This window comes from Shewanella insulae, from assembly GCF_009831655.1.
Lineage (GTDB): Bacteria > Pseudomonadota > Gammaproteobacteria > Enterobacterales > Shewanellaceae > Shewanella > Shewanella insulae.
In genome coordinates, this window is record NZ_WRPA01000006.1 from 115,343 (window position 1) to 173,013 (window position 57,671).

A 57,671-nucleotide genomic window follows, 5' to 3' on the forward strand; every position below is an offset into this window, starting at 1 on the left:
TCCAGCCCAGGTTTAAACCTGTGATCCGCCGTGTGGGCGAGTTGCTGAAGGATGTACCGGGGATCATTACCGTCTCGGGCCACACAGATGATATGAACATCAGTAACGAGCTTTATAGTTCCAACTGGGATCTCTCCAGTAAACGCGCCGTAGCCGTGGCCCATGAGCTAGTGCGTGTGCCAGGTTTCGACCAGCAACGCATGAAGGTGGTGGGGATGGCCAGCACTGCGCCGCTGGTGCCCAACGATTCTGCCGCTAATCGCGCCCGCAACCGCCGGGTTGAAATTGCCATCGAGCAGGGCAAGGCCAAGGAGTCAGACGAGATCTTGGTTGGTCAATAGTCGGCCAGTGGTCTTTCTTAGATGAGCTCCAGAATAAGGAGTCCACTCAGGTGGACTCTTTTACTTTAGGCCCTGTGCCGAGGGGCAATCCTTTCGTTGTGAGCCGGATGTAGCTGAATAAAATATGTTCGGCTTGTCCGGTCTTGGCAGAAAATCTTTCCCGAGTCGCTGATTTATGGGCATTTGTGCAGCGGGCTTGGTATAATGGCAAGATTGCTGTTTAAAATTATTCCCGCGGAACGCCCATGAAATTTATCGTAAAACTCTTTCCTGAAATCATGATGAAAAGCAAACCGGTAAGAATGCGTTTTACCAAGATGCTTGAAACCAATATCCGTAACGTGCTGCGCAAGGTCGATGAAGAGGCCAGGGTACAGCGCCAGTGGGATAAGATCATGGTCAGGGTGCCAGAAGACAAGCCGGAGATGATTGAGCGTTACGCCGAGCGTCTCGCCTGTATTCCGGGTATCGCCCATGTGCTGCAGGTACGCGAGAGCACCTTCGAGTCGGTGGACGACATCTATCAGCAGACGCTGGCACTCTATAAAGAGGAGCTCGCCGGTAAGACCTTCTGTGTGCGGGTGAAGCGTAGCGGCAAGCATGAGTTTAACTCTATCGAGGTGGAGCGTTACGTAGGCGGTGGACTCAACCAGTTTACCGAGGCGGCCGGTGTCAGGCTGAAGAACCCCGACATGACGGTCAACCTGGAGATAGATAACGAGCATCTCTATCTGGTGGAGAAACGCATTGAGGGCTTGGGCGGCTTCCCTATGGCGACTCAGGAAGATGTACTGTCGTTGATCTCCGGTGGTTTCGACTCTGGCGTCTCCAGCTTCCAGTTTATCAAGCGTGGTTCTCGCACCCATTACTGTTTCTTTAACCTGGGCGGCGACCAGCACGAGATAGGCGTTAAGCAGGTGGCCTACCATCTGTGGCAGAAGTATGGCGAGTCTCACAAGGTGAAATTTGTCTCTGTGCCGTTCGACCCTGTGGTGCAGGAGATCCTGGAGAAGATAGATAACGGTCAGATGGGGGTTATCCTCAAGCGCATGATGATGCGCGCCGCCAGCCGTATCGCCGAGAAGATGGGGATCCAGGCGCTGGTGACGGGTGAGGCCATGGGGCAGGTGTCCAGCCAGACCCTGACTAATCTGAATGTGATCGACCGCAGTACAGATACGCTGATTCTGCGTCCGCTGATCGTGATGGACAAGCAAGATATCATCAACATGAGCCGCGAGATTGGCACCGAAGACTTTGCCAAGTCGATCCCCGAGTATTGTGGCGTGATCTCACAGAAGCCGACGGTGAAGGCGGTGATGGGTAAGATCCTGGCCGAGGAGGAGAAGTTCTCCGAAGACTTGATCGACCGTGTGGTTGAAGCCGCCGAGGTGATAGATATTCGCGACATCGCCGCCAGCATGGATACCAAGATCACCGAGACAGAAACCGTCGATGCGGTAACCGGTGGTGAGGTTGTGGTCGATATTCGCTCGCCGGAAGAGGAGGAGCAGAGCCCGCTTAACCTTAACGGTATCGAGGTGAAGTGTATTCCTTTCTTCAAGCTGGCGACCCAGTTTGCCGACCTCGATAAAGAGAAGACCTACTTGCTCTATTGCGATAGAGGCGTGATGAGCAAGCTACAGGCACTCTACCTGCAGGAGCAGGGCTATCACAATGTGAAGGTCTATCGCCCTTCGTAAGAGACGTTAGCGGCGCTTTCAGCTAAGAGACAAACGCACGAGATAGAGGCTGCCCGCGGGCGGCCTTTTTTATGAGCTTTTTTATGGCGAACTTTCACGCCTAGGGATGTAATATCAATCCTGGCAAAAAACTGAGCATACTAGCTTGTTAAACTGTTGAATAACTGCGTTAGCTTGCTACTGATCGAAAAATGCCGCCCTGTTCTCAAGCGTTTTGCTTACGCTATTTCTGTTTAGTTACTGCGATTGGTATAAAACCTTGGATCTGTTTAGCTTCTCACGTAACTTATCAGGCAAGTTGGGTCTTGCCTTTACTGCGAAGAGATGAGGTTCGTTCTATTGGTCGGTTCAAAGTTGTTGGACATAAAAAAGCCGCATCTCAGACGCGGCTTGTTTGCTTAATGTTAGCTGTTGGCTATCGTTAGCTAATGCCTAGCAATTACTCGGCGCGCTGTGCGCTGACGCTGGTGTCTGTCTGCTCATCTTTCTGAGCAACCAGAATGGCATTGAGGTCTTCATTCAGATCTTGCTGCATCTGCTCCAGGCCTTCGGCCAGTTGTGCGCTGATGGCAGCATGCAGATCTGTGGTATCGATAACGATTTCATCGGCAGTGGCAGCAGTTGAGGCTGAGAGCAGTGCGATGGCAAATACAGTTTTAAAGTTAATCATAGTGGTCGCCTCCGGGCGGCATATCTTGGGGTGTCAGACACTCCCCAAATACGTCGTAGAGGCTGTCTAACTTCAATCATTTCGTTGGCGCAAAATTTAACCAAAACCCCTTCCCTTTACAAACGATAAAATGTAACAATGAGCATTAGAAAAACTAATTAAAATGTGAGACAAGGATCACTATGTCGAGACGTTTACCTCCATTGAATGCGGTGAAGGCTTTCGAGGCTGCGGCCCGTCACTTAAGCTTTACGCGCGCAGCGGAAGAACTTTTTGTGACACAGGCCGCGGTAAGTCATCAGATTAAGGCATTAGAAGAATATTTAGGGCTAAAGCTCTTTCGTCGTAAGAATCGATCTCTGCTGTTGACCGAAGAGGGGCAGGGTTATTTTCTCGACATAAAAGATATCTTCGTGCAACTGGCCGACGCCACCGATAGATTGTTGGCCCGAAGTGCCATAGGCTCACTCACGGTAAGCACTTCGCCCAGTTTCGCCATTCAGTGGTTGGTGCCTCGCCTGGCAAATTTCAGCGAGAATAATCCCGACATCGATGTGCGGATCAAGGCGGTAGACGATGAGACGAGCAGCCTGACCGATGACGTGGACGTGGCCATCTATTACGGTATGGGCAACTGGCCCGGGCTGCGTGCCGATAAGCTGAGAAACGAGGTGTTGATCCCTGTCTGTTCGCCCATGTTGCTTAGCGGCCCCAAGCCTTTATCTCAGCCGAGTGACCTAAAAAATCATACCCTGCTGCACGATTCTAGCCGCCATGATTGGCAGGCTTGGTTTAGACAATGTGGAATTAATGACGTTAATGTGAACCAGGGCCCCATCTTCAGCCACTCCTCCCTGGTATTGCAGGCCGCCGCTCACGGGCAGGGGATCGCCCTGGGCTATAGCGTGCTGGCCCGTCCCGACATCAAGGCTGGACGCTTAGTGTGTCCCTTCCCTGAGGTGCTGGTGAGTAAGAGCGCCTATTATCTGGTGTGTCAGCAAAATCATGCCGAGATCGGTAAGATCGTCACCTTCAGAAAGTGGATGCTGGACATGTTCGAAGAGGAATCGCGCAGCGAGCTGTTGCCGGGCTAGATCTAATTTACATTAACAAATTGGTTACGCTCGATGTGAGTTGTGAGTCAATGCTAGAGAGGCGAGATGAGTTTTACCCAAAGATTGAATGCGCGGCTCGAGGCGGCCGAACTGCCCGAAAGCCAGTGTCTGTTCTCTGGCTCGGTGGATGATGATGCGCTGGCGTGCGACACCTTAGTGGTTTTGGGCCATGGTGCAGGGGCTAACATGGAACATGATTTCATGACGCAGATGGCCGAGCGTCTCGCAGGCCAGGGGCTTGGGGTGATCCGCTTTAATTTTCCCTACATGCGCAATAATGCCCTGGATGGCAAGCGCAGGCCGCCGGACAGGGCGCCTAAGCTAATTAAAGACTTTAGTCTGCTGTTAGAGACTGTGCGTGAGGTCTATAGGCCCAAGCGCCTGATTGTAATGGGCAAGTCTATGGGGGGACGCATGGCGGCGATACTCACTGGCGAGCAAGAAGTCGATGGGGTTATCTGTTTGGGCTATCCCTTCGTGCCGCCCAAAGGGGGCGAACCCAGACTCGAGCCGATTGCCGAGTGTCAGGCGCCACTCTTGGTGATACAGGGCGAGCGCGATAAGTTTGGCGCCAAGGGGCAGGTCGAGCCCTGGCTTGAGCCCTATGGGGCCAAACTAGCATGGTTAGCCGATGGCGATCATAGTTTTCTCCCAAGAAAGTCGTCAGGCACGACACAAAGCGCTAATCTGGATTTGGCAGTCTCACATAGTATCCAATTTATTAGGGGGTTAGATGCGTAAAGGGTTTTTATTGCTAGCGGCATTGAGTGGCTTTTTAGCCGTGGCCCTGGGGGCCTTCGGCGCCCATGGACTCAAGCAGGTGACCACGCCAGAGATGATCGACATCTTTAACCTTGGGGTCGAGTATCAGTTCTATCACACCTTTGCCCTGATCGCCGTGGCTTTTAGTGGTCACTGGCTCAAGTCGCGCCTGATCGACTGGGCGGGTTACCTGTTTCTGCTGGGTATGGTGATGTTTTCCGGCTCCCTCTATCTCTACGTGCTGGTGGGCAGCAAATGGACTGGCCCCGTGACGCCCATGGGCGGTGTCTGCTTCCTGCTGGGCTGGTTGTTTATCGCGGTGGCCGTGTGGCGTAATCGCGTGGTGGAGCTGGACGATTAGGGCGCTGAGCGCGCATTAAGATAATCGTATTCATTTTCGAGAAAGTGTAGAATGGCGGCCCAATGATATGGGTCGCCATTTTTTATTCAGGATCTTCCTATGATAAACCTATTTTTATATTGCCGTGCCGGCTACGAGAAAGACTGCGCCGCCGAGATCCAGCAGCGAGCCGCGGAGCTGAATGTTGGCGGCTTTGTAAAGACCAACCGTAACGACGGTTACGTGATTTTTCAGTGTTTCCAGGCGGGTGACGCCGATCTGTTGGCCGAGCAGCTCGAGTTAGACTCGCTGATCTTTACCCGTCAGATGTTTGCCGCCAATGAGCTGCTCAAAGATCTACCGGAAGGCGATCGTGTCACCCCCATCGTCGAAGCCTTAACTAAGGTGAGTAGGGCTGGGGAACTCAGAGTCGAGACGCCAGATACCAACGAGGCCAAGGCGCTGTCGACCTTCTGCCGTAAGTTTACCGTGCCTCTGAGACAGGCGCTGAAACGCAGCGGCGCACTGCTGGAGAAGGAAAACCCTAAGCGTCCCATCATCCACGTCTGTTTCGTCGGCCCGGGAACCGCCTATGTGGGCTACTCCCTGAGCCACAACAGCTCTCCCTACTTCATGGGGATCCCCAGGCTCAAGATGGCCAGCGATGCGCCGAGTCGCTCGACACTCAAGCTGGATGAGGCCTTCATCCACTTCATTCCCAAGTCGGAGCAGGAGCAGCGTCTGCGCAGTGGCATGAACTCTGTGGATCTCGGTGCCTGCCCGGGCGGCTGGACCTATCAGCTGGTGCGCCGGGGCATGTTTGTGGCGGCGGTGGACAACGGCCCCATGGCGCAGAACCTGATGGACACGGGACAGGTAAGACACTATCAGGCCGATGGCTTTCGTTTCGAGCCGCCAAAGAAGAATATCTACTGGCTGGTGTGCGACATGGTAGAGAAACCCTCGCGGGTGGCCGAGCTGATGGAGGCCTGGGCGATCAATGGTTGGTTCAAGGAGGCGATCTTTAACCTCAAGTTGCCGATGAAGAGCCGTTATAAGGAGGTATCGACTATCCTGGCGACTATGCAGGAGGTGTTGAGGGAAAATGGTATCGACGATTTCCATCTGGCCTGTAAGCACCTGTATCACGACAGAGACGAGGTGACCGTGCATCTCTGGTTGCGACCCAGCTCAGGTTTTAACTTTGGTTAATGCCGGATTTTACTTTGGTTAAGGTGAGCGTCAGGCCCGGATGGCGGAGCTAGGATAAGCCGCCATCGCAGAGGCTTTATACCAATCGTAATAAACAATTGATCATTCTAGCTTGTTAAAACGCTCGATAACTGTATTAGTATTTTTAATTGTAGAATAACTACTTATCTAAAAATCCTGCTTTGTTCTCAAGCGTTTTTCCTGCGCTATTTCTGATCATATGTTTACTGTGATTGGTATTAGGCATTGGTTGCAGAGACTGGATAATAAAAAGCCCCGCGATTGCGGGGCTTTTTGCTTCTAGCCTATGGCTACTGGTCTATTACAGACGCTCGAGTACCGCCTGGGTGAAGTCAGAAGTACCGTGAGTACCGCCAAGGTCGCGAGTCGTGCGGTCGCCTTCTTCGATCACGGTAGAGACCGCCGTGCGAATGGCGTGTGCCTTGTCTGACATGCCCAGGTATTCCAGCATCTGGATTGACGCCAGAATGACTGAAGTTGGGTTAGCCAGGTTCTTACCTGCGATATCTGGTGCACTGCCGTGAACCGCTTCGAAGATCGCCGCGTCCTTACCTATGTTGGCACCTGGTGCCATACCCAGGCCGCCCACCAGACCGGCACACAGATCCGATAGTATGTCACCGAACAGGTTGGTGGTGACGATCACGTCGAAGTTTTCAGGGTTCATCACCAGTTTCATACAAGTCGCGTCGACAATCATCTCTTCGGTGGTGATGTCTGGGTAACGCTGGCTCACTTCACGGGCAACCTTCAGGAACAGGCCTGAGGTCGACTTCATGATGTTGGCCTTGTGTACGATAGTCACCTTCTTACGACCCTCTTTACGCGCTAGCTCGTAGGCGAAGGTGGTGATCTGCTCGGCGCCCTGACGGGTGATGATACTGGTGGCTTCAGCAGTCGCACCATCTTCAGAAACGGTTTGACCTAGGCCAGAGTACATGCCTTCGGTGTTTTCGCGTACCGTGATGATGTCGATGTTGTCATAACGTGCCTGAGTGCCTTTAAAAGACAATACAGGGCGTACGTTGGCATATAAGCTGAATTTTTTACGTAAAGTGACGTTGATTGAGGTGAAACCTTCGCCGACAGGGGTGGTTAGTGGCCCTTTCAGCGTGATACGGTTCTTCTCGATCATATCCAATGTACGTTGAGGTAGAAGTTCACCTTGCTTCTCAAGTGCGGCTAGGCCTGCATCGGCAAATTCGTATTCGAAATCACATCCAGCTTTATCTAAGATCTTGATTGCTGAGTCGATTATGCTTGGGCCAATCCCATCACCCGGGATAACGGTAATAGTTCTTTTTGACATGGAGAGTCCTTCCACGGTTGGTCGTTACTGCTATTGTCTGACCATGTCGAAAGACACGGTGTTATGACTATGAATTTTTAGAATCTTATCGGCTTTATTTTAACTACTTTTGCGCAAATTTCACAGGAAATAGTGAGCAATCTCACGTTTTTTTGTGTAGGCTAACTTGCAATAACAAAGGCTAATGACGATGATTGATCCTTAAGCGTTAAAAAAGTCTACTTTAGTCTAATAACTCAGGCTACATCCGTTAATGACAAGCTAAATCCGTTAATAATAAGTTAAAACGAGGAAGACCTTGAAGCCATTACCGACCCTATCTCTCTTGTGTGCCAGTCTCTTTTCCTGCGCTGCCCTCAGTGCCGATGTCACGCCCGATGTCATCATGAAATTCGAATCTCTCAAGAAACCCGTGCTCTCGGCCAATGGCAGCGCCTTTGCCGTCGAGGTCAGCCCGGACAGGGGAGACAGTCACGGCCTGGTGAAACGTCTGGGCAGTGAGCAACGTTTTACCGTGGCGGGTGGCAGTAAGCCGCTGATCAGCCGTGATGGTCGTTTCGCCGCCTTCGCTATCGCCCCTAGTTTGCTCGAGCAGGAAAAAGCCAGCCCTAAGGCCCGTAAGAAGCTTAAGGCCGGTCTGGCGTTGCTGGACACTCAAACTGGTAAAGAGACCCGCTATGATAAGGTGAAGGAGTTTGCCTTTAACGAGGCGGGAACCCATCTGGCCATCTGGTATGAGGCCGGTGACGATGCCGATAGTGATAAGAAAGACGAGCCTGAGGCCAACGACAACAATAGTAAGGTTAAGGCCAAAGAGAGCGATAAGAAGCCAAAAGTCGACAAGTATGACAAGGGGCGCACCCTAGAGGTGGTGAACCTCAAGGCGGTGAGCAGTGAGAAACTGGCCCATGTTACCGCTTATTATTTCGATAAGGCGGGCCGCAGTCTGGTCGTTGCCCAAAACGATATTGCCAGTAATCTGCACCGGGTGCAGCGGATGAACCTTGCTAGTGGTGAGCTGCAGGTCATTGCCGGGTATGTGGATCAGCAAATAGGCGCCGTATCCGCCAGTGAAGATGGTAAATATGTTGCCTTTACCTATGGCAAGGCCAGCGATGCCCCCTGGGGACGTGAATACCATCTCGCCTTGCATCAAGCGGGCAGCGACAAGCTGCATCGGGTGGCCAACAGCGACGAGTGGACCCTGAACCGTTACAGCGAGCTGACCTTCTCCGAGGACAGTAAGCGCCTCTTCTTCGGCCGCGTGCCCGAGGTGAGTCAGCAGTTAGAGTTGCCTAAGGTGGCTAAGGCGGATGATCTCTATGATACTGAGGTGATCACCGGCCAACGTGAGCTAAGGGTGTGGCATGGGGACGACCCGCGCATCAAGCCAAACGAGGTCAAGCAGTACAAGAAAGAACTGAAACGCACCTATCTTGCAGTGTTGCACCTTGGCTCTAAGCAGGTGGTGCAGCTGGCCGATCAGGCGGTGCCGGATGTTGAGCTTGGTCAGCAGCAGCGCTTCATGCTCGCCAGCACAGATGTGCCTTACCTTAAGATGATCACCTGGGCCGGTTTCTACCGCGACTATTATCTGGTGGATCTCAACACAGGGCGTAAGCAGGCGTTTCTCGTTCAGCAACCTGTTTCTCAGGCGCCTTCGCTGTCGCCTAACGAGCGCTTCGTGGCCTATTATCAGCAGGGCAATATCTTCCTCTATCAGATAGCTCAGGATAGCCGGGTCAAGCTGACCAAAGATTTCAAGACGCCGTTTGCCGATGAAGATCATGACTATCCGTCTGTGGCCCCCGGTTATGGTTTAGGCCCTTGGGTAGAGGATGGCTCAGCCTTCCTGGCCTACGATAAGTATGATATCTGGCAGTTTAATACCGATTCTCGCGATGCGTTTCGCATCACGGCCGCCAAGGGACGTAAGGCGCAGATCCAGTATCGCGTCACGGGCTTGCTAGATAAGGCGGACAAGCCGGATCTGCTGAAGCCGGATCAGAGCCTCCTGCTGCATGGCTATAACGAACGCACCAAGGGCGACGGTTTCTACAGCGCCAAGGTGGGTGTTTCTGGCGTTAAGCCGCTTATGGAGGGCGACTATAAGCTCAAGCTACTGGCCCGCGCCGAACAGGGTGAACAGGTGCTGTTTTCTAAGGAGCGCTTCGATCTCTACCCGGATCTCTATGCCAGCGAGCTGCAAAGCCCAGAGCAGGCGACCCGCCAGACCCGCATTGATGACCAGAAGCGCCAGCTTGATTGGGGTAACGCCGAGTTGGTGCACTGGACCAACGGTGACGGCAAGCCGCTCGATGGCGTGCTGATCAAGCCTTCTAACTATGTGGCCGGTAAGCGCTACCCTGTGCTGGTCTATTTCTACCGTTTCATGAGCGACAGGCTGCATGCCTTCCCAGACATGAAGCTGAACCACAGACCAAACTTTGCCTGGTATGCCGATAACGGCTACGCCATCTTCCTGCCGGATATCCGTTTCGAGGTGGGTTACCCTGGTGCGAGCTCGGTTCAGGCACTGACCTCTGGGGTGCAGAAGCTGATTGATATGGGCATCGCCGATGCGAACGCGGTAGGTATTCAGGGCCACTCCTGGGGCGGCTACCAGACCGCCTTTGCCGTGACGCAGACCTCTATCTTCAAGGCGGCGGTAAGTGGCGCGCCCGTGTCTAACATGACCAGCGCCTATAGCGGCATTCGTCACGGCACAGGGCTGGCGCGTCAATTCCAGTATGAGACCGGACAGAGCCGTATCGGTGAAAGCCTGTTTAAGTCGCCGCAGAAATATATCGAAAACTCTCCCGTCTTCTATGTGGAGCGCATCAAGACGCCTATGATGATCATGTTTGGCGATAAAGATGATGCAGTGCCCTGGGAGCAAGGTGTCGAGCTGTATCTGGCCATGCGCCGCGCCGGTAAGGATGTGGTGTTCCTCCAGTATCAGGATGAGCCACATCATCTGAAGAAATACCCTAATAAGCTCGACTATAGCCTGCGCATGATGCAATACTTCGATCATTACCTGAAGGGTAAGCCAGCGCCCGAGTGGCTGACTCGGGGAGAGGCCTATCAGGAGTTTAAGAAGGCGGGCTAAGCCTGACAGTATGTTTAAGCCGGGCAGTGCCCGGCTTTTTTATGGCATGCCGACAAAGGCTATCTCATTGTAGGAAGCCTTACTAAAGGAGCGTAAAGCAAGATGGAGCAGGGTATGACACAAAACGATAGCAAGGGGCCCTGCGTCAAGGTGCCGCCTCCCTTAATTTTTATTCTCTCCATGGCCGCGGCATTTGGTCTGGAGCAGTTATATCCAATGGCGCAGGCAGCCCACCCCCTTGGGCAGCTGATGGGGGGCGTTTTACTATTGGTTTCTTGCCTGGTTTTAGTGCATCTGTTGGTGATCTTCAGGCGGCAGCAGACGGCCATCGAGCCCTGGAAGCCTACCTCCAGCATCATTACCTCTGGCTATTATGGCTATAGCCGTAATCCCATCTATGTGGCTTTCTGTGGGTTTCCCATAGGGTTAGGGCTTTTGTTAGCTTCTCCCTGGCTATTGCTCAGTACCTTGCCTGCCTGTCTGGGGGTCTATTGGTTGGCGATTCGCCGGGAGGAGGCCTATCTGCTGGCTAAGTTTCCCAAGGAATATGGGGCGTATTTAAGCAGTGTCAGGCGCTGGTTGTAACAGCGCCTTTAGCATCTTAGCGATTAACCGCCGATGGGGGAGTCGAGATATTGCTGATAGGTGTCCTGGCCCCAGGCGATCAGCTTATTGTTTTTAAACAGCAGCGGCGTACACTCGTCGCGTGTGGTCTCGCCGTCTGATTTGCTGTGATGGGTGCGATAGAAGAGCACCTGCAGGGTATCTTGGTTAGTGCTCTTGGCCTCGGAGAAGTCGGCCTTACCCATGAGTGTCTTGATCTGCTCTATCGGTTGTCCTATGGACAGCTCGGTTAACTTGGCGTTGTTATAGGCCTGTCTGTCTTCCCAGTCCATATCGTCTGGTGTTGGTTCATAAACCAGGACGACGACGGCGACAAAGGCCAAATAGGCCGCAAAGATTGAGCCTATGATCACTGGAACTTTAGATTTCATCTTACCTTGGGATCCTTCCATGCTGCGGGTGTATCTGCAGTGGATTAAACCACTGCAACATATTGGTTACAATATAAAGCAGATGAAAAAGGGATGGTAGTGTCGTTTTCGCTTACCGCCGAGAGAAAGCCAAGAAATAAGTAACCGAATGTTTACGCCTTTGTCGTCTGCGCAACCCTGAAGTTCGCCAGGCGGGTATTGAGGGGGATATCGGTCTGCAGCTGCACCAGTTTATAGCTCAGTCTCGCTAGAGCCCGTCCCTCTTCAAGCTTCTTGGCCTGTTTGGCACCTATCTTATCCAGTGACGCGTAGACGTTGGCCAGGGTGCGGAAGGTTTTCAGCAGTTCACAGGCCGACTTAGGACCTATACCTGGGATGCCGGGGATCTTGTTGCCGCTGTCGCCGGCCATGGCGAGAAAATCGATAAACTGACTGCGATCGACCCCCAATTGATGCTCACGATCTTCTATGGTGATCGCCTGCTGATTAAAGTGATCCCATAGCTGTATGTTAGGGGAAAGCAGCTGGGTAAAGCCCTTGTCGGTGGAGACGATGATCGCCTCGCCATTGGCTTTCACCATCTTGCTGGCCAGGGTCGCGATCACATCATCGGCCTCGGCAACGGCATCTATGGAGTGAAACCCCCGCTCGGCGAGATGTTGTTTAAGGGCTGGGAGGGTCTGACTAAGTGCCTCGGGCATGGGTTTGCGTCCCTTCTTATAGTCTTCATAGAGCTGTTTGCGCCAGGAGATGGCGTCGCCGTCCCAGACCAGGGTGACGTGACTGGGCTTATGCTTACCCAGTAGCTTACGGCAGGCTGAGGTGACCCTCTCCGCCAAGCCGTTGACATCGCTCTCATTTGGTTGGGCGGCGTGGATACGCCGCACCAGGTTAAGTCCATCTATGATTAAAAATCGGTTCATCTTATCTCTAGCGCAGGGTTAGGTGGCGATCCGATAACAGGGGACATAGGCTGTGCCGGGCAGCTTCATGCGCTGCTGATCCACAAAGGCCTGTAGCAGGGTGTCCATCAACTTCATCAGTTGCTTATCTCCCCTGAGTTCGAAGGGCCCCGAGCGCTCTATCTCTCTCATGGTATCTACCTTGACGTTGCCCGCCACTATACCAGAAAACGCCCGTCTGAGGTTGGCCGCTAGCTCTGCCTTGTTGGACTGGAAGTAGAGGCTGAGGTTGCTCATGATCTCATGATCCGGCACGAAGGGCAGCTGAAACTCGGGCTCTATCTTTAGCGACCAGTTGTACTGGTAGGAATCGCCCGTGTCTCTGCGATGCTGTTTGATGAGCGTCATGCCATGGCTCATGATCCGGGCCACCCGCACAGGGTCGTCGATGACGATCTCATACTTGCTCTGGGCCTCCTCGCCTAAGGTGGCGGCGACAAACTCATCTATCTTGAGAAAGTAATCGGCACTCTCTCTCGGACCTGTGAGGACCAAGGGGAAGGGGATGTTGGTATTTTCCTTGTTGAGTAGGATCCCCAGCAGGTAGAGTAGCTCCTCGGCGGTGCCGGCACCACCTGGGAAGATCACTATGCCGTGCCCCAGGCGCACGAAGGCCTCCAGGCGTTTCTCTATGTCGGGCAAGATCACCAGCTCGTTGACTATCTGATTGGGGGGCTCGGCGGCGATGATACTGGGCTCTGTCAGGCCGACATAGCGGGCGGTACGCACCCGCTGTTTGGCATGGCCGATGGCGGCGCCCTTCATGGGCCCTTCCATGGCTCCCGGCCCGCAGCCGGTACAGATATCCATGCTGCGTAGCCCCAGCTCGTAACCTACCTCCCGGGTGTACTGGTATTCATTGGCGTCTATGCTGTGGCCACCCCAACAGACCACTATGTTGGGGTCTTGGCGCGGGATCACCTGGGCGTTTCTCAGTATGTCGAACACCACGTTAGTGATATGGCTGGAGTTGGTCAGGTTGATGTGTTTCAGGTTGTCGTAGCGATCGCTGAGGTAGACGATATCCCTGAGTACCGCAAACAGGTGCTCCTGGATCCCGGCAATGATGTGGCCATCGACAAAGGCGGCCTCGGGGGGATTAACCAGCTCTATCTTGATGCCACGCTCGCGTCTGAGTACGTTGATGTTGAAGTTGCTGTATTGCTTGAAGAGGGTGCCGGCGTTGTCGCTCTTCAGTCCCGAGGCGAGTACCGCCAGGGAGCAGCTGCGAAAGAGTTGATAGAGTTCACTACTTGCATTTTGCTTGAGGCGATCAACTTCCAACTGGGAAAGTTGATCCATACTGCCTCTGGGACTGATGTTGACGATCATGGCGACTCCTTAGCAGCAGACTCGAGCCATGACACCGGGGAAAAGGGTTGAGAGTCCTGAGGAAGCCCCAGGATTAGGCGTCAATTATCACTCTGTCTCTGCTTTCATGTTTGGCCTTGTAGAGTGCTGCGTCGGCGCGTTCGAAGGTTTCGCTTATCTGCTCGTTTTCAAGAATTTGTGCAGCACCTATTGATACTGTAACTGTAATTCTCTGATTTTTAAACTTAAAGGGAATATTTTTTACTTTTTCTCTCACGCGATTCAACAGATGCTCTATGTCGTTAGCCGAGACATCCGGGATCAGGAGGACAAACTCCTCACCGCCGTAACGGGCCACAAACTCAGATTCTCGCAGGGAGTTTTTCAGTGCCATAGAGATCACCTGTAGCGTCTTATCTCCAGTACTGTGGCCAAAGTTATCGTTGATGGACTTGAAGTGATCTATGTCGGCCACGGCGACCCATAGGGGATGACGATGGCGTTGATAGTTGCGGAACTCCTGTTCCATACGCTCTTCCAGAGCCGCACGATTGGGCAGCTGTGTCAGGGTGTCAAGCAGGTTGAGTTTCTGCTGTTCGAACAGGCGTTCTTTATAGGCATTGGCCTCTTTACTTAGCTCGTTGAGCTCGTCACGCATGGTCTCTATGGATTTGCGCAGCATCGCCTGTTCGCGCTGCTCCAGGGCCTCTTTGCGTCCCAAGGCGGTACGGATAGAGGCTAACTGCTCGGTGACCTGTAGCTTGAGGTGGTCTATGTCGTCAATGTCGATAATGGCATCGCCAACATTGTCGACCCGTGAGTTGATCTCACGGTTGAGCTGTTTCTTTAGCTGATAGCTACGCTGATTGCTGTTGTAGGAGTCGTTTACCACCTCGCGCACCGCCGAGAGGGCGTCGTTGAGGGCGTAGAGGAACTCCTGGGAGGCGCTCTTCTCCAGCGCGATGTTCTCCAGCAGCAGGGAGAGTATGGTCTGATAGGCATCGATCAGCCCATCGACGTCAATTTCGGCGGCCAGGTAATCCTTGATCACCAACACTTGATCGCGCTGATCCTTACGAAACTCGATCTCCGAGATCATCTGTGCCAGTTCATGGGCCAGCTGCCTGTGTTTGGGCAGGACCTCTAACTTGTCTCCCTGGCTGAGGCGTTCATGCATGATGGCTTCGAAGAAACCGACCAGCCGCTCGACCTTAGGGAAGTAATCCCAATAGGTGTGGAATGGTTTACCCAAGTCCTGCTTATAGTAGGCGATCTCTTTCTTAAGTTTTTCCGGTATGGAGTCGACACGTTGCAGCTGGCGTATCACCTTGGCGAGGCTGGCGCGACCGTCTTCGAGTTGGCCCATCACGTGATGATATTGCTGCTTGAGTAGCTGCTCGACCTCGAGCAGATCCGGCAGTACTTCGTCGATATGTTCGACGTTGAGCAGGTTATGACGTAGCTTGGCCAGTTTGTTGTCCAGCTCTATGCTCTGCCCCTTACAGGCCAGGCTGAGATGGCCAATAAACTGCAACAGCGAACTCTGGCTCTGGGCCTTCTGATCCTTGAGTTCTTCCAATGCGATTTTGGCAGAATGGAGTTTCTGCTGAAGGAGCGATACTTGGGAAAGGCTTGTCATAGCGTCTTTCATTCTAGACCTTATCAATAAACTTCAGCGTCAGTTGGTGGAAGAAACTTCTATCTTGGAAAGCAGTTAGAAGTTGCCGAAGCGTTTTACCTTTGGCTGATGGAGACCTATATGAGACCAATGGTATCCGATCCCCTAGCTTATGCAAATGCACCGTCGAGGGTATGTGACCCAGGCAGTATACTTTTACGAAATTATGTGGATTCTGCATCGTTTGCTTCCTGCCATTTGGGCCAGTGGATCAGCGCCTTATTCTCATTGCACTCGACCTTAACCAATCCTCGGCTGATTCCTTTTTCCAAGTGTAAGTATAGCGGGTTAGATAAAATTGCTGCCGGCGCAAAATTGAGCGGCGTGATGCTGACATAGCAATCTTTTTGTGTCCCAAGACTCATGGCGCCAGCCACCAACATCTGCAGCACATTGAAATAGGTATCGGGCGCCACCTTGATGTCTGGATTGCCCAGTAGCGGCACCCTGATACAGCCAATCTTGAAGTGGGCGCCTCGAGTCTGAGACTGCTCATCGAGCAGGCTACGGATCTGCTCCAGTAGGATCTGCTGTGGCGTCAACTTTTTCAGGCACAGAAGGATGAGCCCAGGACGGATCAGGTAGGCTTCCCCTTCCAGTGCCCGGCTGAGGGTATCCATAAGACGCGCCTTGGTCTCTAGGTAGATCTCGGCGCCCAGTGTCTGATCCAGTTTATGACCCTCGTCGAGAGACAGCAGCGCCAGTTGGGCGATATCTTCACCCTGACTCATACGGGCGATGAAGCCGTGATAACCCGGCAGCTGGCTGATGGGCTCCTGGTTTACCTTCTGTTTAAGGTTGGTTAGCTGCTGCTTTAGCTTGGCCTTGCCGCGCCATTGATTGACGCCAACCAGGGCCAGCAGCAGGCTCACGATAAAGATGATGCTGGCCGCCAGCCTAAACTGATGGGCCTGCTTCTCCTGCACCTTGTTTGACGCCTGAAGCTGGCTGAGTTGAAGCTTGAGTTGCTGTTCGGCCAAGACGCTCGGGCTATAGTCTGAAGGCTTCTGGTTCTCTTGCTCGAAATATTGGCTAAGGGAGATCAGCTCCTCCAATGCGGCCAGCGCCTTGTCGATATCGCCCAGTTCCTTAAGGGCACGGGTCTTATATTGCAGGGCTTCAAACATCTGTTCCGGCAGCTTTTTCTCCCGGGCTAAGACAAAGGCCTTGGCGGCGTAGGCATTGACCATGCTCCAGTCGTTCAGCTGACTGGCCACCTGGGCGATCAACAGATCGTTATAAATCAGATAGTGCTTGCTCTTTTTTTGCAGAAATAGACCGTTAGCCTTGATGAGGTTATTCAGGGCCCGCTCGGGCTCCTTGTTGTTGAAATAGGCTTCTCCCAGGTTGTGAAGATTGAGGGCCTGGCCGGTCAGGTTTCCGCGTTTGACATCTATCTGCTGGGCATTGAGGTAGTAATCGATCGCCTGATTCCAGCGCTCCTGTTCGCCATATACCATGGCGATCACCGTCATGGCGCTGGAAAGATAATTGTCTTTACCTATCTTGGTGAAACCGTCGGCGGCCTTGTGGGCATAAGTTAGCGCCTCATCCCAAGATTTGAGATCTCGATAGACGCGGGCCAGACGCAGCGACAAGATGGCGTTTAGGAAGGGCTTGTCCAGTCCTTCGGCTAGGCGGATCGCCTCGGTGTAGTGCTGCAGCGCCTTGGCAAACTGATCTTCGCTGCCGTAGAGACGCCCCAGTGTCGCCTCGGCCTTGGCAATCAGATAGTCGTCCCTGAACTGGTAGGCCAGCTCTCGGTACTGGTTGAGGTGGGTGAGGGCGGCATTCTTCTGTAGCGTGATGCGGTAGAGATCGCCCAGCTGGTAATGAATGCTGTGCAGCAGGAGTTGCGTCGCGAGATCTTCGCTGGCCTTGAGATGCCCCAGTGCCTGTTGGTAATGGGTGATCGCCTGTTGATAATCTTGTTTTTCCCGCCCAATTTTTCGCCCCTCGAGCATCAGTAGGTAGGCCTTGTCGTAGGACGTGTCGGCGATGATTTCCAGTTGGGTCATCACCTGCTGCGCCTTATCCATGGCATCATCGACCCCGATGCCCGGCTCTAGATAGACACGGGCCAGCCATTGCAACTGTTGCTCCAGCTCCTGGCTGCTAAAACCCTGGCTGTCGGCAAGATGGTTGAATTCTGCCTGGTTGGTAAACTCGATGGGGAAGGAGAGGCTGGCAATGGTGTCTTGGTAAAACTCAGGCGCCGACTCTTTGAATTTAACCTCTTTGCTGACCAATTGGCTGAAGGCCGCATAGGTGGAGGCACAATAGCCAAAGAACAGAACCAGACTGTAGAGAAAAATGCGCATTTTTGTAGCATCACCGAGCCGCAGGCGGGCGTATTATGTTTTTAGAATTCTGTCCGCAGTGTGAGTGACAAATCGCGTTATACTGACGAACTTCACATTACAACTATGATAACAGAAGGAAGCCAGAGTGAAACTAGCTGTACCCTTGATTTTGATTTTTAGTCCTTTTTTCCTATCTCAAGCCCATGCAGATGTTAATTATCGCATCGATCTTACCCAGCCTCAGCATCACCTGGCCAAAGTCGAAGTGGCCTTTCCCCGCAGCGATGTTAAGCAGCTCACGGTGAATCTCCCCGTGTGGCGTACCGGCAAGTATCAGGTGTTGCCCCTGGGGGATGCGGTTCGTCATTTCAGGGCCGAAGATGAGTCGGGCAAGGTGTTAGAATGGCAACGCAGTGCCAGCGGCGAATGGCAGGTAAAATTGACGCAGCCCACTAAGGTTAAGGTCTCCTACCAGCTCTATGCCAACAGTTTGGGGCAGAGGGTGAGTCATGTCGACGGATCCCATGCCTATCTCGATGCCAGCGGGGTGTTTGTCTATAGTCCAGATTTTCGCGACCAGCCGGTAACCGTCTCGCTAAAGGTTTCCGATGCCTGGCGCAGTTATTCAGGCATGGCGTCTGAGGATACTCATCTGTTTATCGCGGACAACTATGATGTGCTGGTGGACTCTCCAATAGAGACAGGGGTTAGCCAGCACAGAGCCTTCTCGGCCGACGGTCGCGACTACGAGTTGGTGGTCTGGGGGGAGGGTAACTATGATCTCGATAAGATGGTGGAAGACCTTACCAGGCTAAGCGGTCAGGCCAAGGCAATTTGGGACGGCTACCCGTTTGAGCGTTATGTCTACATGGTGCACGCCACCAGTGGTGCCAGCGGCGCCACCGAACACCTGAACTCTAGCGTTATTCAGCGCCCGCGCTTTAGTTTTCGTGAGCGTAAAGATTATCTGGGCTTTATCAAGACCGCTTCCCACGAGTTTATTCATACCTGGAACGTGAAGGCCTATCGACCCAAGGGCCTGGTGCCTTATGATTATCAGCAAGAGGGGATCACCGAGCTGTTGTGGATAGCCGAAGGTTCGACCAGCTATTTTCAGAGTCAGTTGCTGCTGCGTGCCGGCGTGATCACGCCTAAGGAGTTCCTAGACGATCTGGCGAGGCGTATCACTCGCAATGAGCAGACGCCGGGGCGCGAGGTGCAGTCTGTCGCCGAGGCTAGCGCAGGTTAGTGGGTGGCCGCTGGTGGCGATTACGCCCAAAACCACAGCAGCAACATCTATTCAGAAGGTTATTTGGCCTCGTTGGCATTGGATTTCAGCCTGCTGAGTGACACCGACCTCAAGGCATCCTATCGGGATCTGCATGCCAAACTGTATCAGGAGTTTAAGATCCAGGATGTAAAGAACCCTGCGGGATACGGCGTCAGCGATGTGCAGTTGCTCTTGGGTGAGCTGTCGGGCAAAGATTATGGCGACTGGTGGCAGCGCCATGTCAACAGCCCGCTAGTGCTGGACTTTGATGTCCTGCTGGCGAAGGCGGGGCTGAAGAAAGACTATGGCAATGATAACAAGGCTATTGCCTACGCCGGCATGCAGATCCGCGAGGGCAGCCTGAGGCTTAGTCACGTAAAACGTGAAGGGCCGGCTTGGCGCGCAGGCATAGTGGCGGGTGATGAGCTGGTGGCGATAAACGAGCTTAAGGTGACGGCCAAAGGGTTTGCGGCGCGCATCGAAGACTTTGCACCGGGCGACACCATCAAGGTGACCCTGTTTAGCAATGACAGTTTGAAAGAGGTATCGCTGACGCTGGCCGACCAGCCCAGTGAAAAGCTTGTGCTCACCAGTGTCGATAAGCCGAGCCGGAAACAGAAGGCCTTCTTCAAGGCCTGGCTTGGGATCGACTGGCCCTTCGACGGTGAGGGTAAGCTAAAAGGTTAATTCACGCCTATCGGGTTTGTGGTGTCGTGCCAGGCTCATTGCCCGGACGAATCGAATAAAAAACCACCCGCTTGGGTGGTTTTTTTACATTGAGCGCTTGAACGTTAAACTCTCATCCTGGCGCTAATAGTGGCTTAAAGGCTGTCTTCCAGGCCGCCCAGTACTTCGACTAATGAGTTCATCAGGGCGATCAGCTCGCTGCCCATCAGGGCAAAGTCGGCATCCAGACGCGCCAGTGGATCTTCTGTGCCTACCTCGTCGTTGTGTGCCCTAAATTCTTCCGAGAACTTCAGGCGCTTGATACCAGCGTCGGATTGCAGCACGAAGGCGATAGACTGGCCGAAATGCAGTGCCAGTTTATGTACCTGCTTGCCCACCTCAATATGCGCCAGTACTTCGTCTTCGGTCAGGTCTTGCTGCTTGAAGCGCACTATGCCGCCTTCGTCTGAATCTGACTTGAGTTCCGCCTCATCCTGCATCTCAAATGGCGCCGGCGCACTGTTGTTCTTGAGCCAATTAGTCAGCTGTGCTTCGATTGGTGTCTTGAAGCTCATCGGGATCACGGGCAGCGAGCCAAGTGCCTTACGCAGTAAGGCCAGTAACTCTTCCGCCTTGGTGGCGCTTGATGAGTCTACCAGGATCATCTCAATCTCTGGCAGGATCAGGGCATGGATCTGGCTGCGACGAGAGAAGGCGCGTGGCAATAGGGTGGTGGTGATCTCCTCTTTGAGCGCATCTTTCTCTTTCTTGGCCAGCTTGCGATTCTCTTCGGCTTCGATCTGCGCCACTTTTTCTTCTAGTGCCTCTTTTACCACCTGAGAAGGCAGAATCTTCTCCTCTTTGGTGGCACAGATAAGGTGTCTGTTCTCGGCGCTGTGTACTAAGGTGTGGCCGAGTTTGCCCAGGGCCTTGGAGAAGCCAAACTTGCTGATGTCCTGGCTGGAACAGGGAGAAAAGGTAAAGTCTTCCAGTGACTTCTCTAGCGCTTCGGTATCGACAGAGAAAGGTTTATTAAAACGATATACGGTAAGATTCTTAAACCACATGATAGGCGCTCAATCAAAAATAAAGCCGCAGTGTAAGCCATTGCGCCGCGCGGGTAAACTGCTAACAAGCTTCCTCAAAATGTCACAAATAATGCTCAAGCGACATAATTCATCAAACTGTAATATTTGTCTTTATCGTCTCCTGTCGCCCATGGGAACTGGGTTTGTGGGTCGGCGCCTTAGTTAATATTATCAAAAATATCCAGTTGCTAAATCGATGAAATAAAACTGCAACATAAAAGTTGCACACTTTCGGCCGTCCAAACCAATAACCAAGACGAACAAACGTCGAAAGGATTAAATGATGAACGTTTTTTGTAAAACTCTACTCGCTTCTGCGCTAGCAACTGCCACTCTCGCTTCTGCACACGCTGCAGAGCCTTTGACTGTTTACGGTAAGCTAAACGTAACCGCTCAGTCTAACGACGTAGATGGTGATGCAACGACGACTATTCAGAGCAATGCTTCTCGCTTTGGCGTGAAGGGTGCTTTCGAGCTAAGCAGCTCACTGGAAGCTTTCTACACTGTTGAGTATGAAGTGGACACTGGTGATGACGTTAAGGAAAACTTCAAGGCTCGTAACCAGTTCGTTGGTTTAAAAGGTAACTTCGGTGCTTTCTCTGTGGGTCGTAACGACACCATGCTGAAGCAATCACAAGGTAAAGTTGATCAGTTCAACGACCTGTCTGGTGACCTGAAGAACCTGTTCAAGGGTGAAAACCGTATCGAACAGACTGCGACTTATATGACGCCTTCATTCAGTGGTTTCAAGATGGGTGTGACTTATGCTGCTGAAGGCGCAAGCTCACAGTATGGACAAGACGGTTTCAGCGTTGCTGCCATGTACGGTGACAAGAAGCTGAAGAAGTCGCCAGTTTTCGCCTCTATCGCTTACGATTCAGACGTTAAGGGTTACGAAGTCGTTCGTGCAACTGTTCAAGGTAAGGTAGCTGGTCTGAAGATTGGCGGTATGTACCAGCAACAAGAAGCGACTTACAACAAAGATGGTTCACCAGTTGTGGGTGCCGACAGCAAGACTGGTTACCTGGTAAGCGCGGCTTACGCTATCGATGCAGTAGTATTGAAGGCTCAGTACCAAGATATGGAAGACAAAGGTGATTCTTGGTCAATCGGTGGTGACTACAAGCTAGGTAAGCCAACTAAACTGTTTGCCTTCTACACCAACCGTGACTTCGAAGGCGACGACACTACCGATAAGTTCTTCGGTCTGGGTCTAGAACACAAGTTCTAAGTTATTGATAAATAGCTTTCACTCGCGAGTCGAGTGGTGATTCAAGGGAGGCTTATGCCTCCCTTTTTGATGTAAGATTTATGACAAAATAAGCCGTTTTATGACAAACTAGCCCTGCGGTTTCATAATTTTGTAATAAAAAAGACCAATAATGGACACGTGGGAATTCACAGATAGAAGATCGCATATGACTGCTAGGATTTTGATAGTTGAAGATGAGCTGGCCATCCGAGAGATGTTAGCTTTTGTTTTAGAACAACATGGATTTACGACAACTACAGCAGAGGATTTCGACTCAGCATTGGATATGTTGTCAGAACCTTATCCAGATTTGGTGTTGCTCGATTGGATGTTCCCGGGTGGCAGTGGTATCCAGCTGGCCAAGAAACTGCGCCAGGATGAGTTTACCCGTCACATTCCCGTCATCATGCTGACGGCCCGTGGCGAAGAGGAAGACAAGGTTAAGGGGCTCGAGGTGGGCGCCGATGACTATATTACCAAGCCGTTCTCGCCCAAAGAGCTGGTGGCTCGCATCAAGGCGGTAATGCGCCGCGCGGCACCGACGGCACTGGAAGAACCGATAGATGTACAAGGATTGGTACTCGACCCTGTGAGCCACCGTGTGACCGTGGGTGAGCAGGTGCTTGAGATGGGGCCGACCGAGTTTAGATTGCTCCATTTCTTCATGACCCATCCGGAACGCGTCTACAGCCGTGAGCAGCTGCTGGACAATGTCTGGGGCACTAATGTGTATGTCGAAGACAGAACCGTCGATGTACATATTCGTCGCCTGCGTAAGGCCGTCGAACCGTCTAATCACGATCGCTTGATTCAAACCGTTCGTGGTGCGGGCTACCGTTTCTCGACCCGCCTCTAGGCCCTGAAGTTTATTCTCCTTCTAAACCGTTTCTGATCTCAGTGCTACTTGTCGTTAGGTTGTGAATATTGCTGGTGCAGTAAGACAAACCAAACGTGAGCATGAATGAGCGGGAGCGGTTTAAAGGTGGCCTGGGGGCTGCGCCTATTGTGTCTTGCAATAGTGTTATGCATGCCAGAGTTTGAACCGACCGCGGTCGGCGACCCGGAGCAAAACACGGTAGGGCGTCCCAGAGACAAACAGCCTGGATCGATTGAACCAGGCAAATTGATAGGCACAGGCGGCAATATAAGCTATCTTGTGCCCATTCCTTCACTATGGCTTATCTATGTTTGATTCATATTCAGGGTATCAACTACTCACTCGATTAGTGATATATCTACTGCTCTGTCTTGCCGTTGGATTACTCATAAATCAGGTGCTGTGGATCATGTTGCTGGGCAGTATCGCCCTGCTCATTTGGCACTATAAACAGATCTCTAGACTTAATTACTGGCTGTGGCGCGATAAGCGTCTGACTCCGCCTAACGGCAGTGGCAGTTGGGAAGGGGTGTTCAACGGTATCTACCGTCTGCAGGGAAAAAATCGTAAGCGTGTCAGTCAGCTAGCCTATCTACTCGCCCGCTTCAGGCAAGGGGCCGAGGCCCTGCCCGATGCGGCCGTGGTGCTCGACTCAGAAAACAATATCGCCTGGTGTAACAAGCTGGCGCAGCTCATGTTGGGCCTGGTATGGCCCCAGGATAATGGCCAGCGGATCGATAACCTTATCCGTCATCCCGACTTTTCCAAGTATCTCAAGCAGGCGGACTTCGACGAGCCTTTCGAACTCGTCGATACCCAGAGCGATGGCCGTATCTTAGAGATACGTATCATGGGCTATGGTTCGGGGCAAAGGCTACTCATCGCCCGTGACATCACCCGTATTCGTCAGCTGGAGGGGATGCGTAAGGAGTTTGTGGCCAACGTCTCTCACGAACTCAAGACGCCGCTGACGGTATTGCAGGGCTATCTCGAGATGATGCAGGGTATGGCCGAGCCGGACTCGCCCAATGCCAAGGCGATGTCACAGATGCAGCAGCAGACCAACCGCATGCGTTCCATGGTCGAGCAGCTGCTGGTGCTGTCACGCATCGAAGATGGCAGCGCGGTCAACCTTGAGACCAAGGTGAACATGGCGGTGTTGATGGATACCTTAAAGGAGGAGGCACAGGCGCTGGCCATGGGGCAGTATGAGGTCTCCATTCAGGCAGAGCCTGGGCTGAATCTCTATGGTAGCGAGGTGCAGCTTCGCAGTGCCTGTTCTAACCTGGTGTCGAATGCAATTCGTTATACCGAGCCAGGTGGTAAGATAAGCATATGTTGGAAGCGAGTGCCTATGGGGGCCGAGTTTAGCGTGACGGATACAGGTGAGGGGATAGCGCCGCAGCACCTTACCCGACTGACCGAGCGCTTCTACCGGGTGGACAGTGCCCGTTCACGCCAGAGTGGCGGCTCGGGATTGGGGCTGGCCATTACCAAGCATGCACTCAATCATCATCAGAGCGATCTCACCATAGAGAGTAAGTTCGGGGTAGGCAGCCGCTTTAGCTTTATCATCCCTAATCATCTGCTCGACCTATAGCCGATACCTGGCTTGTTAAAAATAGAACGCCGTCGTTAATGACGGCGTTTTTTATGACTCTTACCATGACGCTATCTTGACGAATTGATGTCAAACTTAATATAGCGAACTTAAAAAGCGGATTTGTGGCAAATTAATCTGTCGCTGTCATCTAAGTGTCACATCACAGTCATAGACTTGTCACCGTTGCGATTGATACTAGCTGCAACTTAAATGAAACGAGTAAGCAAGTCCGCTTAACACTGGAGCATAGAATGAAACTTAAACAGCTTGTCGGTGCGGTGAGTTTAACAGCCGCTAGTGTATTCTCAGCAGCCTCAATGGCCGCTCTTGATCCATCATTGCCAACTTATGAAAAAACAAGTGGTGTATCAGGTAACCTATCTTCTGTAGGTTCAGACACTCTAGCCAACATGATGACCCTATGGGCGGAAGAGTACAAAGAGATGTACCCTAACGTTAACATTCAGATTCAAGCTGCGGGTTCATCTACTGCGCCACCAGCACTGACTGAAGGTACTTCACAGTTCGGTCCTATGAGCCGCAAGATGAAGCCTAACGAAATCGAAGCATTCGAAAAGCACTACGGCTACCAGCCAACGGCTATCCGTGTAGCAATCGATGCCCTGGCAGTATTCGTACACAAAGATAACCCAATCAAGGGGCTAAGCATTGAGCAGATCGACGGCATCTTCTCTGCAACACACAAGTGTGGCGGTAGCGATGTTCAGCGTTGGGGCGATGTAGGTCTAGACGGTTCTTGGGCAGCTAAAGACGTACAGCTATATGGCCGTAACTCAGTATCTGGTACTTACGGTTACTTCAAGAAGAAAGCACTTTGTAAGGGCGACTTCAAGGCTAACGTAAACGAGCAACCAGGTTCTGCATCAGTGGTTCAGTCTGTATCTCAATCACTTAATGCTATCGGTTACTCAGGTATCGGTTATAAGACTGCAGGCGTGAAAGCGGTTGCTATCTCTAAGAAGGGTGACAACTACATCGAAGCATCAGCCGCTAACGCCGCTGACGGTAGCTACCCACTATCACGTTACCTATACGTTTACGTGAACAAGCACCCTAACAAAGACTTGGCACCACTCGAGCGTGAATTCCTACGCTTCGTACTGTCAAAGCAGGGTCAGCAAATCGTAATGAAAGACGGTTATGTACCACTACCACGTAGTGTGACTGCTAAAGACCTGAAAAAAGCGGGTATCCGTCTGTAAGACTGCCGCTTGAACTAAAAAGGCCTCCTAGTGAGGCCTTTTTTGTCTTCAAATGAAGACGGTATTTTTGTTTGAGTTTTGGTTGCATTTTGTTTGTGCAGAGTTTGGTCTAGTCGGTGCTGGGCAGAGTGTTTAAAGGCGTACCTTCATGGCAATCTAACGCCTGCCCGGCGGGGGGATGTGCAGATACGCCTGTGAGACGCCGTGAATAAGTCCCTTTAGGCTCTACCGAAACATCCCTGTTTCGGAAGCTCATCGGCGTATCTACACTCGGTATCTATCGTTTCTTCGATTTGGCGGCGTTGGGGAGAGAAGGGAGTAAAGTGTTAACTTATTTATGCCCCAAAGTGTGTTGGCCTTGGAATGAAGGTTTGGTATTTCTATCGTTTGTTTGATTTGTATTTGGCGACATGCTTATTAATTAAATGAGTTGAAGGTCTAACCTTTATGGCTATCTAATGCTTGCCCGGTGGGTGCAGTACATGGAAGTACCAATGTCGTGATCACAGGGATGTGAAGGAACGACGTATGAGCAGATACGCCTGTGAGACGCCGTGAATATATCCCTATAGTCTCTACCGAAACATCTGATGTGAAAGGATTCACGAATGCCGCGTTGACATGGATGTTAAAGAGTGGTCCTGTTTCGGAAACCCACTGCCGTATTTGCACTGGGTATTCAACGTCTCTTCAATTTTGAGTCATTGGGTGCCCATTGGGGAGGAACATTTGGCCACATTTGTATTTATAGGAGATTTGAAGGTCGCAACTTCATTGCAATCTATCACCTGCGGTGGGCTTATGTGCAGATACATCTGCTACACGCCGTAAATACTTCCTTGTAGGCTCGACGATGGCATCCCTGCCATCGACGTCCGCAGATGCATCTACACTCGGTATCTAACGTCTCTTCGATTTGGCTTTATCTGTTTAACGATGATACAAGTTATTATTTTTATGGAAAAAAGCACATTAAAATGTGAAATGAGATGTTGAATGCTAAGTACAAAATAGATTAAAGTATCACCACTTAAGGACAGAGTTAGGCCAACTCGAATCAAAGATTGACTACGCCATTCAGGGAATGAAAAAGCCAATCAATATGCTTTAATCGAATGCCTTAAAAAAGTTAACTCTGACCCCATTTATTTAAAATTCAGTCAATTAAGGTTGACTGCTGGGGAAGCATATTAGATGTTTTTGATTTACATATCCGGCACTCCCCCTAATAAGCGTTAAATTAATACGAGGAAGTATCGGTGGAATTAAAGGATTTTATAAAAGAAGCCATAAAAGATATATCGGAAGCAATAAGTGAAAGCAACTCAGAATTATCCGAAATTGGAGCCATAGTAAACCCAGAGAGAGTATATACATCTGGAAAAGATGAAGAACTCTACGGATATATGCTTAAAAACGAAGAAACCGATGATTTTAGGCGTCCAGTCCATTCAATAGAATTTGATGTCGCCGTATCAACCTTAACGAAGAAAGATGGAAAAGAGGGTGTTGGTGTAAATGTTGTCGGAATTAGTCTTGGCAAAGATAGCAAGCAAGCTGATGAAAATAATTCTAGTAGCAGGTTGCAATTCTCCATTCCAGTAGCAATGCCTACGGGTAAAAACTAATTTAACAAGCGCGCCAATTAGGACACTCGCAAACTCGCACCTATTACGTGGGTGTTAAGTGACAAGAGGTAAATTTCGGGAATGTTAGAAATTAAATACAAAGCAAAAGCTTTTCCTAAGTCTCTTTACGGGAAACATTTACAAGGGGAACACACATTAAGTACTGATTGGTACGAGATTATTTGGGCTGCTATTACTGTAGGAAAGCGTAATTCGGTACAAATTAGTTCTCATGGTTTTTTCTCACTTTTTGAAATAATCAATCGTTCTACGTTGGTTTGGATGTCTCTAAAGCAAAATTCTAATCAATTAGAGAGAAGTGGTGTGTACTTAGATATGGATCCTACAGAAAAGGTATTTGTATCGTTTTCTCTAGGCATGGTTATGTCGAAGCTGTTTGCATTAAGGTTGCTAGGTATCCCATGGTTGGAGCATGTTTCGAATGTTAACAGCTCTATCTCAACCAAGACAACGACAAAGTCACGCCCTGATCTCATTGGTTTAAATGTGAGAAAAGAGTTTGTGATATTTGAGGCTAAAGGTCGCACAAATAATTTTGATACTACCGCGCAAGCAAAAGCAAAAGGGCAAACAAAAGTAATTCATAAAGTCGGGACAGTCCAACCTGTCTTGAGAGTCACTTGTCAGAGCTACTTCAAAAATACACTTGAAGTGTTCATTGAAGATCCTGAAGAAATTCAAGGCGAACCGATTAATATTGAAGTTTTGAAACATGATTACTTTAAATCATATTACTCTATATTCCAGCAACTGACTGAAGAAGAGTTATCTCAGTTAAAACCTATCGGTGTTGAAATTCGATATTCGGAGACCCTATCTGAAGCGTTTAAAACTGGAAAGTATGAGGCTTTATTTGAGGGGGGGGAGTGAAGATAAAGTTTACTTTGATAATGATGGGTTCAAGTGTTTTCCCGATGGCTTGAAAATAAAGTTAGATACCGACTTATGGAATGAAGAGTTATTGAAAATGGAACCAGACCTTCGGTAGTCACTTAACAAACAATTTAAGAATGATTTCCCACGCTTGGCATTTTTTGGTTTGGGTCTAGTTTAGTGTTTACGGCGTCTCAGTTGAGTGCTGTGGTAGCGTGGGTCACACCTTAATTGGGCGTTATGCAGGAAGCAAACATGGACTATAAATTAGCAATATCACTTATATCTCTTTTCTTCTCAGCGGTAGCTTTGTACTTCACATTCAAGAAAGACGCTCATCGCTTACGTTTGACTTCTTTTGAGAGCATGCCTAAAAAGTACAGAGATCACTTTTCAATCAATAACGACAGCTCATTTCCTGTCAGAGTCTCCGCGGTTGGCCATATTGACTCAAGAGGAAAGCTAACGTGGATCAAAAAAACCTTTGAAGTAACCAAGAATACCCGAATAGAGCTACCGCATACGATTGAACCAAGAACAACACTTAGACTTGGTATTGTATCTGGCGTACTTCCCACGCAAAAACATCATGGTTATTGTGTGCAGCTGGACTGTGGCAGGACCTTCTACACTTCTGGCAATCTACCTACTAAATTAGCATTGACTAACAAACTTAAAGGGTTGCTATCTAGGTTAACTTCGGGCAAATACGGCTCACCTAACTACTTATACCCTGAATAATACAATTTGCATAACAATCGCATTAAAGCCGACCCAGTACACGCTTGCTGGGTCGGCATAAGGCCGAAAAGACTAGCAAGCGTGTAATGGGCGCCTTATGCGGGCGTTACCAATACTTTTCCTAATCCTTCAGTCTTCCTTTAGAGTGTTTGCGTTAGCGCACTTCTGTCCAAAAGTTTCTCACAAGGTCAAATCGAAGAGACTATAGATACTGGTGTAAACACATTTGTGAACTTCCTCGGCTGGGCCAAAAATGTTCCCTGATACTTTTTGGCATTCCTTCCATCCTTGGAGGTCATATGCTCTCGTCGAGCTCACATGGAAGTGCTTGAACAACATCTTTGTCTAACGGCCGGTTCGGCATCCATGTCTCTTGTTCATAGGTATGAAGCTAGGTTTCAGTCACCGTGTCACAAATGTGTTTGCACATAAGCCTGCCGCAGACAATTCAAAACCTTGAAGGTCAACGCATCTATCTGCGAAGTAAAGCAAGATGCAGCAAGTGACCTTTCCCCAAGATTAGCACCAATCCCTAATGTCAGGCCCTTCATTCGAATGTAAACGTCAGTAAATTCAGGATAAAAAAAAGCGACCCTGATGAGGTCGCTCTAAGTTCCAAATTCGGAATCTAAGGATAGTTGCGCTAGAAACTATCTAAAGGGAATGATGATGAACGGTAAACACACTGATGATTAATTAAGACCTGTCACTGGATTAACTAATCGATGCAAATTCTGTTCATATTATCAGAGCGCTTTTATCGGGATTAGTTCAGAAAAATTCTTAAATATTTTCATCTTTTTTAAAAAACCCTATTAAATCAATAAAAAGCTTCATATTTAGCACCGGCTAAAGTAGTCTGTTGCCTGACTCACTACTCATCTTTCGTCATCAATAAGGACACTGCGCCGACATGAAGTTACCCCATCTGCTCACATCGCTGGCTATCTTCTTAACCTTCTCTATGGCCAGTCAGGCATCCTCTGCGGTAGCGGTATCCGAACAAGCGGCGTCTGTTTCTCTGGCGCCTAATTCAACGTCGCCAGCGCCTAAGGTAGAGATCCCCCGCACTCAGGTGTTTGATCTGACCGACCCCGTGAGTAAGCGCGTCTATCCACTCTGGGTTAAGCTGCCGCGCTCTTATCAGTCTGACAGCGAAAGACATTATCCGGTGATCTATGTGGCCGATGCCCCCTATGCCTTTCAGATTGTCTCGGGCATGACCCGCTTTCCCATGAATAGCGGCAAGATGCGTGAGGCCATCATAGTCGGGCTCGCCTATGCCAAGGGGGATAAGGGGCCCCAGAGTCGGGTGCGCGACTATACCCAGGCAGTGGACAGCGGCTGGAAGCTAGAAACCGGCGGCGCCAGCCACTACGCCGATTATCTAGAGACTCAGGTCTTGCCCTTCATGGCCGAACATTACCGAGTGGATGACAAGGATCTGACCTTCGTCGGTAACTCCCTCGGCGGCCTGCTGGGGGCCTATCTGCTACTGGAGAAGCCAAATCTGTTTGACAACTATGTGCTAGGCAGTCCCTCGGTGTGGTTTAAAGGCGAGCAGCTGTTGTCCCTGACGGCGAAGCCGAGAGCCGAAGATAAACAGTCGCGGCGGGTGTTCCTCGCCGTTGGCGCACTGGAGACGCCCGCTAAGGCTGGCATGCAACACGATATGGTGGCAGGGGCTGGTAAACTTAGGCGGCATCTACAGCGCCAACTGGGGGATAGCTTGGTAATCGAGAGCCTCATCATAGCGGGGGCACGCCACGAGACGGCCTTTCCCACCACGGCGAGCCAAGGCCTCTATTGGCTTTTGGCGCGTGATGGGGAAGAGAGCGCCCAATAAACGCTTGGCTTAAAGGCATTAGCTCTTAAGAGGCAAGAGCCTAAGAGGCCTGATTAGAGGCGCTGGCGGCATTCAGCGCCTTAAGCCAGGCCTGAAACTCCGCATCCATGCTGGTGCCCCACTGGGTGACCAGGGCCTGATATCTCGGATAGTCGCCCTTGCGGGTAAAGCTTAGCATGGTGTCTATCTTGTCTTTGTGACGCTCCATCATGAAGCGCACCGCCAGATATCCCCAGCGATAGACGCGATCCGTGCCGCCGTTGTGCTCGTAGCTGGTGTTAAATAATTCACTCAGCTCGAAGTGCTGTTTGGCGATGATGGCGATGGCCGCCGGGTTGTCGTTCCCTTGAGAGATATATTCCCCCAGTCCCTCACTCCACCAGACTAGGTGAGGCAGCAGCGGCGCCGGTTCAGGGCAATACTCGGGGGCGCTGTGGGAGTCGTGCAGCGAGGCGCAAAAGTCACCATAGAGATTGAAGTGGCCATCCAGGTAATGCACATACTCGTGGGCAAGGTTCCAGATCTGTCCATCGCGTTCATAGGCGACAAACTCTGCCTGGTTCCCTGCCTGGTGGGGGAGGCCTTCCAGGAACATGCCGCCGTTGTCGCTGGGCACGTCGAAGTGCGCCGTCACATAGCGGGTGTAGTCGTCGCGGCTGTGGTAGACGTTGGCGCGCATACGCTGATTGTTGTCATTGGCGACCGGCTTATCTTGGGTGTCAAACAGCTGGTGGAACTTGGCTTCCTGCTTCTGCATCAGGGCACAGGCCTTGGTTATCTGTTTCTGGGTGAGTGCCTGGGAGCGAATGGTGATGGTAGGGCTGCAGTCGTGGTTTTGGCTTAAGACAGCTTGCAAGGGGGCAACCGGTGAGGCTTCACCTGCCTGTAGGGCGAAGCTCGTCAGCAGGGGCAGGGCCGCCGCACCGAGACGCATGAGAGATGAATGGGACACAGAGGTTTCCTTATTGTTATTTTTGTATAAAATATCCTAATTGTTTCACCTTCATCTGTCGAAGTCAATTTCTAAGCAGATTGTATAAGCGGTCCGTATAGCCCGTTTGCTTAGGCCGTTCATTTGAGCAGTTCGCTTAAGTCTTTAGTCAGTCCGCTCTATCGGGTGGCCATGACATTCTTGACCAGCGGGACTAAAATGGCACCAGCCCTCCATCATCAAAAAAAGGAATCCTTGTGGTCACTCCGTGGGATAATCAACAAGATCATCATTCGTTTGCCAATGTGGACGCCCTGCGGGTCACGCATTTGAGCCTGGCCCTAGAGGTCGATTTTGCGGCGCAGCAACTCATAGGTAGCGCCAAGCTTAACTTAGACTATCGCGAGCAAGATTGCCGTATCCTCTACCTGGATACCCGCGAGCTAACCATCACAGGTGTGCAGGATGAGGCCGGCAATGCCTTGGCCTATCGATTGGATGAGCAAGATGTGGTGCGCGGGCAGCGCCTGGCGATCGAGCTGAGCTCGCCAAGCAAATGGGTCACTGTGCATTATCACACCTCGCCCGCGGCTCAGGGGCTGCAGTGGCTGTCGCCGGAGCAGACCAGCGGTAAACAGTTGCCGTTTCTCTTCAGTCAGTCTCAGCCCATTAATGCCCGCAGCTGGATCCCGCTGCAAGACAGCCCAAAGGCGAGAATCACCTTCGATGCCAAGATTTCTGTGCCGCCAGGCATGCGCGCCGTGATGAGCGCCATGAACCACGGTGATGCGCCGTTGACGGGCGAGTTTAGTTTCGAGATGGAAAAGCCTATGCCCACCCATCTGCTGGCCATGGCCGTGGGGGACCTGCACTTTGGCGCCATAGGTCCGCGCACAGGCGTGTACGCCGAGCCTGAGGTGCTCAGCGCGGCGGTGAAGGAGTTTGAAGATACCGAGAAGATGGTGGAGATCGCCGAGTCCCTGCTAGGCCCCTATGCCTGGGAGCGCTACGACATGCTGATCTTACCCCCAAGCTTTCCCTTCGGCGGCATGGAAAACCCCAGACTCGCCTTTATGACCCCTACACTCATCGCCGGCGATAAGAGCCTGGTTTCTACCGTCGCCCACGAGCTGGCTCACTCCTGGACGGGAAATCTGGTGAGCAACGCCACCTGGCGGGATCTCTGGCTAAACGAAGGCTTTACCACCTATTTCACCAACCGCATCGTCGAGGCCGTGTATGGCAAGGAGCTGGCCGAGCTGGAGGTGGTGTTGGAATATGGTCGTCTCAAGGAGGAGCTGGTGAGTATGCCGCTCGAGGCGCAGACCCTGCCGGCCAATGTGCAGGCGGGCGATCCTAACGATGCCTTTAACCGCTTCACCTATGACAAGGCCTCCATGTTTGTCCACGAGCTGGAACGTCGTCTTGGGCGTAAAGCCTTCGATCGCTTCCTGTTCGAGTATGTGAATCATTTTGCCTTCGAGGCGATCACCACGGAAACCTTTGTCGACTACGCCAGGCAGACACTGCTTATCCGGCACGGCGATAAGATAACCGAGGCCGAGTTATTGGAGTGGGTCTATGGCGAGGGGATGCCCGAGTGGTTCGTGCCGCCTAGCTCAGACAGCCTGGAGAAGGTTGATGCCCTGCGTGCCGCCTGGCTCGCGGGTGAGCCGATTAACAAGGCCAACACGGCAGATTGGCGGGTGCATCACTGGCAGTATTTTCTAAACACTCTGCCCGAGGTGCTCGAGCAGCAGGCGCTGATCGACCTAGACAGCAGTTTCGATCTTAGTCGTAGCACCAATGCCGAGATCGCCTGTGACTGGTATCGCGTGGCTATTCGCAATCATTACGACCCAGTGTTGCCTTTCGTCGAGGCTTACCTAATGAAGATAGGCCGGGGCAAGTTTGTACGGCCACTGTACAGCGAGTTGCTGCTGGCCGGCTACGGCGAGGAGCTGCATCACATCTACCAGAAGGCGAGGGCGGGCTATCATCCTTCGCTGTCGGTGCAGCTGGATAAACAGCTATTGCAGTAAGGTAGCTCGATTGCAGCAGAACAAAAGAAGCTGGATAAAAAAATGGCAACCCAAGGGGTTGCCATAACTAGCTTTTTGGAGAAAGAAATCTGTGCGCTAGCGAAATTTCTTGCCTCCTGAGACCAACTCAGTCTCGAAGGGAGATGATGAACAAACAATGATGAAAAATCTGTTACATCTCTTCAGAGTCATCAATATCGAGTTAGTTCCCCACGCCGCGACAAATAATCAAAAAATTATCGAAAAAAGCCGATTTTTCCTGTTAGCAGGGGAACGACGCCTAAAAGCGTCTAAACAGGCAAAAAAAATGGCAACCAAAGGTTGCCATGAATCAAATAAGTGTCGAGTCATAAACCCCATTGCGCTAGCGAGGTCGATGCTCTCGGGACCTAGTAGGTCGCCAAAGGGAGATGATGATGAACAATGTAACTTGAGCCAGGTAAGCGTTCCGAATCATTCATTAGCTAAATTACCCAACCCGCTAATCCGTTCACTTAATCAGAGTCCCCTTTAGCAGATAAGTTCAATAAAGCTTGTAAAAAATTCAAATTTTTTTCATATCCGTCGCCAAAGTGACAATTTTAACCTTTTAGTATAGAGGTTAAATCGTCTGTCTGCCGCTTAACCTATACGCTGGAAATAGACTCTTGATGAGGCGGTTTTCTCAAAGAAACAAATACTAATTGATTGATAATAAATGGCTTTGATAAAAAAAGGCAACCAAGGAGGTTGCCTGTCGATCCATCTAGATCTAGGGGGACTGCGCTAGAAGTCCCAGGGAGAATGATGAACATGAAAAAGCAAATCTTCGCGTTCAATATTTGGAGTTTTCAAATGGTGAAAAGTTCAAAAAATAACCAAAAATGTTTGAAAATATTTCCAACATTCTCCTATCTATTTGGATTAGCTCACTAAAGCCGCTATTTTTTCTGCCAGAGATTCAGGCTTTGTGGTGGGCGCGAAGCGTTCCAGCACGCGTCCATTGCCGTCGACCAGGAATTTAGTGAAGTTCCATTTGATCGATTCACTGCCAAGCAGGCCCTTGGCTTCACGCTTGAGGTAACGATACAGAGGATGTGTCTGATCGCCGTTCACCTCTATCTTGGCAAAGAGTGGGAAGTTGACGCCAAAGTTTAACTCGCAGAACTGGCTGATCTCGTTCTCATCACCCTGCTCCTGTTGCCCAAATTGGTTACAGGGGAAACCGAGTACGGCGAAACGTTCTGGACCGAACTGCTCATACAGTGCCTGTAGCGCCTGATATTGAGGGGTGAAGCCACATTTGCTGGCTGTGTTGACGATAAGCAGAACCTTATCTTTGTAGTCCGCCATCGATTGCGTGCTGCCATCTATGCGGGTGAGGGAGAAATCGTAAATCGACATAACTAGGCTTCCTTTTTGATGATATATATAGCCTAGCAATAAAATAAATTGTGCGCAATTTAAATTATCTATTTAGAGGGGAAAGTGCGCCTCAAGCGCCGTAACATGCAGAACTTCTGCACCAGGCAGGCTTTGATGACCTATGTGTCTTACTCATTGATTTTGTAATGCCCATGGTATGGCTATGAAATGAGTTTGTTAATAATGTCTTTAAAAACAATTTGATGAAGCATGTTTAATGGTGAGTGAAAACGCAGTCTGATACTCTTTCGCCCGAATGAAAATCGCATTTTAAGGGGGGAGTATGAAAACCAAATTTGCGCTACTGCTCTTAGGTAGCCTGAGCCTGACGGCCCAGGCTAATAATTTTAATCTTGGGATCAATGACGATGTGATCGCCACTGACCTGCAGATGGAGCTTAACCCGTCGGCTAATATGGTGATGGGGTATCTATATTCCACTCATGAAGGGCACTCTGTCTCGGCTGCCGCACACATGACACATGATGCCGGAGCGCATCATTTCGAGGTTGGGCCTAAGTTTGCCCATTACTGGGCGAAAAACAGCAGCGACGGCAGTGTGGTGGCGATCGGCGGTCGCTACTCACTGGATTTGGGCTCAAATATCGCCCTTAAGACCTCGGCCTACTATGCACCTTCCGTGTTGAGTTTCGGCGGCGTAGATGGCCAGTACGAGTTGGATGGCAAGATCCAGTTTCAGGTGAACCCTAGCCTGGGGCTGTTTGCCGGTTACCGTAACATACGTCTACAGTATGATGATCGCCCCGACAACACCTTCGACAGTGGTTTCTATATCGGTGCCAGCGCCCACTTCTAATCGGGTGCTCAGCGGTTTGCAAATTGGGTGGGCGTGGCCATACGTTCACCCAATCTATCCATTTAACTAAGTTAGCTGTTCACTCAAGAGCGACTATCGCCAGATATCATCGTCAAAATCGTCATCCTGGTCGTAACGCTTTGGCTGGTTCGTCTGATGACGACGCTTCTGCTTGCCGCGCTTACTGCGCAGCCTATCCTGGGCATCAAACTCCCATGTTGGTGTCTGCTTTGATGCCATCTCAAATTCATCATAGTGTGACATGATCTCACCCGTCTCTTGTGACTTATCTTATGTTACGAATCTTCTGCGATTAACCTTTTGTGGCTAAATTTCAGTGACTAATCTGCTGAGATTAGCCACTTGTCATTAATCAAGCCGAAATCGCATGGTAAGAAGCCAAGATGACGCTTAGGTGACAGAGATGAGACGAACAGGTGACAGGTGCGCCGCCAGAGCTCGTAGCAAGAGCACGGCGCAGCCTGTTCAGAAATGGGTAAGGTTATTCGCCCTGACGGACCATCTTAGCGACAAACATGCCGTCGCTATCTGCCTGATAAGGCAGTACCGTCAGCATTTGCGTGGGCTCACCTGTAAAGGGATGGGTCAGTGTCTGAAGGCTGAAGTCGGGACGCTTAGCCAGGAAGGCCTCGACTACCTGCTGGTTTTCCACCGGGCTGATAGAGCAGGTGGCATAGACTAATACGCCGCCGGGCCTTACCGCCTCGCATGCGCGACATAAGATATCCAGCTGCAGGTTCGCCTTGTCCGTGATAGCGCTAGCATCGTCCAGCCAGCGCATATCCGGGTTGCGTCGCCAGGTGCCGGTGCAACTACAGGGGGCATCGACCAGCACGCCGTCGAAATGACCTGCGGTAACGGGCAGGGCATCGGACTGCCAGGGCTGGGTGTTTATCTGGCCAAAACCTGCGCGCTTGGCGCGTTTGCTTAACTCCTCAAGAGGCTTACGACGGATGTCAGAAGCCACCAGGCTGCCTTTGGCCCCTTTATCTTGTTGCAGCATGAGAGAGCGAAGCTGCAGACTCTTGCCGCCGGCGCCGCTACAGGCATCCCACCAAGACTCATCGGCCCTGGGCGCGCAGATGTTACCTATCACCTGAGAGCCGAGATCCTGGATCTCTAGCTTACCTTGGCTATAGAGTGCCACGCCGTTGAGGTTGATACTCTTATGTCCCAGGTTGATGGCATCATCGAAGTAGTCGCTGCCGCTTGCTGCGATCCCTTGTTCAATCAATTTAGCCTGCGCCTTAGCCAGGGAGATCCCCTGCAGACGACCCCAGATGGGCGGGCGGGTACTTAGGCTCTCTACCAGACGTTTCTGTTTGTCGCTGTCCTGGTCGAAATGGGCCCAGAACCAGTCGGGGGCCAGCGCCGTCAGTGGGAAGGCCTGGCCGGGGAAAGCGGCCGTTAGCAGGGCCTGCTTGGCCTCAAGAGCACCAGAGTCTGAGCCAGAGTTTGAGCCAGAACCTGAGTCTGCTTGAGCATTTATTGCTGGCTCACCTAGCCCTGCAAACCCGCGCCAGGCCGAGACGATATCCTGCCAGGAGTGAGCCTCCAGGGTAGCGGTCAAGGCTAGCTGGGCAAACCACTGCTCGGTGATCGCCTGTTGGCTGTCGTCTTTCAGGGGGATTAACTTGAGCCAGCCGTGCCAGCGAAACAGGCCAAACAGGGTTTCACGGATCACTCGTCTGTCTTTGGAGCCATGTTTCTTATGGGCGCGAAAATAGTCCGCCAGAATGCGGTCGCCCGGCAGCTTGCTTTGCAATGTCTGACAAAATAGTTTGTGTATGGTTTGGCTGTAACTCAGGGCGCGTTTTTCTGCGCCGCTCTGGGCGTTGAGTGTCTGATGAAGCTGCTCGCTGTCGATGCTGGCGACGGCCGGAGGGGTCGCGCTAGAGGTGGTTGCCGAAGTTGTGGAGTCGCCCATGAGTGTACGCCTAAGCTGAGATCTGATACCGAGGGCGCAAGTTTACCAGATGTTGCTGTATTTGCTACCGCCGCGGCATTTGACAAGCCCGGTAAAAGGTATCGCCGCGCCCCTTTTAATGGATAGTTATAAATCAGAGAAGATGCTCAAGTACATAAAGGGCAGTTTAGTTGTCCCCCGCAGGGTTGTAGGAACTCTCATGCTTAGCCTCTCGCGTCATTGAAAGGTGATTCTCAAATCAAGTGGTCAAATAGCTTTGCTATCGATGATAAGAGCTATTGTGCCTATACCTTGCCCGATTAAGCACAAGTTACCAGACACATTGAACTTGACGGTTTGCCAGTTAACTCCCTCGATAGACTAACCCAGGTGACTGAGCGTATCGCATCCATATATCTCTCCTTTTTGTGCCAACTCAGGTCACGACTCTTCCTTTGCTATTTGCCGACATAGATATTCACAAGGAGCTTGATATGGGCGCTCACACAGGCGCAATAAAATCTTAGACTCTCATGTTAACGCTCAAGCGGTTAAATCGAGCGCTGCCAACTGAGTTTGGCGTGCCTGGTTAAACAGCGCGAGCTTAGGGGATGGCTGACTAAGCTCATCTGTGTCATCTGCAGTGAACTTGGCTGGAGCGGGCTAAGGGGCTGGGATTGGCGAGCTTGTGTACGGTGATAATCTTCCCTGTTGCAGACCCATTGTGCTGGCGTTTTTAAACAAAAGTTATTGCTGTAACTGTTTTTTGCTTGGAGTAACTTCGGAAAAATGTTGTGGTTGTAACTATTTTTTGTTGGCAGGTTTTTTCAAAAATATTTTATTAACATTTTTTAGACAAGCGCATATTAAAAATATCAATATTAAACAATGGTTTGCTGTTTTTATTTTCCTGCCACCTTTCGCTGTAAAAAAACGTGATTAGTCTCTCAAAATCCGTAACTGGGTTGATAGTTACACCTCTAACTATTACCATTGTTATTAATTGAACGTTCAATTAACTATATTTTAGACAGGGAGAAGCGGATTTTATGGCACGTCCTCAGATGAAATCGGTAAGGCAACAGCAACTCATCGATGCCACCTTAGTCTCTGTCGAGCGACACGGTTTACACCACACCACGATTAACACCATTAGCGGCCTGGCGGGCATGTCTTCGGGGATCATCAGTCACTATTTCGGCGGTAAGCAGGGGCTGATAGAGGCAACGCTAAAGTACCTATTGGATGAGCTGAAACAGGCGCTGCTGGCAAGAACCTTAGGCAAGACACTGACCCCTATGGAGCGTCTGTTTATGATTGTTGAGGCCAACTTTACCGAGCTACAACGATCGAGTGCCGCCACCAAGACCTGGTTGAGTTTCTGGTCTCAGGCGATGCACGACCCAGGACTCGCCAGACTTCAATGCATTAACCATCAACGCCTCTATGCCAACCTTAAATATTCTTTTCGTCCCTTACTCGGCGCTTCGGACGCCTGTGATGCGGCCAAACAGACGGCGGCGATGATCGATGGTTTTTGGCTACGAAGTGCGCTTAGCGCCTCACCAGAGAAAGATTTTGAGCAAGCTCAACAGTTATGTAAGTCCTTCATTGAGACTCGAGTGATGCAGTACGGAGAAAATGAATGTCACTAGTTGTATACCAAAATTACGTTCACGGTCGTTATCTCAGTAATGAGACGGGCGAGACCTTCGATGTGGTCAACCCGGCAACAGGCGAGGTGGACTACCGCGTCGAAGTCGCCGACGACAAGATCAAACAGGCCGCCATCGACAGCGCCAAGGCGGGTTTTGCGACTTGGTCATCGATGACGCCCATGGAGCGCAGCCGCATTCTACTCAAGGCCGTGGCCTTGCTGCGCGAACATAACGATGCCCTGGCGGCTATCGAAGTACAAGATACAGGAAAGCCTTGGCAAGAAGCCTCAGTGGTCGACGTAGTAACCGGGGCTGATGCCATCGAATTTTTTGCCGGTCTAGCGCCTAGCATTGAGGGGAACCAGCAGAGTGTAGGGGATGATTTTTATTACACCCGCCGTGAGCCGCTGGGGATCTGTGCCGGTATCGGTGCCTGGAACTATCCATTGCAGATTGCCTGCTGGAAATCGGCGCCGGCGCTAGCCTGTGGCAACGTGATGTTGTTTAAACCCTCTGAAGAGACACCGCGCGGTGCCATGAAGCTGGCGGAGATCTTCACTGAGGCGGGTGTGCCAGACGGCGTGTTTAACGTGATCCAGGGCGATGGACGAGTCGGTGCCTGGCTAACCCACCATGAGGAGATCGCCAAGGTCTCCTTTACCGGCGAGGTAGGCACTGGCACTAAGGTGATGGCCGCGGCGGCCAGCACCCTGAAAGAGGTGACCATGGAGCTGGGCGGCAAGTCACCCTTGATCATTTTCGACGATGCCGATCTCGACAATGCCGTGTCGGCCGCCATGCTGGCCAACTTCTACACTCAGGGCGAGATCTGTACCAATGGTACCCGCGTCTTCGTGCACAAGGATATCTACCCGCGCTTTATCGAGAAGTTACTCGAGCGTACTCAAAACAATATCGTCTGCGGCGATCCCATGGATGAGGCGACCAACTTTGGCGCCTTGATCTCCAAGGACCATCAACGCAAGGTGCTCGATTATATTGCGCTCGGTCAATCGGAAGGGGCGACCCTGTTAACCGGTGGCACGGCCTTACGCCCACAGAGTGCACCTAACGGCTATTTTGTCGCCCCCACCATCTTTACCGATTGCCGTGATGAGATGACAATCGTGAGAGAAGAGATCTTTGGCCCCGTGATGTCAGTGCTGACCTTCGAAGATGAAAATGAGGTGATCGCTCGCGCCAATGATACCCGTCTCGGCCTCGCCGCCGGGGTGTTTACCCAAGACATTACCCGTGCCCACAGGGTGATCCATCAGATGCAGGCGGGGATCTGCTGGATAAATGCCTACGGCGCCTCGCCATCAGAAATGCCTGTCGGCGGCTATAAGATGTCGGGCATAGGTCGTGAAAACGGCACAGAGACGCTAAAGGCCTACACCCAGATCAAGGCCGTGTATGTTGGCATGGCGCCCCTTGAAAGCCCATTTTAAGGAGTGCCCATGACTCATATGACACAAGAATACGATTACATTATCGTCGGCGCCGGTAGCGCAGGCTGTGTGCTGGCCAATCGCCTGTCGCAAGACCCTGAAAATAGAGTGCTGCTACTGGAAACCGGCGGTAGCGACAAGAGCATCTTCATTCAGATGCCAACGGCGCTCTCTATCCCGATGAATACTAAGAAGTATGCCTGGCAGTTTGAGACCGAGGCGGAACCTTACCTGGATAATCGCCGCATGCATTGTCCGCGCGGCAAGGTGCTCGGCGGCTCCTCGTCGATCAATGGCATGGTTTACGTTAGAGGCCATGCGCGCGACTTCGATGAGTGGCAACAGGCGGGGGCCAAAGGTTGGGATTATGCCCATTGTCTGCCCTATTTTAAGAAGGCGGAAACTTGGGCCTTCGGCGGCGATGCCTATCGAGGCGACACCGGCCCGCTTGGGGTTAACAATGGCAACCAGATGAAGAACCCCCTGTATCAGGCATTTGTCGATGCGGGTGTCGATGCGGGTTATTTGTCGACCCAAGATTACAACGGCGCCCAGCAAGAGGGCTTTAGCCCCATGCACATGACGGTCAAAAACGGGGTGCGTTGGTCGACGGCCAACGCCTATCTGAGACCGGCAATGAAGCGCAGTAACCTGACGGTGATCACCCATGCCTTGGTGCATAAGGTACTGCTAGAAGGGAAGCGGGCCACAGGTGTGCGGTTTGAGCGTAAGGGCAAGGTTCAAGAGGTACTGGCGGCCAAAGAGGTGGTGTTATCGGCAGGCTCTATCGGCTCGCCCCATCTGTTGCAGCTGTCGGGCATAGGGGCGGCCGATGTGCTCGCCTCGGCGGGTGTCGAGCTGGCTCACGAGCTACCGGGCGTCGGTCAGAACCTACAGGATCATCTGGAGTTTTACTTCCAGTTTAAGTGCCTTAAGCCTATCTCCCTCAATGGTAAGCTCGATCCGTTAAACAAGCTGTTTATCGGTACCCGTTGGATATTGAATAAGTCTGGTCTCGGCGCGACCAACCATTTCGAGTCCTGCGGCTTCATTCGCTCCAAGGCGGGACTGGAATGGCCGGATCTGCAGTATCACTTTCTGCCAGCGGCCATGCGCTATGACGGTAAAGAAGCCTTTGCCGGGCATGGCTTCCAGGTGCATATCGGTCACAACAAGCCTAAGAGTCGCGGCGCGGTCACCCTGGCGAGTGCCGATCCTAAGGTGGCACCAAAGATACAGTTTAATTACCTGTCGCATCCAGAGGATATCGAGGGCTTTAGAGCCTGTGTGCGCCTGACCCGAGAGATCATCAACCAACCCGCGTTAGATGAATATCGTGGCGAAGAGATTCAGCCGGGTATAGGCGTACAGAGTGATGAGGCCATCGACAGTTTTGTTCGCAGCGCGGTCGAAAGCGCCTATCACCCATCGTGTTCCTGCAAGATGGGGGAAGATGAGATGGCGGTGGTCAATAGCGAGACCAAGGTACATGGCATCGATGGGCTTAGGGTGGTGGACTCCTCTATCTTCCCGACGATCCCCAACGGTAACCTTAATGCGCCCACCATCATGGTGGCCGAGCGCGCCGCCGACCTTATCTTGGGCAAAGGCGTGCTGTCACCCAGTGATGCCGAGGTCGTGATTGCACCCGACTGGCAAGAGGCGCAGCGTCAGCAGGCGCCGAAGAGGGCAGCTATCTGAGCAAAGCAGTTGATTAGAGTGTCTGGATAGATTCAACCAGGCTTAAGGCCAGCCTGAGCCAACATTGCCCCTAGGGCATAAAGGCTAAATGGCCTAATCCGTCAAAAACCTTTATCAGGGTTTAAATATCGTTAAAGCGATATTTAAGGCTTGAGGGCTTCTTGCAGCCTTAAAACAGGGTTCTTGACACAAGAATAACTTAATAAAAACGAGTTAAATCCATGTTTATTATTAAATTTAATGTGAGGGAACAATGATGACCGCTTGGTTAACAACAGGGATCTTATTTACGTTCGCGGCCATTGCCTTCGTGCTGTACCGTTGGGGCAATGTGAAGTGTATCGGTGTGACGCCAGTGCGCACCTTTACCTTTATCGCCATTTTGTTTACCTCGGGTCTGGATGTGGGACTGATCATGTTTCCCCTGACCGAGTTTGGGGGATATGCCGATCTCACGGCCAGTCCTGAGTATGGTTTCAGTAATCCGCTGGCTATCGAATTTGGCTTCTGGGCCTTCTTGATTTGGGCGTTCTACTTCCTGACCTGTTTCTACTTCTGTGTGATCGAACCTAGGGTGAAGTTTTTCGAGATCCCGCTGGTGAAGTTTATCAATAACCTGGTGATCATCGGCACCTGTGCCTTTACCGCCTATCTGCTATTGACCAACTTGCCCTGGTATCTGCCGGAGATCGGCGACGGTGAATCTGTGGTCGGCACCTTCTATCTGATTGTCTTCGTGGTGATCGCCGCCGCCGTCTATTCGAGCACCAGCATTCGCTATGTACGCACCCTGAGCCTGGCCAGCACCTGGCTGTTTATCGGCTTGATCGCCCTGATGTGGGCCGGTGCCTTCCTTAGCCCTGGGTCTGGTGTGGGTGAGTTTGTGACCACCTTTGCCTTGCTGGGCGACTACTTCGGTAACCTGCACCACTTCGTACTGCCGCTAAACGATTACCATGAATTCTATCTGTTCTGGTGGTTTGCCTGGAGCATCATGATAGGTCAGTTCACCTCGCGTTTCGTCGGTGGTATGAAGACCTATCAGGTGCTGATCGCCATGATGGTGTTCCCGTCAATTCCCATCGCCATCTGGTTTAGCGTGCTCTATTACTACAGCGTCAACGAGATCGCCACCGCAGGCTTCTATAACATCGCCATGGTCACCGTAGGTATCACCTTCGTGGTCAACTCTTTGGATTCATTGACTCGTCTATATACCGACAACCTTAACCTCACTGTGCAGCGCTTCGGCAAGGCCAAGTATGTGGTGGGCAATATTGTGTTGATGTCTGCGCTTACCCTGCTGTTCAGTCTAGATTTCTTGCAGATCCAGTGGGTGGGCGCTCTGGCGATTGCGCTGATTTTGGCCTGCTTCGGTTACATCATGGCGACCAAGTACCAGAAGGTGGCGGCGATCGAACGCTCGCCAAAAGAAAATCAAATCGATTTCAGCAAAATCGAATTAGCTAACTAGTCTCAATTTCTAATATCAATAATTAAAGTAATAAAATCAAAGGGAAAATAATGAAACAATCTATCAAGCAATTGGCGCTTTGCGGTCTACTCGTTTTACCTGCTAGTGCAGTGGCCGGGCTGAGCTCGACCGTTAACCTGACCTCAGATTACACTTTCAACGGTGTGAGCCAGACCGATAATGGCCCGGCGCTACAGGCAAGTTTAGATTATGGTGTCGATTCTGGTTGGTATGTAGGGACTTGGGCGTCAAATGTCGATTTCGGTGCAGGCGATGATACCTGGCTGGAATGGGATTTCTACGCGGGTAAGTATATGGCGCTTACCGAAAGGGTTTCACTGGATGCGGGTATCGCCTATTACACTTATCATGGTGATTCATTTTCAGATGACTATAAATACCCTGAAGCCTACGCTAAGTTTGGCTACACTTCATCGGTTGGTCAGAGTGAACTGAACTTCTGGTATTCTTGGGACTATTTTGGAGTGGATGCTGGCCACTACATTATGATGGCGGCGCACACCTTTACGCTGGCCGAGGGCCATGACATTCGTATTAGCTTCGATCGCTCAACCTCGCAAGATGAAGACAAATGGTCTTGGAACGGTGATGATGCCTATAACCATTATCGTGTAGAGTATATGACCAGTTGGAAAGGATTTGACTTTAACCTTGCCGCGGAAGACACAAGCATGGACACAGATATCAGTGATACACGTGCCGTGCTGTCGGTATCGCGTACCTTTGCTTTCTAGGAGAAGCCCTAGGAAAACGCCTTATGCGAGGAGGCGTTAAGCTGAGTTAGTCGTCTAAAAGCAGAGCAAGTGATAAGCTTGTTTTGCTTTTTTTTTATTTCAGGCATGAGTCTGGAAATTATTTCTGGTATGGTGCGGCTGAAACGAGAGGAGATTATGGAAAAGTACGAACAACTACTGATTTCGCTGCGCCGCGTGATCCGCGCCATCGATATACATTCTCGGCAGCTCAACAAGCAATCTGGCCTCACCGGGCCACAGCTGATGGTGATGCAGACGATTGCCGCCTACGACCGCCCGCTGGCCAAGGAGATCGCCCAGGAAGTGGCGCTTAGCCCGGCCACGGTTGCCACCATTATCGATCGCCTCGAGGCGCGAGATCTTGTGGTGAGGACCCGTAGTGAGTCAGACAAGCGCAAGTGGCACCTGTCTCTCAGCGAGGCCGGTATAGATATATTAAAGGCCGCACCGAAACCGCTACAGGACCACTTTATCAAGCGTTATCAAAACCTTGAAGATTGGGAGCAGAGCCAGTTGCTTTTTGCTGTCGAGCGAATTGCTTCCATGATGGATGCCCAAGAGTTAGATGCGGCTCCTGTGCTCCTGGTGGGGCAGATTCAGGCGGAAGAGTAATACTTGAACGGCGCCTCAATGCCTGGTTCGATATCGAGACTGTCTGATGCGAATACTCGCCGAGAAAAGGTGAGCGCGGCAGAGGTTAAGATCGATGAGTGCGCCTTGGTGCTCGAAGGCGGTGGCCTGCGCGCCATCTATACCGCAGGCGTACTCGATGCCTTCTTAGGCGCGGGGCTCCATTTCCAGTATCTGGTGGGGGTGTCGGCCGGCGCCATCTATCCAGCCTCTTATCTGTCGCGTCAGGTGGGGCGTAACCTCACCATTCAACAGAACTTCCTTGCCGATAAGCGCTACATGGGGCTCAAGCATCTGCTGCGCACCGGCAATTATGTGAATACTGACTTTACCTACCGCCGCATGGCCCACGAGCTTGTGCCTTATGATTTCGATACCTTCGCCAGCAGCGAGGCGGAGTTTAAGGTGGGGGCCTTTAACTGCCTTACCGGCGAGACAGACTTCTTTGGCATGGCGGACTTTGCCGATCATGACACCTTTCTCGAGGTGCTGATCGCCTCCAGCAGCCTGCCGTTTATCTCTAAACCTACTTATATCGGCGGCACGCCCTATCTAGATGGTGGCATAGGGGCGCCGATCCCGCTGGCACAGGCCCGCGAAGATGGCTTTAAGCGCCAGGTGGTGATCCTCACTCAGGAGCATGACTATAGGAAATCGGCCTTCAAGGCCAAATGGCTGGCCAAGCGCCTCTATCGCCGCTATCCCAAGGTGGCCAGCGCCTTGCTTGCCCGCCACCGAGTTTATAATCAGGCACTGGATGACTTGGCCAAGGCCCAGGCCGATGGCAGTGCCTTGGTGCTGCAGCCCGCCACGCCGCTGGGGCTGTCGCGTCTGGAGCGGGACGTGAGTAAGGTCGAGGCCGTCTACCGCCGCGGCCTTAGAGAGGGTGAAGCCTTTATCCCACGCCTCTTGACCTTTATCGCTAACAGCTAGTCCGATATTGCCTGCCATGTAGGCGAAATCTTTCCTGCAAGCGGGGCACTCTGTTAATACTGCCGCAATCGCTCCCTTAACCTAGGTATTAATCTGCGCTGGTGCTTTAGTCGCATTGGCACCGATTTAGGTTGATCTTTGTTCAGTTTCCAAGCACCTTTAGAGGCTGTTTTATCAAAGTATCAATTGAATCATGATGTTAAAGGAGTTCCCATGGATAAGGCCAAGTATGAAAAAGGGTTAGGCGTCAGACGCGAGGTGATGGGCGATCAGTTTGTCGACAGGGCGCTGTCGTCCGCCAGCGACTTTACCCAGCCACTCCAGGAGCTGGTGACCCGCAACGCCTGGGGTGAGGTGTGGGCCAGAGAAGGGCTCGACAGGCGCACCCGCAGCCTGATCACCATAGCCACCCTGGCCGCCCTCAAGGCCTCCACCGAACTCAAGGGCCATGTGAGCGGCGCGCTACGTAACGGCTGCACCGTCGAGGAGATCCAGGAGGTGTTGCTGCACTCCACCGTCTACTGCGGCATGCCGGCGGGTGTCGAGGCGTTTCGCGCCGCAAATGAGGTGATTGCCGAATGGCAAGATGGGAAATGAGGTTTGGCCCCAAGGGAGGGCAGAGTGACTGCCTGCAAGCTTCCTTATTTGGGGACATAGATATGCTCTATCACAGCCCCTACAGCCTGCGGTGGACGGCTTACTCTCTGAGTAATTGAATACTTGCTTTAGGGCAAGAGGAGATAGGTTATGAATGATGAGAGGACTAATCAAAACAAGTTGGAAGTTGAGTTCAATGGTAGCTGTCTCTGTGGTGGCGTGACCTTTACCTTAGCGGGGCGTTTCGATGCATTTTATTTGTGTCACTGTAGTCGCTGTCAGAAGGGCACTGGCTCACTCCATGGCGCCAACCTGTTTTCCAATAATTTGGTACTCAACTGGCGACGTGGTGAGGCGTTGCTGCAAACCTATCAAATGCCGAGCAGTCGTCATAGACGCTGTTTCTGCAAGGTGTGTGGCTCGCCAATGCCTTATCGGCTGGAGGCGTTAAATCTTGTCGTGGTGCCTGCAGGTTGTCTGGATGTCGAGGTGCCCATTGCGCCGACGGCAAGGTTGTTTATGGCAGAGCGGGCGAATTGGGCAGAGAAACTCCAATCTGTGCCAGGTTTCGAGCGCCTACCGGAATAGCATTTTTGCGTAATAAATTTTAGCGTTTAACATCCCCCGATGCTGGTCAGGGGATGAGAGGAAAACGATGATCGAACCAGTAAGGCTTATTCCTTTGGTGCGCTCTCCCTAGGTTTTTCGTCATTGGCCTCAGTTACTATTTCTGCTGAGATGGCTGGAGTCGTTAGGCGGGTAACAAGCTCGGCGCGCAGCGACTCCAGTTTGTTAGCAGTAGCCTGGTAACTCTCGAATGATGGAATACCAGAACAGAGGATAAATTTACCCATTGGGTTATAGCCGTACTCTTTTAGGGTCGATAGTGAGAAGTTATCAGGACACGGTTTAATGTTTGCCTTGCCAGTTAAGATATCTGCGTAGCGGTTAGCGGTATCCTGTTGTTGCAACAGTGGCATAAGCATCGCCTCGGCGATCTTAGCTGTGATGCTGGCGTCTTCACCTGCCTCAAATGATTGATTCACTTTAGTTAGGAAGTGCCACTCACCACGTTTAACCCGCTTTAGTGACAACACTTCTTCTGAGGTGGACTGCAGCCAGAGGCTAGGTATTTGAGTATCCTCATCCTCTGTTCGCTTTTGACTGACGAGCAGTTCGCCCAGCTTCATGTTTTGCTTGAGCGCGTCTATGGCTAGGAATTTATTGCTTAGCATGTTGATTCGCTCGGCGGCTTGCTGCCAGAACTGCATATCTGTATCTATGGCGGTTATGAGGGAGGCTGGATCCGTTCCATTGAAATAAGCATTAACAAGGTACAATTGCCTTGCAGCAGCAAGATGTTTAAAAGACACCATGCTGCGATAGGGATTAAAGTGGGTATCATCTTGCCAATGACTGAGGGAGAGCAGGGTGCGGTAGCGCTCAATTAGCCAGGCATAGTCATCGAGTGTGGCCCTTAGGTGTTCGGGTTCGGCCAATAGGGCTGTGCACTCAGCGAAATAGCCTTTTTGTTTGAGGCAGTTGGAAATAGCCCATTCGGGAAACTCGAATTTTTCGTCGACAGTCTGTGTTGGCCTTTCTAAAACTCCAAGTTGTTTGAGCGCTTGATAGCGTTTAAGCCCGACCGCCATCGGGTCATTATCTTTCGGCGCATCGAAACCCATGGCATAAAGATAGGGATTGTTTTCAAGATGCTGACTCAAGGCGACCTCTTCGGCGTTTACTTGCTCAAGATAGGCGCTCGCCTGCGCTGAAGGCGCGCTATCTTGTAGATTGATCAGCAGCAAGATGAGATAGCCGCCGACGGGAATTAGCAGCAGAGTAAATAAAATCCATTTCAGAGCACGAAAAAAGTGTCGCATTTCAGTTCCTTGAGGTATTCGATGTCGTATCAACTGGGAGGGCTCAGTCTATCAGAGTCATATTTTTTTGCGCAAATAGCTATGCAATTAGCAGGAAAAAAGCAGGGCAGTGGCGACGACTTATCCTAGCGGACACAAATAAAAAGCGCGGCCTGAATGTTGCCGCGCTTGCTAATTTACTGAATGTCTGGGCTTATCAGCCTTAGCCCTGCAGTAACTCCTTGGCGTTGGCCAGGGTGTTGTTGGTGATCACGTCGCCACCGAGCAGGCGTGCCAGCTCCTCAATACGTTGTCCCTTATCCAGCGGCACCATGGAGGTCTCGGTTTGCCCAGACTTGCTCTGCTTGTTGACGAACATATGCTGATGACCGTTGCCGGCAACCTGAGGCAGGTGAGTTACACAGAGTACCTGGGTCGACTCGCCTAGGGCGCGCAGCATCTTACCCACCACGGCGGCGGTCGGACCTGAGATCCCCACGTCGACCTCGTCGAAGATGAGTGTCGGGGTGGCGACCTTCTTGGCGGTGATCACCTGGATGCCTAGCCCGATACGCGACAGCTCGCCGCCCGAGGCCACCTTGGCGATGGGCTGTAGCGGTTGACCCGGGTTGGTGGTCACCTGAAACTCCACCGTATCGCAGCCGTTTGGCGACATCATCTCGGGATTAAACTGCACGTCGATGATAAACTTGCCCTTGGGCATGCTGAGCTCATGGATAGAGCGGGTAACCTGCTTGTCCAGCTCCTTGGCGTAACGTTGGCGGCTCTGGCTGAGCTTTTGTGCATGGGCGATAAAACTCTCGCGGCAGCTCTCGAGCTGCAGGGCGATCTCATCGAGCTTCTCCTCATCCGAGTCCAGCTCGCTCAGCTCCTGGCTCAGTGCCTGATGGTGCTGATAGAGATCTTTGGCGTTCACATGGTGCTTACGTGCCAGCATCATGATCTTCGACAGGCGTTGCTCCAGGGCGGCAAAATGATCCGGGTCCAGCTCCAGTTTATCTAAGTAACGTTGCAGCTCGCTGCTGCTCTCCTGTACCTGGATCAGGGCATCGTTAAGCATGTTGCCCACCCCTTTAAGCTCAGGATCGTAACCTTCGAGCTCCTGGGCCTGATCTAGGCTCATGTTGAGTAGCGATTCTATGGCGCCCTCTTCGCTGTCTTGCAGCAGGTAGAGGGTGCGCTGGCAGGCCTGGATCAGTGCCGTACCATTGGCCAGCTTTTTATGTTCGGCCTCTATCTCTTCGAACTCTCCTTCGCCCAGGGCGAATTCGTCTAGTTCTTCGACCTGATATTGCAGCAGCTGCTTACGGGCGATGCGCTCATGCTGCGACTGCTGAAGCTGACTCAACTCCTTTTGGATCAGCTTGAAGCGCTGGTAGCTGGCGCTACAGGCATCGAGCAGCATCTTGTGGTTGGCATAGCTGTCGAGCAGGGTAAGTTGATGCTCACTCTTTAACATGGCGTGGTGGGCGTGTTGGCCGTGAATGCCGATAAGCAGCTGGCCCAGGGCGCGCATCTGGCTTAGTGGAACCGGGTTGCCGTTGATGTAGGCCCGCGAGCGACCATCGCTGCCTATGGTGCGGCGCAGGATACATTCCTCATCTAGCTCAAGGTCATTGTCTTCTAACCAACGTTTGGCCAGCGGGATATCGTTGAGGGCGAAGCGGGCACTGACTTCGGCCTTGCTGGCGCCGGGCCTGACGGTGTTGGCATCGGCACGATTACCCAGGCACAGGCCCAGGGCATCGATGGCAATCGATTTCCCTGCGCCGGTTTCGCCTGTGATGCTGGTCATCCCAGACTTAAAGTCGAGTTCTAAAAAGCGGACAATGGCAAAGTTATTGATGCTGAGCTGACAAAGCATGATGACATCCTTTTACAAAGTACTGTATTAATGCACAGTATATACTGAATTTTTATACAGTAAATACCTGTGTGCTTTTTATCCGTTAAAACAAGCTTGCGGTGCCCGAGCCGAGCCAATGGTGCAGGAGCGGAATAGTGGCAAAGCTGATCACTATCCCCAGGCTAATGGTCTGGGCGCTACTGGTGGCGCCAACGTTGAACCTGTGGGCCAGAAGGTAGACGCTGGCGGCGGTAGGCAGGGCGGCCAGAATCACCCCCATCTGCAGCAGTTGTCCACTTATCCCTAAGGCGCCAAGCAGCAGGTAGGCCAGCAGCGGCTGTAGTAGCAACTTACTCAGATTGAGCATGGCCAGCTCGGCAAGGCGAGACTGTATGCCGGCGGCGTTTCTGCCTTCCTGATTGGCCTTGCACAGAACCATGCCGATGGCGAACAAGGCGCAGGGGCTTGAGGTCATGCCAAACTGCCTGATGATCTCGGCGACGGGGCGGTACAGCGCTATATGAGATGCCGATATCGCCACCCCGGCCAGACTACCCAATATGATGGGGTTTTGAATGAGTGCAAAAAACACCGTCTTGAGAGCGCTGTCGGTCTGGCCCTGAAACAGGGCAAGCTGGGCCAGTACTATGGCAAACACGGTAACCGATAAAAGGCTGGCCAAGGCGGCAGCGGCTAGCGCCAACTGGTCGCCGGGAAATAGCATCATCATCAGCGGGATGCCGATGAAGGAGGTGTTACCAAAGGTGGTGTTGAGGGCACGTATGGCCGCGAGGGGCTTATCCTTGGGCTGTAATCCGAGTGAGAGCAGGCCTGTCAGCAGGTAGACAAGGGTCATGGCCAGGCTGTAGCCGCCGATAAACCCCCAGTTGGCGATCTCCTCGATTGGAGTCTCTGCCAGCACTATCATCATGATCGCCGGAAAGGCGATGTAATAGACATACTGATTGAGGACGTTGTCGCTGCCCTCGGGCAGTAGCCGTGCTTTTTGTACGATAAAGCCGGTGACCATGATGCCAAACACGACAAAGAGTGGCGAGAGAGTGGTTAACATAGGGGGACGACATCCTTGGCTCGAATCTGAGTGCGCTTTAACCTTATAGGCTGAATGCCCATTAGGTTACCACTTAGCTCGCCGCGTCCCTATAACGCTAAAGTCTAATGCTTGGGGCCGGCTCGTCGATGGAGCGGCTTAGGTGGTGGTAAGACGCCCAGCTCCTGATAGAAATGGATCTGGCGCCTTAGCTCAAATAGAGAGCCGACGCGTCGCTGCTCCCCTATGGTGAGGCACCAGGTATTGGTTAACCCATCTGGGTTGGTGAGCACAAATCCCTGATAGATAAGTTTGCGCATTGGTTAGGCGCCTACTGAGATCCCTATGTTGGACACGCCTGCCTGCACTAACTCCTTTCGCAGTGCCTTGACGAAGTCGGCGGTGATCTTAGGATTCTCTTCGATGATCTCCAGCAAGGATGCCTGAAGCGCCTTCTCCTCCTGCATCACCTCGTGGTTGAAGATATGCTCGTCCAGCGTCGCTTCATCCATCTCCTCCTCGATCGTGGCCTCGATATAGTTAGCCACAGTGCTGGAAGAGAGCTTGCTGATGTTAGTGATATCGTCTTCCACCTTGCTCTGGATGGCGCTGAGCAAGGAAGTGAGGGCGACGGCGGCGTCCATGGCCGGGTAGACGCCATAGACGTCGAAATCACTCGGCTCGGGTGTGTTGAGATCCAGTCGCTCAAGATAGAGATCTATGTTTAGCTTAAGCTTTTGATCGTACATTGATTGCCACAGCAGGTTGAGCACGGTATCGAGCACCTGCGGGTCGCCAAATTCGCAAACTTCGCTAAACAGTTGATAGTTAGGGTACATGCGTTGGCAAAGGGCGATGGCGAACAGCTTCTTCTGTTCCAGTTCTAGGGCCTTGAGGCGCTTGAAAAAACCGGGTTTATTACTCATCGATCACATCCATAGATAACTGGGCTATTACTTGATTTGCGGCCGATTCTACCTTAGAAAGCTCGTCAAGTAACTCAAGTATTTCCGGCTCGACGAGATCGACGTCGGCATTTTGTTTGAGTGACTGTTCAATCTCTCGACAGAGCCGCTGTGTGGTCGGCACGCCGCAGTAACAGCTGGCGCCGTGTAGCTTATGCACATGGCTGACCATGGCCTGGCTGTCCTGGCGCTCGAGGGCGCCCGAGATGTTTTCACGGGTCTCGGGCAGGGAGTCGACCAGCATCTGCAGCATCTCTAGCGCCAGGTTAGTTTTCTGGTTGGCCTGAGTCAGACAGAGGTCCCAATTGAGGGTGTGCTGATCGAAGTGGGTAAACTGCGGCCGGGTCTTCCAGCGGCTGATCACGCTCTTCAGCGCTGCCTCATCGATAGGCTTGGGCAGGTAACCATCCATGCCGCTCTGGTCGATGCGCTCGCGCTCCTCGGCGATGGCGTGGGCGGTCACGGCGACAATCGGCGTATTACGATTGAGTGAATGCTCACGTATCTGCTTGGTGGCGCTAAAGCCATCGGTGCCCGGCATCTGAATATCCATGAAGATGAGATCGAAGCTTTTCGCCTTGGCGATCTCCACCGCTTCCTGACCGTTGTCTGTCACCGTCACCTGAGTGACCAGCTCCTTGAGCAGCGTCTTGATGAGCTTGAGGTTGGCGGGATTGTCGTCCACCGCCAGCACGCTCATGGGTTCGCGCTCCTGGGTTTCTTTGACCGCTTCCTGGAAAGGCATGGCCTCATATTGGGCACGGTGCGGGTTGATCAGGGTGACGGCCAGGGCGCGCTCCCCTACCGGCGCCTGCATCACCTTGTCCACATTGGGTTGGATCAGGCTCATCTTGGCGGCGCTGTCCGTACTACTGCACAGATAGAGGGTGTAGTCGCTGATCTTGGCTATCTTATTGAGCACGTTGAGCAGGTTGGGGCTACTGGCTAGGTCGTTACAGCTGATGATGGCATAGTCGAAATGACGCCCCTCTTCGCCGGCGATTTGGGCCAGATCTTCGGGCGTGGTGATGCTGATACTCTGCATACCCCAGTGTTTAAGCAGGTTTTCATGCACCTTGCGGGAAAGCTCCCGTGGCTCGAACAGCAGCACAGTTTTGTCAATCAGGTTGTCGGTTTCCAGCGGCTGACTGATAGGGTAAGGGCTCAGCTTGAGGGGGAGGGTAAACCAGAAGGTGGAGCCCTTACCCGGCGCAGAGATGCAGCCTATCTGGCCACCCATACGGTTGATCAGCCGCTTGGTGATGATAAGCCCCAGGCCGGTGCCGCCGAAACGGCGCGAAATCGAGGAGTCAGCCTGGCCGAAGGCCTGGAACAGCTGGGCCTGGTGAGGCTTGTCTATGCCTATGCCTGTGTCGGTGATCTCACAGCGGACATTGACCTTCTCGGCCTCTTCGCTGGTCAGGCGCATCTTGAGGTGTACGCTGCCGCTGTCGGTAAACTTGATGGCGTTGCCCACCAGGTTAGTGATCACCTGGCTGACCCGCAGGGCATCGCCAGAGACGTTATCGTTGATGCTCGGCTCGATATCTACTACCAGCTCGAGATCTTTATCCTTGGCGCTGTTTGCCAGCAGTGAGATGGTGTCATCGATCACCTCACGCAGGGCAAAGGGCATGTTCTCCAGCTCCATCTTGCCCGCCTCCAGCTTGGAGAAGTCGAGGATGTCGTTGATGATCCCCAAGAGATTGGTGGCACTCTTCTCAATGGTCTTGATGTAATCTTGCTGACTGGCATGCAGCGGCGTCTTCAATAGCTGCTTGGCGAAGCCGATCACCCCGTTGAGCGGGGTGCGCAGCTCGTGGGACATGTTGGCCAAGAACTCTGACTTGATGCGGCTGGCCTCCAGGGCTCGCTTCTTGGCCAGATCCAGCTCGACGTTTTGGATCTCGATCTGTTCCAGGGTTTCCCGCAGATCCGAGGTGGCCTGGTCGATGTTTTGCTGCATCTCCTCATGGTATTCCGACAAGGAACCCGCCATGGCATTGATACCCCGCTTGAGCAGGTCCAGCTCACCGATCAGGTTGCCATCCACTCGAGTGTCCAATTTGCCTTCGCGGATCTTGGCCACCACGCGCACCATCTCCGTGATGGGGTGGGTGACGTTTTTCACCAGGCGGAAGGTAAACAGCAGATTAAGCTGCACGCCGATCAACACGATAATAAAGGCGGCTACCGCTGCCCTGTGCTGCTCAAGCAGGGCATTCTCCTTGTTGAGCAGCACGGCAATATAGCCGAGCTTGGCGGAGTTGACCTGCTGCGCCATGGAGTTGCTGTCGTAGGGGCTGACCACCAGTTCGCGTTGGTTGGAGAAGATGGGGCTACGCATGATGATGCTGTCGCCAAATTGTTCCACCTCTGTGGTCTGCAGCGAGTCGATAGGCTCGTTGTAGCGCATAAACTCGTGGCTCTTATAGTGATGCGAGGTCACTATCACCCGGTTATTGGTGTCGAAGATGGCAATAAACTGTACCAGGTTGGATTTATTGAGCTGCACCGAGGTGATTAGGCGTTTGGTGGTTTCGAAGTTTTTCGATTCCAGGCCGATCTCGGCGGAGATGGCCAGGGGCTCGATGATATTGCCCCCTCTTTCTATCAAGCTTTCTTCCAGCTCATAGAAACGATTTATGGTAAAATAGCTGCCAAGCAAAATACCAACCAAAATAGTGGGCGCTAAGGCCAGCACGAGAACCCAGGCTCTCAGGCTGTATTTAGTCATATTGTCTGCACTATTCATTGAGTTGGTATTATTTATCTGCGTTGGATATAGGTTACATTAGACTGCCAGACTTTGTGCAGTCTTTACTAGTATTTTTATTGTTTTAGAGGCCTAGATGGCACAATTTTATAAAGCTAAACCCCGTAAATCACAACAAACCCAGGCCAAGCAAAGTTTCCATGTTAACCAGCTGGATCACCTGGGGGCGGGGATAGCCGAACATCAGGGAAAAATTGTCTTTATTCCCGGCGCCCTGCCGGATGAGACTGTAACGGCGCAGATAGTCGAGCAGAAGAAGCGTCACGCCAAGGCCAAGCTGATCAAGGTTGAGACCGCCAGCGCCGCGCGTATTGAGCCCTGCTGCCCTTACTATGGCCGCTGCGGCGGCTGTGACCTGCAGCACCTGGAGCTTTCTGCCCAGCGCACGGCCAAGCAGTCGGCGCTTGAGAATCTAATCAACAAGATGGGCCGCACAAGGCCTCAGGCTATGAGCGAGCCACTGAGCGGCGAGGGCTGGCATTATCGTCGCCGCGCCCGCCTGGCGACTCAGTATCAGCGCGATACAAAGCGGCTCAATTTGGGCTTTCGTGCCCTGGCCAGCAGTGAGGTGGTTAATATCGACGCCTGCCCCGTGTTGGCTAAGTCTTTGTCTGATCTTATTGCGCCGCTGAATCAATGCCTCAATCGCCTCAGTGCCAAGCGTAGCCTGGGCCATGTGGAGCTGTTGTCGGTAGATTCTGGCCCTTGTGTGGTGCTGCGTATCACCAATCCCCTAAATGACAAAGATAAGGCCTTACTAAGCGCATTTGGCGAGCAGCATGAGGTGAGAGTCGTCTTGCTTGATGATGACAGCAAGCTTGAGACCCTCTGGGGAGACGAGGGCCTGCCTTTCTATACCCTGGAGGATGGCAGCCGACTTGGCTTCTCGCCGGGCAACTTTATTCAGGTTAACGGCGAGATCAATCAGCAGATGGTGACTCAAGCTATCGACTGGCTAGAGGTTCAGCCTGGGGAGCGAGTGCTGGATCTCTTCTGTGGCGTGGGCAACTTTACTCTGCCTCTGGCCAAGGCCGGTGCTCAGGTGGTGGGCGTCGAAGGGGTCGAGGCCATGGTGGCGCAGGCAAGGTTAAATGGGAAATCGAGCGGCATCGAGGGAGCCGAATTTTACCATGGAGATCTCAGCGCAGATCTCTCCGGTGCAGCCTGGCTCGGTCGAATCGACAAGCTACTGCTAGATCCTGCCAGGGCCGGCGCCTATGAGAGTCTACAATGGTTAAAGAAAATGAAGCCCAAGGCGATCGTCTATATCTCCTGTAATCCTGTGAGTCTGGCCAGAGATTGTGAGCCGCTGTTAGCGCAGGGCTATCGTCTGAGTCGACTGGGGCTTATCGACATGTTTCCACAGACTCACCATATCGAGGCCATGGCCTTGTTTGAACTGGATAAATAGTTAGGTTGAGCGGCCAAAATGTCGACGTATATTAATTGACATTGGCGGGGGAATCCCCAAGATAGTGAGTTCGGTAATGGCGGTGTCATACGGCAGGCAATGAGATGGCACAGCAGGTCGAACTTTTTAGGGGCAAGCACTCAAAGTTAAAGGACATGCAGTAGATGGTATCTGTTAGAGAAGCACATTTTAAAGACACAGATTTTCAATTGACCGAGTGGGTTAATCGTTATCTGAGTGACGCCGACGAAGCCAGCACCTTACTTGCGCTGATCAAGCAAGTCGAGGCCCTGGTGGCGAAACATGATGCTAACGATACTCTGCTGATCGGTCGTGCCCGCGAGCTGATTGAGATCCTGGCGCCGCTTAACATGGATATCGAGACCCTGCAGGCGGCGGTGATCTTCGTGGTGTTCGATGCAGGACTGCTGAGTCAGGAGCAGATGCAGGAGCTGTTTGGCGACAAGCTGACCACA

The 57,671-nt window shown here is 52.0% G+C and carries 47 protein-coding genes and 1 pseudogene (2 of these 48 running past the window's edge); 30 read left to right on the forward strand and 18 right to left on the reverse strand.

What is annotated here, in order from left to right; all coding sequences use genetic code 11:
* Both GNT65_RS08610 and thiI read left to right on the forward strand, forming a co-directional pair.
* On the forward strand, positions 1–341 hold the 3' end of the coding sequence (locus tag GNT65_RS08610; RefSeq protein ID WP_160795279.1) for a flagellar motor protein MotB. 604 nt of this gene lie to the left of the window's left edge; 341 of the gene's 945 nt are visible here — the last part of the coding sequence; its start codon lies beyond the left edge, outside the window; its stop codon occupies positions 339–341.
* A gap of 245 nt (positions 342–586) precedes the next feature.
* Positions 587–2,044, forward strand: coding sequence for a tRNA uracil 4-sulfurtransferase ThiI (gene thiI / locus GNT65_RS08615; protein ID WP_160795281.1), 1,458 nt, complete (start codon positions 587–589; stop codon positions 2,042–2,044).
* Positions 2,045–2,483: 439 nt separating this feature from the next.
* Here the strand turns inward: thiI and GNT65_RS08620 are convergent, their stop codons facing one another.
* Complete coding sequence (locus tag GNT65_RS08620) at positions 2,484–2,714, reverse strand: hypothetical protein (protein ID WP_160795283.1); 231 nt, start codon at positions 2,712–2,714, stop codon at positions 2,484–2,486.
* A 182-nt stretch (positions 2,715–2,896) separates the two neighbouring features.
* Between GNT65_RS08620 and GNT65_RS08625 the strand changes: the two genes are divergently transcribed.
* The 4 genes from GNT65_RS08625 (at position 2,897) to rlmM (ending at position 6,143) form a co-directional block, all read left to right on the forward strand.
* Complete coding sequence (locus GNT65_RS08625; protein ID WP_160795285.1) at positions 2,897–3,808, forward strand: transcriptional regulator GcvA; 912 nt, start codon at positions 2,897–2,899, stop codon at positions 3,806–3,808.
* Between the two features lie 66 nt (positions 3,809–3,874).
* Positions 3,875–4,570 carry an alpha/beta family hydrolase gene (locus GNT65_RS08630; RefSeq protein ID WP_181006216.1) on the forward strand — a complete coding sequence of 232 codons (696 nt, stop codon included), beginning with the start codon at positions 3,875–3,877 and terminating at the stop codon, positions 4,568–4,570.
* Positions 4,563–4,952, forward strand: coding sequence for a DUF423 domain-containing protein (locus tag GNT65_RS08635; protein ID WP_160795287.1), 390 nt, complete (start codon positions 4,563–4,565; stop codon positions 4,950–4,952). The genes GNT65_RS08630 and GNT65_RS08635 overlap by 8 nt, the downstream gene beginning before the upstream one ends.
* Positions 4,953–5,051: 99 nt before the next feature.
* Positions 5,052–6,143, forward strand: coding sequence for a 23S rRNA (cytidine(2498)-2'-O)-methyltransferase RlmM (rlmM, locus tag GNT65_RS08640; protein WP_160795289.1), 1,092 nt, complete (start codon positions 5,052–5,054; stop codon positions 6,141–6,143).
* Positions 6,144–6,465: 322 nt separating this feature from the next.
* On the opposite strand, the gene GNT65_RS08645 is transcribed toward rlmM, so the two are convergent.
* Positions 6,466–7,473, reverse strand: coding sequence for an isocitrate dehydrogenase (locus GNT65_RS08645; protein ID WP_160795291.1), 1,008 nt, complete (start codon positions 7,471–7,473; stop codon positions 6,466–6,468).
* A 298-nt stretch (positions 7,474–7,771) separates the two neighbouring features.
* Here GNT65_RS08645 and GNT65_RS08650 point away from each other — a divergent pair, with 298 nt between their 5' ends.
* Together GNT65_RS08650 and GNT65_RS08655 are read left to right on the forward strand one after the other, a co-directional pair.
* Positions 7,772–10,585: an alpha/beta hydrolase family protein gene (locus GNT65_RS08650; protein WP_160795293.1), complete on the forward strand. Its 2,814-nt coding sequence runs from the start codon at positions 7,772–7,774 to the stop codon at positions 10,583–10,585.
* Between the two features lie 114 nt (positions 10,586–10,699).
* Positions 10,700–11,170: a methyltransferase family protein gene (locus GNT65_RS08655; RefSeq protein WP_244952135.1), complete on the forward strand. Its 471-nt coding sequence runs from the start codon at positions 10,700–10,702 to the stop codon at positions 11,168–11,170.
* A gap of 23 nt (positions 11,171–11,193) precedes the next feature.
* Here GNT65_RS08655 and GNT65_RS08660 read toward each other — a convergent pair whose 3' ends face one another.
* The 5 genes from GNT65_RS08660 to GNT65_RS08680 all read right to left on the reverse strand — a co-directional run bounded on the left by GNT65_RS08660 (position 11,194) and on the right by GNT65_RS08680 (position 17,852).
* Positions 11,194–11,580 (reverse strand): DUF3192 domain-containing protein, encoded by a 387-nt coding sequence (locus tag GNT65_RS08660; protein ID WP_160795297.1) that lies wholly within the window; start codon positions 11,578–11,580, stop codon positions 11,194–11,196.
* A gap of 152 nt (positions 11,581–11,732) precedes the next feature.
* Positions 11,733–12,503, reverse strand: coding sequence for a flap endonuclease Xni (gene xni / locus GNT65_RS08665; protein WP_160795299.1), 771 nt, complete (start codon positions 12,501–12,503; stop codon positions 11,733–11,735).
* A gap of 18 nt (positions 12,504–12,521) precedes the next feature.
* Complete coding sequence (gene ppnN / locus GNT65_RS08670) at positions 12,522–13,874, reverse strand: nucleotide 5'-monophosphate nucleosidase PpnN (protein ID WP_160795301.1); 1,353 nt, start codon at positions 13,872–13,874, stop codon at positions 12,522–12,524.
* A gap of 73 nt (positions 13,875–13,947) precedes the next feature.
* Positions 13,948–15,504: a GGDEF domain-containing protein gene (locus GNT65_RS08675; protein WP_160795303.1), complete on the reverse strand. Its 1,557-nt coding sequence runs from the start codon at positions 15,502–15,504 to the stop codon at positions 13,948–13,950.
* 191 nt (positions 15,505–15,695) lie between these two features.
* Positions 15,696–17,852, reverse strand: coding sequence for a tetratricopeptide repeat protein (locus GNT65_RS08680; RefSeq protein WP_160795305.1), 2,157 nt, complete (start codon positions 17,850–17,852; stop codon positions 15,696–15,698).
* A gap of 127 nt (positions 17,853–17,979) precedes the next feature.
* Here GNT65_RS08680 and GNT65_RS08685 point away from each other — a divergent pair.
* A pseudogene (locus tag GNT65_RS08685) lies at positions 17,980–19,791 on the forward strand (M61 family metallopeptidase).
* 134 nt (positions 19,792–19,925) lie between these two features.
* On the opposite strand, the gene rdgC reads toward GNT65_RS08685, so the two are convergent.
* Positions 19,926–20,837, reverse strand: coding sequence for a recombination-associated protein RdgC (gene rdgC, locus GNT65_RS08690; protein WP_160795307.1), 912 nt, complete (start codon positions 20,835–20,837; stop codon positions 19,926–19,928).
* 301 nt (positions 20,838–21,138) lie between these two features.
* On the opposite strand from rdgC, the gene GNT65_RS08695 reads away from it, so the two are divergent.
* From GNT65_RS08695 to GNT65_RS08730, 8 genes are all read left to right on the forward strand, one after another.
* Positions 21,139–22,089: a porin gene (locus GNT65_RS08695; protein WP_160795309.1), complete on the forward strand. Its 951-nt coding sequence runs from the start codon at positions 21,139–21,141 to the stop codon at positions 22,087–22,089.
* Between the two features lie 187 nt (positions 22,090–22,276).
* Positions 22,277–22,966 (forward strand): phosphate regulon transcriptional regulator PhoB, encoded by a 690-nt coding sequence (gene phoB / locus GNT65_RS08700; RefSeq protein ID WP_033537480.1) that lies wholly within the window; start codon positions 22,277–22,279, stop codon positions 22,964–22,966.
* Positions 22,967–23,294: 328 nt separating this feature from the next.
* Complete coding sequence (gene phoR, locus GNT65_RS08705) at positions 23,295–24,587, forward strand: phosphate regulon sensor histidine kinase PhoR (protein ID WP_160795311.1); 1,293 nt, start codon at positions 23,295–23,297, stop codon at positions 24,585–24,587.
* Between the two features lie 254 nt (positions 24,588–24,841).
* Positions 24,842–25,813, forward strand: a complete 972-nt coding sequence (locus tag GNT65_RS08710) for a PstS family phosphate ABC transporter substrate-binding protein (protein ID WP_160795313.1) — start codon at positions 24,842–24,844, stop codon at positions 25,811–25,813.
* 1,259 nt (positions 25,814–27,072) lie between these two features.
* Entirely contained in the window at positions 27,073–27,441 is a 369-nt protein-coding gene (locus tag GNT65_RS08715) for a hypothetical protein (protein WP_160795315.1), read from the forward strand.
* Positions 27,442–27,522: 81 nt separating this feature from the next.
* On the forward strand, positions 27,523–28,332 hold the full coding sequence (locus GNT65_RS08720) for a hypothetical protein (protein ID WP_160795317.1): 810 nt from the start codon (positions 27,523–27,525) through the stop codon (positions 28,330–28,332).
* 258 nt (positions 28,333–28,590) lie between these two features.
* Complete coding sequence (locus GNT65_RS08725) at positions 28,591–29,076, forward strand: hypothetical protein (protein WP_160795319.1); 486 nt, start codon at positions 28,591–28,593, stop codon at positions 29,074–29,076.
* A gap of 913 nt (positions 29,077–29,989) precedes the next feature.
* Positions 29,990–30,922 (forward strand): alpha/beta hydrolase, encoded by a 933-nt coding sequence (locus tag GNT65_RS08730; protein WP_160795321.1) that lies wholly within the window; start codon positions 29,990–29,992, stop codon positions 30,920–30,922.
* Positions 30,923–30,962: 40 nt separating this feature from the next.
* On the opposite strand, the gene GNT65_RS08735 is transcribed toward GNT65_RS08730, so the two are convergent.
* Positions 30,963–31,856 carry a collagenase gene (locus tag GNT65_RS08735; protein WP_160795470.1) on the reverse strand — a complete coding sequence of 298 codons (894 nt, stop codon included), beginning with the start codon at positions 31,854–31,856 and terminating at the stop codon, positions 30,963–30,965.
* A 254-nt stretch (positions 31,857–32,110) separates the two neighbouring features.
* Between GNT65_RS08735 and GNT65_RS08740 the strand changes: the two genes are divergently transcribed.
* A complete protein-coding gene (locus tag GNT65_RS08740) occupies positions 32,111–33,895 on the forward strand; it encodes a leukotriene A4 hydrolase C-terminal domain-containing protein (RefSeq protein ID WP_160795323.1) in 1,785 nt (594 codons plus the stop codon).
* Positions 33,896–34,798: 903 nt separating this feature from the next.
* Here GNT65_RS08740 and GNT65_RS08745 read toward each other — a convergent pair.
* A complete protein-coding gene (locus tag GNT65_RS08745) occupies positions 34,799–35,278 on the reverse strand; it encodes a glutathione peroxidase (RefSeq protein ID WP_160795325.1) in 480 nt (159 codons plus the stop codon).
* Between the two features lie 304 nt (positions 35,279–35,582).
* On the opposite strand from GNT65_RS08745, the gene GNT65_RS08750 reads away from it, so the two are divergent.
* Positions 35,583–36,116 carry a YfaZ family outer membrane protein gene (locus tag GNT65_RS08750; protein ID WP_160795327.1) on the forward strand — a complete coding sequence of 178 codons (534 nt, stop codon included), beginning with the start codon at positions 35,583–35,585 and terminating at the stop codon, positions 36,114–36,116.
* Positions 36,117–36,209: 93 nt separating this feature from the next.
* On the opposite strand, the gene GNT65_RS08755 is transcribed toward GNT65_RS08750, so the two are convergent.
* Positions 36,210–36,380, reverse strand: coding sequence for a hypothetical protein (locus GNT65_RS08755; protein WP_160795329.1), 171 nt, complete (start codon positions 36,378–36,380; stop codon positions 36,210–36,212).
* A gap of 238 nt (positions 36,381–36,618) precedes the next feature.
* Complete coding sequence (locus GNT65_RS08760) at positions 36,619–38,064, reverse strand: RsmB/NOP family class I SAM-dependent RNA methyltransferase (protein WP_160795331.1); 1,446 nt, start codon at positions 38,062–38,064, stop codon at positions 36,619–36,621.
* Between the two features lie 1,028 nt (positions 38,065–39,092).
* On the opposite strand from GNT65_RS08760, the gene betI reads away from it, so the two are divergent.
* The 9 genes from betI to GNT65_RS08805 all read left to right on the forward strand — a co-directional run bounded on the left by betI (position 39,093) and on the right by GNT65_RS08805 (position 47,851).
* Positions 39,093–39,698 (forward strand): transcriptional regulator BetI, encoded by a 606-nt coding sequence (gene betI / locus GNT65_RS08765; RefSeq protein ID WP_160795333.1) that lies wholly within the window; start codon positions 39,093–39,095, stop codon positions 39,696–39,698.
* Complete coding sequence (betB, locus tag GNT65_RS08770) at positions 39,689–41,152, forward strand: betaine-aldehyde dehydrogenase (protein ID WP_160795335.1); 1,464 nt, start codon at positions 39,689–39,691, stop codon at positions 41,150–41,152. The genes betI and betB overlap by 10 nt, the downstream gene beginning before the upstream one ends.
* A 9-nt stretch (positions 41,153–41,161) precedes the next feature.
* Positions 41,162–42,853 (forward strand): choline dehydrogenase, encoded by a 1,692-nt coding sequence (gene betA / locus GNT65_RS08775; protein WP_420853513.1) that lies wholly within the window; start codon positions 41,162–41,164, stop codon positions 42,851–42,853.
* 256 nt (positions 42,854–43,109) lie between these two features.
* Complete coding sequence (locus GNT65_RS08780; RefSeq protein WP_160795337.1) at positions 43,110–44,327, forward strand: BCCT family transporter; 1,218 nt, start codon at positions 43,110–43,112, stop codon at positions 44,325–44,327.
* A gap of 50 nt (positions 44,328–44,377) precedes the next feature.
* Positions 44,378–45,082: a TorF family putative porin gene (locus tag GNT65_RS08785; RefSeq protein WP_160795339.1), complete on the forward strand. Its 705-nt coding sequence runs from the start codon at positions 44,378–44,380 to the stop codon at positions 45,080–45,082.
* Positions 45,083–45,238: 156 nt separating this feature from the next.
* Complete coding sequence (locus tag GNT65_RS08790; RefSeq protein ID WP_160795341.1) at positions 45,239–45,715, forward strand: MarR family winged helix-turn-helix transcriptional regulator; 477 nt, start codon at positions 45,239–45,241, stop codon at positions 45,713–45,715.
* A gap of 90 nt (positions 45,716–45,805) precedes the next feature.
* A complete protein-coding gene (locus GNT65_RS08795) occupies positions 45,806–46,666 on the forward strand; it encodes a patatin-like phospholipase family protein (protein WP_160795474.1) in 861 nt (286 codons plus the stop codon).
* Positions 46,667–46,879: 213 nt separating this feature from the next.
* The gene (gene pcaC / locus GNT65_RS08800) at positions 46,880–47,263 is read left to right on the forward strand and encodes a 4-carboxymuconolactone decarboxylase (protein WP_160795343.1); all 384 of its coding nucleotides are present in this window, start codon (positions 46,880–46,882) and stop codon (positions 47,261–47,263) included.
* A gap of 150 nt (positions 47,264–47,413) precedes the next feature.
* Positions 47,414–47,851 (forward strand): GFA family protein, encoded by a 438-nt coding sequence (locus GNT65_RS08805; protein ID WP_160795345.1) that lies wholly within the window; start codon positions 47,414–47,416, stop codon positions 47,849–47,851.
* Positions 47,852–47,937: 86 nt separating this feature from the next.
* On the opposite strand, the gene GNT65_RS08810 is transcribed toward GNT65_RS08805, so the two are convergent.
* The 6 genes from GNT65_RS08810 to barA form a co-directional block, all read right to left on the reverse strand.
* Positions 47,938–49,146 (reverse strand): hypothetical protein, encoded by a 1,209-nt coding sequence (locus GNT65_RS08810; RefSeq protein WP_160795347.1) that lies wholly within the window; start codon positions 49,144–49,146, stop codon positions 47,938–47,940.
* A 202-nt stretch (positions 49,147–49,348) separates the two neighbouring features.
* On the reverse strand, positions 49,349–51,010 hold the full coding sequence (recN, locus tag GNT65_RS08815) for a DNA repair protein RecN (RefSeq protein WP_160795349.1): 1,662 nt from the start codon (positions 51,008–51,010) through the stop codon (positions 49,349–49,351).
* 85 nt (positions 51,011–51,095) lie between these two features.
* Positions 51,096–52,064 (reverse strand): AEC family transporter, encoded by a 969-nt coding sequence (locus tag GNT65_RS08820; protein WP_160795351.1) that lies wholly within the window; start codon positions 52,062–52,064, stop codon positions 51,096–51,098.
* A 104-nt stretch (positions 52,065–52,168) separates the two neighbouring features.
* Complete coding sequence (locus GNT65_RS08825; RefSeq protein ID WP_160795353.1) at positions 52,169–52,363, reverse strand: hypothetical protein; 195 nt, start codon at positions 52,361–52,363, stop codon at positions 52,169–52,171.
* A gap of 3 nt (positions 52,364–52,366) precedes the next feature.
* The gene (locus GNT65_RS08830) at positions 52,367–52,969 is read right to left on the reverse strand and encodes a YjaG family protein (protein WP_160795355.1); all 603 of its coding nucleotides are present in this window, start codon (positions 52,967–52,969) and stop codon (positions 52,367–52,369) included.
* Positions 52,962–55,745 carry a two-component sensor histidine kinase BarA gene (barA, locus tag GNT65_RS08835; protein WP_476748634.1) on the reverse strand — a complete coding sequence of 928 codons (2,784 nt, stop codon included), beginning with the start codon at positions 55,743–55,745 and terminating at the stop codon, positions 52,962–52,964. The genes GNT65_RS08830 and barA overlap by 8 nt, the downstream gene beginning before the upstream one ends.
* Positions 55,746–55,860: 115 nt before the next feature.
* Here barA and rlmD point away from each other — a divergent pair, with 115 nt between their 5' ends.
* Positions 55,861–57,195, forward strand: a complete 1,335-nt coding sequence (gene rlmD / locus GNT65_RS08840) for a 23S rRNA (uracil(1939)-C(5))-methyltransferase RlmD (RefSeq protein WP_160795359.1) — start codon at positions 55,861–55,863, stop codon at positions 57,193–57,195.
* Positions 57,196–57,359: 164 nt separating this feature from the next.
* Positions 57,360–57,671 carry the 5' end (the start) of a GTP diphosphokinase gene (gene relA, locus GNT65_RS08845; protein ID WP_160795361.1) on the forward strand. 1,893 nt of this gene lie beyond the right edge of the window, so only the first 312 of its 2,205 coding nucleotides appear in the window; it begins with the start codon at positions 57,360–57,362; its stop codon lies beyond the right edge, outside the window.

Excerpts from the sequence above, each read along its gene's own strand:
- thiI (WP_160795281.1), top strand. The coding sequence starts at position 587 with ATGAAATTTATCGTAAAACTCTTTCCTGAAATCATGATGAAAAGCAAA.
- GNT65_RS08620 (WP_160795283.1), bottom strand. The coding sequence starts at position 2,714 with ATGATTAACTTTAAAACTGTATTTGCCATCGCACTGCTCTCAGCCTCA.
- GNT65_RS08625 (WP_160795285.1), top strand. The coding sequence starts at position 2,897 with ATGTCGAGACGTTTACCTCCATTGAATGCGGTGAAGGCTTTCGAGGCT.
- GNT65_RS08630 (WP_181006216.1), top strand. The coding sequence starts at position 3,875 with ATGAGTTTTACCCAAAGATTGAATGCGCGGCTCGAGGCGGCCGAACTG.
- GNT65_RS08635 (WP_160795287.1), top strand. The coding sequence starts at position 4,563 with ATGCGTAAAGGGTTTTTATTGCTAGCGGCATTGAGTGGCTTTTTAGCC.
- rlmM (WP_160795289.1), top strand. The coding sequence starts at position 5,052 with ATGATAAACCTATTTTTATATTGCCGTGCCGGCTACGAGAAAGACTGC.
- GNT65_RS08645 (WP_160795291.1), bottom strand. The coding sequence starts at position 7,473 with ATGTCAAAAAGAACTATTACCGTTATCCCGGGTGATGGGATTGGCCCA.
- GNT65_RS08655 (WP_244952135.1), top strand. The coding sequence starts at position 10,700 with ATGACACAAAACGATAGCAAGGGGCCCTGCGTCAAGGTGCCGCCTCCC.
- GNT65_RS08660 (WP_160795297.1), bottom strand. The coding sequence starts at position 11,580 with ATGAAATCTAAAGTTCCAGTGATCATAGGCTCAATCTTTGCGGCCTAT.
- xni (WP_160795299.1), bottom strand. The coding sequence starts at position 12,503 with ATGAACCGATTTTTAATCATAGATGGACTTAACCTGGTGCGGCGTATC.
- ppnN (WP_160795301.1), bottom strand. The coding sequence starts at position 13,874 with ATGATCGTCAACATCAGTCCCAGAGGCAGTATGGATCAACTTTCCCAG.
- GNT65_RS08675 (WP_160795303.1), bottom strand. The coding sequence starts at position 15,504 with ATGAAAGACGCTATGACAAGCCTTTCCCAAGTATCGCTCCTTCAGCAG.
- GNT65_RS08680 (WP_160795305.1), bottom strand. The coding sequence starts at position 17,852 with ATGCGCATTTTTCTCTACAGTCTGGTTCTGTTCTTTGGCTATTGTGCC.
- rdgC (WP_160795307.1), bottom strand. The coding sequence starts at position 20,837 with ATGTGGTTTAAGAATCTTACCGTATATCGTTTTAATAAACCTTTCTCT.
- GNT65_RS08695 (WP_160795309.1), top strand. The coding sequence starts at position 21,139 with ATGATGAACGTTTTTTGTAAAACTCTACTCGCTTCTGCGCTAGCAACT.
- phoB (WP_033537480.1), top strand. The coding sequence starts at position 22,277 with ATGACTGCTAGGATTTTGATAGTTGAAGATGAGCTGGCCATCCGAGAG.
- phoR (WP_160795311.1), top strand. The coding sequence starts at position 23,295 with ATGTTTGATTCATATTCAGGGTATCAACTACTCACTCGATTAGTGATA.
- GNT65_RS08710 (WP_160795313.1), top strand. The coding sequence starts at position 24,842 with ATGAAACTTAAACAGCTTGTCGGTGCGGTGAGTTTAACAGCCGCTAGT.
- GNT65_RS08720 (WP_160795317.1), top strand. The coding sequence starts at position 27,523 with ATGTTAGAAATTAAATACAAAGCAAAAGCTTTTCCTAAGTCTCTTTAC.
- GNT65_RS08725 (WP_160795319.1), top strand. The coding sequence starts at position 28,591 with ATGGACTATAAATTAGCAATATCACTTATATCTCTTTTCTTCTCAGCG.
- GNT65_RS08730 (WP_160795321.1), top strand. The coding sequence starts at position 29,990 with ATGAAGTTACCCCATCTGCTCACATCGCTGGCTATCTTCTTAACCTTC.
- GNT65_RS08735 (WP_160795470.1), bottom strand. The coding sequence starts at position 31,856 with ATGCGTCTCGGTGCGGCGGCCCTGCCCCTGCTGACGAGCTTCGCCCTA.
- GNT65_RS08745 (WP_160795325.1), bottom strand. The coding sequence starts at position 35,278 with ATGTCGATTTACGATTTCTCCCTCACCCGCATAGATGGCAGCACGCAA.
- GNT65_RS08750 (WP_160795327.1), top strand. The coding sequence starts at position 35,583 with ATGAAAACCAAATTTGCGCTACTGCTCTTAGGTAGCCTGAGCCTGACG.
- GNT65_RS08755 (WP_160795329.1), bottom strand. The coding sequence starts at position 36,380 with ATGTCACACTATGATGAATTTGAGATGGCATCAAAGCAGACACCAACA.
- GNT65_RS08760 (WP_160795331.1), bottom strand. The coding sequence starts at position 38,064 with ATGGGCGACTCCACAACTTCGGCAACCACCTCTAGCGCGACCCCTCCG.
- betI (WP_160795333.1), top strand. The coding sequence starts at position 39,093 with ATGGCACGTCCTCAGATGAAATCGGTAAGGCAACAGCAACTCATCGAT.
- betB (WP_160795335.1), top strand. The coding sequence starts at position 39,689 with ATGTCACTAGTTGTATACCAAAATTACGTTCACGGTCGTTATCTCAGT.
- betA (WP_420853513.1), top strand. The coding sequence starts at position 41,162 with ATGACTCATATGACACAAGAATACGATTACATTATCGTCGGCGCCGGT.
- GNT65_RS08780 (WP_160795337.1), top strand. The coding sequence starts at position 43,110 with ATGACCGCTTGGTTAACAACAGGGATCTTATTTACGTTCGCGGCCATT.
- GNT65_RS08785 (WP_160795339.1), top strand. The coding sequence starts at position 44,378 with ATGAAACAATCTATCAAGCAATTGGCGCTTTGCGGTCTACTCGTTTTA.
- GNT65_RS08790 (WP_160795341.1), top strand. The coding sequence starts at position 45,239 with ATGGAAAAGTACGAACAACTACTGATTTCGCTGCGCCGCGTGATCCGC.
- pcaC (WP_160795343.1), top strand. The coding sequence starts at position 46,880 with ATGGATAAGGCCAAGTATGAAAAAGGGTTAGGCGTCAGACGCGAGGTG.
- GNT65_RS08805 (WP_160795345.1), top strand. The coding sequence starts at position 47,414 with ATGAATGATGAGAGGACTAATCAAAACAAGTTGGAAGTTGAGTTCAAT.
- GNT65_RS08810 (WP_160795347.1), bottom strand. The coding sequence starts at position 49,146 with ATGCGACACTTTTTTCGTGCTCTGAAATGGATTTTATTTACTCTGCTG.
- recN (WP_160795349.1), bottom strand. The coding sequence starts at position 51,010 with ATGCTTTGTCAGCTCAGCATCAATAACTTTGCCATTGTCCGCTTTTTA.
- GNT65_RS08820 (WP_160795351.1), bottom strand. The coding sequence starts at position 52,064 with ATGTTAACCACTCTCTCGCCACTCTTTGTCGTGTTTGGCATCATGGTC.
- GNT65_RS08825 (WP_160795353.1), bottom strand. The coding sequence starts at position 52,363 with ATGCGCAAACTTATCTATCAGGGATTTGTGCTCACCAACCCAGATGGG.
- GNT65_RS08830 (WP_160795355.1), bottom strand. The coding sequence starts at position 52,969 with ATGAGTAATAAACCCGGTTTTTTCAAGCGCCTCAAGGCCCTAGAACTG.
- barA (WP_476748634.1), bottom strand. The coding sequence starts at position 55,745 with ATGACTAAATACAGCCTGAGAGCCTGGGTTCTCGTGCTGGCCTTAGCG.
- rlmD (WP_160795359.1), top strand. The coding sequence starts at position 55,861 with ATGGCACAATTTTATAAAGCTAAACCCCGTAAATCACAACAAACCCAG.